Here is a 57,671-nt window from a genome sequence, read left to right as displayed (position 1 = left end):
GCTCATACTGTCATTGTCGATTATAACGAAGAAAATGGTAAAAAGACGGCCGAAGAGTTAACTTTCGGTAATGTTAAATCCTTATTCGTTAAAACCGATGTATCCGATCCGAAAGCTCTGGAAAACGTTCGCGAGCAGGTTTTTCAAACCTTCGGACGCATTGATATTCTGGTATTAAACGCTGGCGTGGCGTTTGCTAATAAGGTTAATAACATCACTTTTGAAGAGTGGAATAAAACGATTGCAATTAACCTTACTGGCCTGTTTAACACCGTTAAAGCATTCTACGACGACTTCACCACTAACCATGGATCTATCGTTTATATCTCCTCCGGCTCGGCGCTTTCCGGTACTGGCGGTGGCGTGAGTTACCCTGCCAGTAAAGCTGGTGGTGAAGGATTGATTCGCGGTCTGGCAAAAGAACTGGGGCCTAAGGGTGTCAATGTTAACGCTATCGCTCCGCGCCTGATTGATACCGGTGAAATGATGCGCGTCAATTATCCTACCCAGGCTGATCTTGATGCTGTTCTGGAAAAAATTCCAGTGCGCCGCCTTGGCACCATTGACGATGTGGCTAACCTGGCAATCTTTTTGGCTGATAAAGACAACTCGTACATCCAGGGGCAAACCATTCTGATGGATGGTGGTCGTACCATCGCTTAAAGGGAGGGAATCACATGAGCGTTCAACAAAATACTTTAAATATCCTGAGTGAGTTGCAGCAAAATGCGATGAAGATTGATGATGCCCAGGCTGCCCAATTCGTCGCACAGATTAAGAATGCCAAACATATCTTTCTGCAGGGCGCGGGTCGTAGCGGCATCGCCATCCGCGGCTTTGCAAACCGTCTTCTCCACCTCGGTTTTTCAGTAAGCGTTGTGGGCGAAATTTCTTCTCCTCATACGAAACCGGGCGACCTGGTCATTATTGGCTCCGGCAGCGGTGAGACCGGCAGTCTGGTGAGCCTGGCGCAGAAGGCCGTAGCCTGTGGCGTGGATGTGGCGCTTGTCACAATGAAAGCGGAGTCCACAATCGGCAAACTGGCCAAAAGTACTCTTGTGTTGCCTGGAACTGTGAAAGAAGACAACGATCGCGAAGAAGGTGCTTTTTCGCAGCCTATGGGATCGGCTTTTGAGCAACTCTGCTTTATCACCTATGACGCAATCGTGCTTGAGCTGATGGCCCAGCTCGGTGAAACCAGCGACACGATGTTTAAGAGACACGCTGACCTTGAGTAATCGCCCGGAAACGTCCCTTATCGGCTGAGAGATCCCCACAAAACCAGTGCTAATAAACCAGCACCATACTTCGGTAGGTTCTGGCGAGATGATGAAGAACGACGTCTAATGCTGTTCGCTTCAAAATTAGCGGAGAGTGTCGCAGGACATTCTCCGCTAATGTCAGATATGAGATAACACGCCGTGATTTAATGCTGTTGGCCTGGTATCTCAGATGTAATCCTGGGTTTTCAGCATGATATCCTATAAGCCACAGCACGATTGTGCTCAGTGTCGCCAGAAGGCTCAGGACTGACAGCCGCCCGGCAGAACGACTGTAACAGGCCCGCAGGCCGAATCCGATGCGTTCACTTTTCTCATCACGGAAATTCTGCTCTATTTGCATTCTTCTGCTATATAACTTCATGATTTCTCGCGGCTTAAACTCTTCTGTGCTGGTAAATATCAGCCAGGGCTCTTTCGCTGAGGCCTGTTTTTCCTTTTCTGTCTTTGGGCTGGATAATCGCCCGCTGGAATGCTGGTTTTTACGTCCTCTGGTTTCCCTTTTATGAAGATAAAAATGGCCTGAACACCGGGCATATTCCGCCCGGGCAAGCCATCCTGCTCCCGGATATTCCGGGCTTGCTTTACCCCGAACATCCGTTATTTTCAGCCATCTTTCGCCATCATGCAGCAGACAGAATTGAACCGTTCCCCTTATGCGGCCAATAAAGTCCCACCCCAGTGATTTTATGTGCCGAAACCATGCACTCTGAACCCCGCATCTGTAATAAGTATGACTTTTGCTTTGGGATTTACGCACCGGTGAATTTCATCGAGAAATTCTTTTTGTATCAGCGAATTATTTTGCTTTGCTGAAGGTACAAGCCGACTAAGCAGAGGGATTGAACGCCCATCACAGATAAGACTGGCACGAAGGATGTGATATTCCTGGGACGGATAACCGCTCCAGTCGACAGCGATAATACACCAGGAAAACTGGCGAGTAAGGAGTGATGTAATATTACGGAATATCAACGGGATATCCTCATGCAAAGAGGTATTACCTGACAGGCGGTCAACGCGTTTTATCCTGTTTTTGACTTGTGCTGAACCAGGAAGGTAGCGACCGATGCTTGTCAGAGTAAGTGATGCACCACGGGTCAAAGCCACGGTAGCATCAAGAAGAGCATTCTGACGATATTGATGAAACGGGCTCAGAGCGCCACGGAAAAATTTCTGGCATAATGTTCGGGCAGGCATAGAGGTGATCTCATTGAATTTGTTAGCGCAATCAGTAGATCACAAAACTCTATGCCTGTCTTTTTTTCTGGGGATTCCTCAGCACAAAAGGGGGCATTTATAAAGATGAAACAAGAAAATATTTATACTTACCAAAGGTTATTTGTGTTGTGTTGTGTTCCTATTATCGCACCAGTATTTTCAAATAGTTATCTTATATTCAAGTAAGCTACATTCTCCTCTTGTGCTGTATTTGTGACATTGCGACCAATAATAGCGTCAATTTTGCTCACGTGTTCAGTCAGGTGTCCCGCTGACAAATGAGCGTAGCGTTGAATCATTTCTGGCGTTTCCCATCCACCCGCCTCCTTGAGTGCAAGAAGAGAAACTCCAGACTGAACCAGCCAGCTTGCTCTGGTGTGCCTTAAGTCATGGAATCGGAAGTTGCTAATGCCTGCCCGCTTTAGTGCTCCCTTCCATGCCTTATTGCTGTCGGTGCGCATTTTCCTGACGGCTGCGGTAAGCTGGGGGGATGCACAAACACCCATCGTTTATGGAGCCCTTGCTGTGCCGCTTCTTCTATCAGCTTCGCCTTCGCCAGTTTCATGGTCCCGTCTATCAACGGCTGAATGAGAAGTGTGTCCGGTGTCGTGCCTTCATGTAAAAAGACGAAGAATTCTGGTCTTGAACTGTCTGGAATCAGGAGCAGTGCATAGAGATAAAAAGGCGCTATTTATATAACGCCAGGACTCTTCAATTATACTCTTAAACGATCGGTATTACCTCTTGTAAGAGGTATGTTTAGGATCTACTGAGGTTTTGAAGCAGTTGCCGCATTCTGAAAATGGCAATTAAATAATGAGCAATTTATCTGCAATTGCCATCCAGCCTGCAGGTTCCTTAATTAATTTATCAACATGATGCTTTCCCCATACAAATCCAGTAAGGCCTTTGCGTTCAAATAATTCAAAGAGAATTGCCCTTGCCGGACCAGAGTCATCATTGTGTCGGCTGAAAGTTTCAATCAGTATTGTTTCTTGCATAGCCCGCCAGTGTAAATCTATTGCAGTGTAGCGGCATACATTAGAATACTTGAGATTTATCCCCACTTTTGCTGCTGAGCTTAACGAGCTACCAATAATGGATAGGGCAGTAGATAATACTGGCACGGCAGACAATACAGCAACGCTGACTTGTCCTCCACGGACGGCTAGTTTTAAATTCTTCATAGTGATAAGAACATCAAGCCAGGACTGAATGGTGGCGCTTTCTTTATACTTCATCGCAATGTCCCGAAAACCCGCTAAATGCCTCATCGTCGATGCGCAAGCTGCTCCTCCCTGGCCGACAGTTCCCACATCAACGCATGTCACCAGGGAACCACCAGCCCCTGCGATAGCAATAGCGGATGACGCTGCCGAAACGTAACCTCTTTTTCGCAGGTACTTAATAGTTTCTGGACTGGAGTTATCATCATGTTGATTCCATACAAACCATGGATTTGGCACAGGTATTACGGGATGGTTATTGATTAAGCTATGGAGTTCTTTGACGATTGTGGTGGTAGCATTAAATACAGGTATGTTTGTCAGGGTATCGATCAGGGCTGTGCCGCTATCAGCAATAGCCCAGAGTATCTCGTTTTTATCAACATCCTCTTTTGCAGCATCCACTATTTTTGTTCTGATTTCATCATAATATGAGTCTGTGTTCTTCATATTTTGTTCTCCTGTGAGCATTTAGAATAATGTATATAATTTTGTTTGAATTTTCATAGGGTGACCATTTTCTCGATAAATAAAGATAAAAGGAGTGTTTCTCATCAAGAGATTTAATGGTCTTAAAAGAAATTTTTATGGAGTAAATTTAGATTTTGTATATTATATTGTTTATGCTGCCTACCAAATCAAAACAATCGTTTACACACATCTTACCGAAGATGTAATATATTATATGCTATTAATTTAATAACGCCATATAATAATTGGTGTAAAAATAGATACAAAGATTCTCATAAAAGTTAATTTCGACTTGTACTTAGTTTATCATATTGACTTAATATTAATTCGCTTTTGGTTAACATGAGGTCTTCAGCTAAAGCGTTATTTAATTCTTGATAGGCATTCCTGTGAAATATGGAACGCTCGCCAGTGAACAATGTTCTATAGTTATCATTCCATCCTGGTGCAGCTCTTCGCAGGTCATTTATTTCTGCTCTTATTTTGATTCCGTGATGAATGTTATCAATAATAAAAGCCTGTTGGTTCATATATTCAGTATAGCGTTCTATTGTTTTTTTCGACCAAATTGCGCGCTGAGAATATACGATTTCATTTAGCATATTATGTGTTTTGATTATTTCTTCGGGGGAGTAGCTTTGCCAATCCCCCTTTTCCTCTATGAAACAGTATATTCTGTTAAGTGGGATCTTTATTTGATCGTAAATACTGAGTCTTTTATCAATAATTTTTGCTGATATATTACTTAACAACGTACGGTGCGCTTGCTGTTCGACTACACTATGTTGCACAACATAGGCAATAGAAGCAACCGATAATGAAATAATAACAGAAACGATAAGTTTAATGATTTCAATTTTACGAGTGAAAGATCTATCATTCATTTTGTTCCATTTCCAATAATCTACATCACTAAAGTAGTAGGTTAAATATTATAGGCGAGTATGATATTATTTAATGTCTCGGCACTTATTAAGGTAGTTGGATAATTCTATTCGGTAGCATTATTTATATTATTCCACTAACAGAATTTAGTGACTAAACGATAAAAAAACATAAATAATGCAAATGACTTCTTCTACTGCTAATATCATTTATAAACAACGCACTTTTCCGGTAAATTCCGTTGCTTTATGACAATTTTTAACGGGATAAGTACAAAATACATAGCATTACCTGGCTTTAAATTTAATTTATAACAAACAGACTATTAATTTAATAATAGTCTGTAAGAGTAACCTATGAGTAGTGCTATGTAAAAAATAGAGGCATAGATATACACTATCAAACCATGTTTTTTAATTTGTCTAAACCAGCTTCATTAGAAGGAACTTTAAATCGACTTGAATCAAGACGAATTTGATTGCGAGAAATAGTTAATTGTCGATTTAATTGTTTTATGTTTTTTTCGATAGCCATTGCTTTTTGTGCATCCCGCGCACAACTATGCCATAAATTATAACCTTTTAAATATTTTACCTTAACAATGTTTCGCTCTGTTGATCTACCCCATCGGCCAGTATCTTTAACAATTACTGTCTCTTTTCTCATAAGTGAAGTCGATATATTAGTTAACAGTATATATTTACTGCTTGCTGTTTTCGCATTTAAACATTCATCTTTTTGTTTAGTGGTAATTTGAGAATGGGCAATATCGATGTCTTTTATTTTTTCATTCAGTTTTAACATAGATTCTTTATAGACTGGCATTAAGTTCACATGTTTTTGCGTAGCATCTTTTATGCTAGAAAAATGTTTCTCCATTCTCTCACTTGCAAGACAAGCGTCAGATTTTATCTGCGTAACATTTTTTAGCGCTTTACTGAGTTTCGCTAATTTTTCGCTTTCACAATGACTACCTTGTTTTTTTATAATATCGTGAAGCGAATTTAATATCGTTAAGTCAGCAAAAGAAATACGCTGATCATTCTTAATATACTTAGCTACTTCTTTATCAATGAATTTTATATCAGCCTTACTCAGGCGAAGTTTAGGTAAGTCCGCAACATTCTGATTTTGCTCTTTTTTATAAGAGTTAATCGTTGTTAAAAAAGTTGAAAGATCTTTATGAGATAATTTCATAATTTATTCTCTGATTGTTTTGTCAGGGTTTATTTATAGAATAGCATGTACGCATCATAACAATGAAGTCCATTTTTATTCTCGTCGTTGTGTAAAGTGCATTGTAGGGGCTCCTTGTTTAATTATTATTTCTTATGTTTCTTATTCTGGCCAGGTGTTTTACGTTCAAAAAATTAATTACCGGAATCTGTTAGCAGTTCTGCATTTTTTCTTATTGTAAGTGCAAATAAATTGTCACGTAGCAACTTTATATTTGACTGTTTATTATGGAAAACTATTGGCGCCGGTTTTACAACCATCTTTTTAAGATCATTCAGGCCCTGGTCATTGTTTGTGATAAAAAATTTTTCTGCTAGTGTATCGATACGGATCTTGCTTTGGATGATACTTTTTTCCATTTTATCCAGATCTGAATTTAGCTTACGAATTTCATTAAGCTCACATTTAAACTGATCCCAGGTTAATGAACTTGCAGGAAGGTTAGATATGGCTTTTTGTATACTTTTAATATCCACGTCATTATATAAAGTAAGGTTATTGTTGATTGTTATTTTATTTGCACATGACTCAATAAAATCTTGAAATTTGATAAGGAGTTGTTTGCTATCTTTTTCTGCTATGCAGTCTGCAAATTTCTGTCTGGCCTGTTCTGGAATATTCCTTTCAGGTAAAGCACTAAGTTTTTCGTATAATATCTGAAAACGACAATCACGCTCTTGTTGCAACCTGCTTTTATGTTGATCTAGTGCCTTAATATTGAGTTTAGTACTCGTAATAGCATCCCATGCCTTGCATGATTCAGATTTTATTTTTGATAAATCTCTAAGAGAGTTATTAAGCTTGGCTAATTTTTTAGCAGTACACTGGCTGCCTTGATTTTGGATGACATCGAACAGTTTATATAATTGTTCTCTATCGTGTGCAGAAATATACTCCTTATTCCTAATATACTTCGCAATTTGTTTATCAATAGACTTGATATGCAAGAAGCTAACATGCCCGGAGTGAGTATTATTGATATCAATATCCTTAGTACCATAAATAGATTCATTTAAATTATTTAAGAAGACTGGAAATGGTTGTGCTGAAGTTGATGTTTTCATTATCAATCCTAAAAGGTGTATTGCCATTATTGTTATTTTTACATGTTGAATCATGTTGATGGAAGTCTATTTTTATTATGATAAGTGTCGTGATTATGGACTATTCTTGATGTGTTTTTGGTTATTGCTAATGTAAAAAGAAAATTGATGATGGAAATATAATAGTATGTGAGGCTATTTTTATATAAAAATATCTTATTTATAGCTCTCTCATGATAATTTCTGCATTAAATCTGTCTTGTTACCAGAATTTATTTTCGTATAGTCGATGCTGGCGTTAGCATGTCGAAGGATTATCTATTAATAGACTGGATTGCTTCTTGCAAAGTGTGGACATTTTGACGAGGAGCATAGATCTGTTCCGTCATTGTATTCCTGCATATTTATTTGAGAGCGTATAATATCAAGGACTAATTGAATTATCAGAGACCGAGGCTGGTATTGATGCTAACGATTGAACACGATTCTCTATGATTTTCATATGCGCATTATATGTCATGAAAAATATATGTTATACTCACATCCTTGTGAGTAAGGCTACGCTGACATATAAAAAATTGTATCACTATAATCAGATAATTTAGGTAATTTATTTATGGTGAACTCTGCGGTCGATCTGGTCTAATTTAGTGTTTTTCCTAGACTAACGTTACTAACGTTCCGATATCGACAGAATCTGATGTATCCTCCGTATAGACTGACGACGAATCACTGCTGTCAGATTCTATATCTTCCGCAAGATTGTCTATTCTCCCGGCTAACGATCCGTCTCTCGCGGCTAACGATTCGTTGCTACTAAGATCAGATTGGGTATCACTCTCATCCTCATACGTATAATAATCTCCCTGCTCAGATAACGCGTTGACATTGTCAGATGCAGTTATATCATCCTGTATTGCAGAGGATTTTTGGTTAACCGATTGATCTTTTACCTGTTTTTCAGCCAGTTTGTTGTGGTGGATGTTCGTAAAAAGTTTTGCAAAAATTGGTACTGAGAGCGCCGCCACGACGCTACCGAGCCCTTCTATTGTATAAAATCCGGAGCTCGAAATACCGGATTGTGTTACATTGGTTTGACTATTCACGTAATTTTCGACGGTTTGTTCAATGTTCCCCAGTTTGTTTATAACGGTCTGTGTTGATTGACTAATATCGTTGGCAGTGCTGCTGGCGTTAGCCAGAGTATCACTGACTTTGCTTATATCCGTCGCCTTTGCATTAATCCGGTCAATTGTAGAGCTTAACGCTGTGCTCGCCATATTTTTTGCTTGCTGCGCAATTTGAGTGGCTTGTTCTTCGCATTCCTCTTTTGCAGCAGTGGTCAATTGACCAGTTGGAACCAAGTTACCATAATCGTCAACTGTCATCTGTTGGTTATTTGGATCAGCGAAAGCAGTTGCCTCTGTTTGTACCAGCGCTGTATCATAAGCTTTCCTTTCGATGTCTGAAAGGATTTGATCTTGTGCTGAAGAAAGCCACTCTGCAACTTCAGTTATTTGTGTGACGTTGTCTTCACATTGTGTAGCAATATCGTTCAGCATACTGCTAATCTGATCTTCAAGCTCAACACTATTTTCCAGACTGGTAATCTCATCCTGTAAGTCGGCTGGAATATCAACAAGTTGATCAGCTTCCGCCGTGTCGGCAGTAGAACTCTCCCCTCGCAACGCGATACCTAGCCCATCAATACCTATCCCAAGAAGCAGCGTCGCTATGCCAATAGCGGAGATAATTGAGTTATCAGATATTCGGTGCGTGTGTTTTTGTTTCGCCTCTTGCACAGGCGTTGCATTGAGTTCAAGTTTATCTTTAGTAGAAGCATTGTTAATACTATCAATTAGTTGTGGCTTATTATTGTTAGCTGAACTATGATTGTTTCCAGGAGCATTATTCTCAGATAAACTCAAATCCTCTCGGTAGTGAATATTATTGTCAGTTAAGTCAGAACTGCCTTCACCAACATTATTCTCAGATGAGCTCAAATTACCTCGTTCCTGAACATGATTGTTAGCTGAACTACGGCGCTCTATATCAGCGTTATTCCCAAATGAGTTCAAATGACTATCTGGATTATGGGCATCACTGGCGATCCTGTCGTTAATGGCAGGCGTATTAGTACTCTGGTCGCGAGTGATGACACCAGACGTACTGGCATTTACGTTTGTTAAATTAGATGTATGCCCGACGGTCCCTTGCTTTTCAACACTCGTTGATGCCACGCAGCCGGTGTCTATCGGTAATAAGGAGCGTTTTTCTAACCGCATTTCTTTCGGTTGTACTACCTCCGATTTTAAGTTAGCAGTAGCAATACTTGCTTTATTCTCACCTCGCGATAACGCTTTATCCAGATAAGCAACTTTCTCCGAAAAGGCTTTCCTGTCAAATGTATTGCTATCAGAGCTAATATTATCCTTAATCGCCGTTGCAGAAGGGTGCTGTGAGGTAGCCTGCATCGCTCTTAGCTGCTTGCCCTTGTTAGAGGCTACTACTGACGCATTAGTTGTTGGACCGAATACTGAAGCAAATACTTGAGTTCCACGACCTGTAATATCACCACCGAAACGTTCATAAGTACCAACTACAGCGCTCATCCGTTCTGGTATGTTAGCTAAATTAGAACCTTTGTTGTTAAAAAAATCCGTTGCGGTAGTAAGGGGATCTTGATGATTTTTAATAAGTTCTTTCGTAAGAGCTGGAGCAAACCCATCGGCAAGGCCAGGTCTTTTTCTCCCGCTATGGTCGATAAGTCGAACTGTATTAAACGCTGAATCTTTCGGTGTATTATAAATTTCCTGTTTAATAGCACTTGTATTACCACCATTATTAAGGCCAGAAGCTCTGGGTGGTAAAGAGGGGGGGGTTGGTATGCTAACTGGTATAGGCATGCTTAGCTCCTGAATTTAATTTACGTATATACTCATGATATTTCGAGTATCATTTGCGTTGGCTTTTTTACTTCAGCCATTTACTTCATTGTAAATGGCTGGGGATTCGTTGTGTCGCCGCTTGTCAGCAACTCTAATGACTTAAGGTATAAACGTACAGGTTAACCAAGAAATGATAAGTGAATCCGGGCAATAAGAGCAATAATAAAGTGACACTCATTATTCTTCCTCTGTGTCTATTTTTGGACTAATTAAAGTGTAATTTAATGGGTTGTTTTTTGTGGTGTGTTTTGCGACATTGGCAGTCGAATTGGAGAGGGAGGTTGCATACATAATGGCAACATGGCTGGATATTCCAGACATATTTTGGTTAGGGCATAAGAACAATAGCGGTGAGTGTATTGAGTTTACTGTTCAGATAAACTTTTTATCAGGGAAAATTATTGAGAACAGTGATTTTTGGTTATTGATGGTGAAGTTACCAACGCCGTCGGAGAAAGATGTAGCTCGCTGGATAACATGTAGCGGTGTACTTCTGGCTGCAAATGGTGCCTGGCAATACGGAATTATACAACGAGATAATATCTGGTGGTTGGTCCAGCGTTTTACGAATCAAGTGGAGTTATATGTACTATGCCAAAAAGTGAATGAGCACATTGCGGTAGCTACGCTTCTTGGTCGGAGGCTTCAAAATCAATTGCAGAATGTCATAACCAATGACAATCAATTCCGTTTATCGCATATGGTTAGAAATGGTTTAGTATGAGAGCATTGCTTTTTTTATTCATATTGATTTTATTGCCAATTGAGGCATTTTCTGCGTCTACCCTCGATTGGAAGGGGCCCCCTTTCTTTGTTATGACTCACGGTATGCTCGTGAGCGAACTGTTGAAAAATTTTGGTGCAAATTATGATATACCGGTAATTACCAGTCCGTCTATTCGAGATGTTTTTATCGGTCGCTTCGAAAAGGGTACGCCGGAACAGCAGTTGGATAGGCTTGCTCGTACTTATAATTTGGTTTGGTATTATGATGGTAAGGCGCTCTATGTTTACAAAAACAATGAAGTGAAATCTTCTGTTATTACGCCAGAATTTGATACTCGTGAACAGCTTAAGGAATATGTTCTTCAGGCAGGCGTTCTTGCTGAAGGGACATGCCAGCTTCGTCAAATTGGTGTTTCGCAATCTTTTGAGATCTATGGAGTCCCTGAATGTGTTAAGCATATCACAGATATAGCCAGCCAGCTAAGCGTTGCCTCGCGTAACCAGGCTCAGGTAGATCAACAAAAAGAAAATGTCCAGGTATTTCCATTAAAGTACGCATCTGCAACAGATGTAACTTATCAATATCGGAATCAGAGTGTAATAATTCCTGGTGTTGTGACGGTGTTACAGCGAATGAATAATTCGCAGGCAGTTAATAGTGCCAGCACACCAACACAGCTTAATGCAGCGCAACAGGAAACCGAAAGTAGTGGGCCAACATTTTCTGCTGACCCGCGTCAAAATGCAGTGGTTGTTCGTGACCGTGATGCCAATATGCCAATGTACCAACGTCTTATTTCACAGTTAGACCATCGGCAGGATGCGATTGAAATTACGGTGTCCATTATTGATGTTAATGCTGAAGATCTTGGCGCATTAGGTATTGATTGGGCTGCAAACGCTGATATAGGGGGAATGAACTTACAGCTTAATACCAATTTATCCAGCGGCAGTGGCTATGCGACTTCAGTGATCACTAATGCGAGCGATTTTATGGTCAGAGTCAATGCACTGGAGCAAAAATCCCAGGCAAAGGTGTTATCCCAACCTTCGGTGGTGACGTTGAATAACGTACAGGCTGTATTGGATAAAAATACAACGTTTTATACCAAATTAGTGGGGGACAAAGTTGCTAAGTTGGCCTCCATTACAAGTGGAACATTAATGCAGGTTACGCCACGCGTCGTAAAAAATGAGGCTGGAATTGCTGAAGTGTTGTTACTTTTAAGTATTCAGGATGGGAGCCAGCAGTCGTCAGCTCTTGGTGCGGATGGTATGCCGCAGGTTCAGAATTCAGAAATTGATACTCAGGCAACGTTAAAAAGTGGGCAAAGTTTGTTACTGGGGGGCTTTGTTCAGGATCAAGATATCGTAACGGAACGCAAAATTCCGTTATTAGGTGATATCTATTTGATTGGTAATTTTTTTAAAAGCAAGGAAACAACAAAAGTACAAACCGTGCGCCTATTTTTGATCAAAGCGGTACCACTTAAAATTTAAGAGGGCGTGATGGATTACGTATATAAAATAAAATTTTTAAATTCTTCTTTGGTCGGTCGTGAGCTGCTACTGCGAGAAGGTATATTTAGTATTGGGACAGGTGATTGTGATGTCTGGCTGGCTTTATCTGAGAGTGAAGAAAAACAGATAGAATTTGATATCAGCAGTCAGGGGATTAGTTTAACGAAGACCACTAAACTCTGGCGTAACGGCATTGAGGGGATTGCTCTTGCGGGTGAGCTTTTACCTTTACAGGCTACTCTTGATATAGCGGGTATACAGTTTGCCCTTGGGGAGATGGATAGTTGTCTGGATTCATTGATAGCTGTCACCCGCAAGAATAGTACTATATCATCAAATCACAATAGATTTATTATTATACTGATCATCGTGATGGTCATTGCCAGTTTAGTGTTAATGTGTGGTACAGGGTATTTAATCCATAATGCGCGAGCGAGAGAGAATTCTGTATTGCCAGATGTTGAGGTACAAAAGAAGTTAGTAGAACTTGAAAACCAACATGTTCTTCCTGGGGTTAAATTTGTCTGGGAAAAAAATGACGTGGTTAATATATCAGGACAATGCAAAAGTGAGAAGTTACTGCAACCAGTACTGGATTTCCTAAAAAATAATGATACCAATTACATACTGGATGTTATTTGCGATGATCGTCTAATACAGAATGTTATGGATGCCTTACAGATTAATGGTTTTGACCGGGTTTTCGCATATATGGATAAAGCTCCTGGAAAGGTGATTATTAGTGGTCAAATAGAAGAAGATCAACGGTGGCAACGGGTTGTTAAGCTTTTGAACGATATGCAGGGGCTACGTTCCTGGTCGGTTAAATCAGTAAATGATAAAGAGTTGGATGAATTGATTAGTGACTTGCGCAAGTTGAAATTATTGCCAATGTTGAGCATTCAACGTGTAGATGACCGTATTATTGTGAGTGGACGTCTCAATCTTCAGGAGCGTAACTCATTGTATACTTTAATTCGACATCATATGCTTTCTTATCCGGGAACACAGGAAATTATCTACCAGAATATTAACACTAGTTCGAGTGCGCTGGGTATTTTACCTGCTCCTGTTGCGAGTATTGGTGGTAATAGTGATTTTCCTTATGTCATTCTGGACGATGGTACTCGCTTGCAAAAAGGGGCTGTGCTGCCTGGGGGGTATCAAATCGTGAATATCGACAGTATTAACGGTATCGAACTTACTAAACGTGGGGAGCTATTGCATCTACCCTTGGGATTATGACATGACAAAAAATCGTTTTGTAAATATTATTGGCAATGTCACCGAAAGTAATGAGAAATTAAGATGTGATCCATACGGAACACATTTCTTTCAATTGCAGGAAATACTTACCGAAGCTATTAATGGGAAAAATAATTTCCCTGAAATTTACCGGGAGTCGCTAGTTCATGCGTTACTATCTGGTATACGTGTTATTGAAAGAGTGTCGATGAATTATCGGCATAAGAATCCCTGACATTGACTTTTGAAAGGACGGGCTATGAATGGTATTGATGATATTCAGGCGAACATAGAGCGTGAACGATATAAACTTATTTCTGAAGTAGAACGTTTTGAAAAATTAAAAGTAACCTATGAACAGTTAGTCGAGAAAGCAAAGACTGACCCTAAAATTGCTTCTCAGCTAAAAGAGTTTGAGGTATTACATGGGGAAATATTGTTGCAGGATATGGCGAATATTGCGGACCAAATCCGCCGGGCAAAAGAACAGTACCAATCTCTAAAACGAATGGTTGCTATCGCTAATACTTCTTCAGTGAATGTGCAACCTCAAAAGATAGATGGTAACGCTACGCCTGAAAGAAAAGAGGCGTTAAAGCCAAAATTGTATAAAAGTTTTATGTAGAAACAAATTTAACACGGACTATCATATGTATTCGAATACCGAAGTAAGTGCAACGTCAAACCAGTTTTATACATCATCAGTAGTTGCAGCTTCAACAGCTGAAACATCAATGATGGTATCAGAAATGAGTGTATTTAGTGTCATCTGTCTACTTTATGTTGAACACTGTTATGCAGTTGTCGGTTTAGTCGCGAACGTGGGGCAGCAATATAACGTTCAGACAGAAAATGAGTTGGCATGTCAAAAAATGTCCAATGAAACAAATGAAGTGCTTGTCAACGTGCAAAATGAAGTGGATCAAAATAATAATCCTAATGAGACGGCGGCATTGCCTGATGATGTTGTCGATTATATCAACGACAATGCCATTATTATAACAGGTGTAACTGATGGAGGTGAGGGCGGTACTTTTTCACCTATTAGTACCGATGATAAATTTAATGAAGGGCAATTACAAGCTATCAAGGGGCAGTTTGATATTATGTCGACATCATATTCAGATTCGAATAGTAAATATCAACTTGAGTTACAGGTTGCGTTACAGGCTTTAACTCAGAGTATTACTGCCATTTCACAGACAATGTCTAAATCTAACCAGGTTATTACTCAAATAGTCTCAAACTTTAAATAGTTTTTGGAGGTCTATATGCAAATCTTAGGCGTAAATTCTACCAGCAGCGCTGATGTTGGTAGAAATTTAATGACCATCAAATTTATGAACAGAATAAATATGTTACTTTCTGTTCAGAGTCAAGCCATTCAAAATAAAGGAGAGATTGCTGGTATCAAGCAGCAGCAGCAAGATGCAATCGACACTCAGAAGAAGAATGAAGACGAGTATAAAAAAGAGCAACGTCATCGTATCCTTCATGCCATTGTGAGTATCATTGCGCATGTAATTAATTTAGTCATGACTATCGTTCGACCGGTTAAACATATTGCTAAAGCGGCCAGGAAAGCAGTGACCAAAACGGTACGTAAAAGTATAGGGAAGGCGAGCCAGGGTTTGATGCAGCATATCGGGTTATCGCAACCGATGAAGCGCATGGCTGGGGGCGCTAAGAAAGCCCTTAAAACCGGTGTTGAAAAACCAGGCATGGGTAAGCGTGCATTAACTCATATTGCTAACGGTGGCGCTAAGCGCTTTATCAAGCGCACCGCAGTGATTGATGGTATCAGCGGTGGTCTGAACGGTATTGGCGATGGCGTTTTTAAGGTACAAACAGCCAAAATAAAAAATGCCATTGATAATTTGCAGAACAATATTGATCTTATCAGTACAAACTATGAGCTTTCTGAGTCTCTCAAGCAGAAAGAGCAGGATAATATCAAAAAGCAGGTTGATGCAAATATACAAATGCTAGAAAACGTTACATCTGCAGTAAATTCAATGGGCAACCTACAGATGCAAGTTTTGACTAATGCCGTATAACTAATCCTGGAGTATAAAATTATGGCAACAACGATTACTGGCGCTACCAGCAACGTAGCGGTACAAAGCGGTAATGTTTCCGGTCAGTCAATGGACATGACCTCTTTTGACCTGAAAGAACAAATCATTGCTACTTTTAAAGAGCTGGCAGAGCAGGCATGTGAGATTCGCAACATGCAGTTGACGTCGGCGACGACTCAGGAGGTGAGCTCTTGGGGTCGTCAGGTGTCCTCATTTCAACATCAACGCGATTCTGCGAGTAAGACGATGAAATCTACAATTCTTGCCGGTGCAGGTGAAGTGGTGGGTGGCATTGTTTCAATGGGATGTTCGTTTGGTGGGCATGTTGCATCTAAAGGTATCACTCATAAGGAGCGATACAACCGTCGTCAAGCGCTGAAGGGTGCTAAAGGATTAGCGGGAGATGCGCTCGATAACTATCTTAAGGCTAATGAGAGACCCCTTAATCCACATAGTAAGTTAGGTATATTAGGGCAATGTGGTGAGCCTATCGGTAAATTGATTAGCCAGCCCTTTTCGATTGGAGGGAGCATCATTGGTTCCGGGGCTAAGAAATTAGATTCTATCGCTGAGATGGATAAATATAATAGTAATTTGGCATTGAATAATGCAAAGCAATATGCAGATGCTGGTAAAAAAATTTCCAGTCAATTTGCCACTGTTGCTAGTTCTCTGGCCTCGGCCGCAGAGCGCTTTTCTCGTGCGATTACAGCCGTAGCAGGCTAATACTTAGTGGCCTGCATAGCAGGCCACTATTAATTATCATTTAATGGAATATTGCCATGAGTAGTCTTGAAAATGTTAATGCTCAACTATTACAGACCGCTAATAATAACTGGAGTAATGTGCAAAACATGATGTCTCCTTCTGATCTAAATAATCCACTTGATATGTTACGCATTCAAGAATGGGCTCAACAATATTCAACGGCAGTGCAGCTTGATAGTGCTGTAATAAAAATGTTCAAGGATCTTCTGTCCGGTATTACGTCAAAAATATAATGAACAGTATACAAAAACGATTATTAGTAGAGTGCTTAATAATGGCTGCGCAGTATAATATGCGTTCTGAAGGTAATTCTATCCTTGACGTTCTACCTTTCCTGGTTGCAGATGAGAATGATAGAGCACTCTGTGAAGCCCTCTATTATATTTTACTTAAGGATGAAGCTGCTTTTTTTAGTGTAAGAGAATTACTCTCACCTGAAATGAATAAAAAACTCGATTTTTTTATCTTAAATTAATAAATGGTGGTTTATGGACGTATCAGTAGTAACAAATTCGACACTACAATCTTTACCTTCAAATGATGTGGCTACGCATATCAATGTTCCTGATGTAAAGGATATTGAGGAATTTAAAAGAATGATGGCAGCTTCACAACCAGTACCAGAAGCTAATCTTGTAAATGGAATACAGCAACAGCAGGAATTGTATGCCAATACTATTGCGAAAATAAATTCAGTTGCTGACACCGATCTTATGCATGGAACAAAGGTTGATAGTGCGACAAATTTACTAAATACCCAATATGCGCTTTTCAATTTGTCTTTCAATCTGGATCTTACCGCGAAGGTTGCTGGGCAATTTTCTCAGGCTGTTAATAAATTGACGACGATGCAATGACACGTTTTTTTAGGTTTTTAAGTCTATTGATACTTGTTACGTTGCTCTGTGGTTGTAAGGCCGAGCTTTATGACAATTTATCTCAGGATGAAGCTAACCAAATGGTTGCTCTGCTGCTGTCCCAGCATATTGATGTAGATAAAACTGTAAATAAAAATGGCTTATTTTCTATATCAATTGATAAAAGTGACTTTATTTCTGCTGTTGAGATACTTCGCCTTCACGGTTACCCGCAAAAAAAATATCGTAATGTGGAGGATGTTTTTCCCAGTGACCAGTTGGTTACTTCTCCTGGGCAGGAGTTAAGTAAGATTGTTTATCTAAAAGAGCAGAATATTGAAAGAATGCTATCTGATATGGATGGTGTTATTTCTGCACGTGTGTCTATTGCTCAATCTATGCCTACTGATGATGCTCCAGAGGAACAGATGTCATCAGTATCAGTGTTTATTAAATATTCACCAGAAACTAATTTACAAAACTCTGTTACTCAGATTAAAGGGTTAGTTCATGACAGCATTCCCGATCTTGATTATGACAAAATTAGCATAGTTTTACAGCCTGTTCACTACCTCAATTCGGGTATTAAAATTGTAAAAAACGAGACAGTTAAAGACTGGCTAAATATTTATGGTTTCTGGCTTGCTATGACGCTAGTGGGGGGGGCATGGATAATTTTCCTTGGCAGTATTTTTCTAATTAAAAATAAAGAACGGAAAAGAAAAATTTCACAGAACGGATAATGCTATATGTTTCATGACAAGGAGTATCAAATTCTAGTTCGTCTATATGCTTGTCCTGGTGAGTTTATACACGGACAGTACTGGGCGCTGTATGAATTAAGTCACTGGCTTGATGACTACCAGATGTTTCCGGCGCTTCGTCCGTCGATTGATCATCTGCTCCACCACCACTTAGGATGGAAATGGCATACACAAGCAGCAGAAATGTCCCCGTGCCAGAGACAATGGATTACCTGGATACCAAAACTTCCCGTCATGCTAACGGCTTTGGGGCTGATATCTCTTAATAGTATAGACTATTTTTTACTAGGTGATTATCGCAGGGTGCTAATTAATCTATTAGGTGAGGTGACTGTTAATCAGCTTTTTTCCTTATGGCACGGTGAAAATACCGCGCCTACAGTTGCGGCGCATGAATTACCTGCAGTTTCCTTTTCTTTAGGACTGCAAATTTTTTCTCAGATAGTTGGTGATGACTGGATTGGTAATATGATTATGCATACATTACCCCCTATAGAATATAGCGATGTAGAGCAATTGAGACAGAATGAATTAGATGATATAAATTCAATGCTGGCACGGATTGGGAGGTTTATTTGAACGTTAAAAATGGACAGATTCTCTTTGGGTTTCCGGTAGAACATCTCTCTTATGCACCAGAACCTACTAAGTTAATAATATCACCTGATGACCTGGCAGAATATTATCATGTAAATAATGACATCGTCAGAGCCCGAGGTTTAGCTGCCAGATCTATCAGAAGAATGCGCAGGAAGCAGCGACAATTTTGTATTGCTCAGCAGCAGAAGCTTGCTGAGGAAAATAAATCTCAGTTAAAACAATTGATCATCGAAAATCAAAATGAACGAAAGAAATTATTGGCTGAGACCGTGAAATGGCTAGTTGAAGAACAGGATATCGAGCGGCAGCTATATTTTTCGGCGATGCAAAAAGCCCGTCAATGGACTATTGAGGCCCTCCAACTGTGGGGGATTGAAGCTGATTGGGATAGTGCTATCTATATGCGCGTCAAAACAATGCTTAAACAGTTCCAAAAAGAACCTAACTTAGTCCTGGCGCTACCTTCGCAGGACAAGGCAAACGCATTCGAGCAAAATTTATTAGCTGATTGTGAATACTCACAACATATTTTTCAGGTTGTGGTTGATTCTAATCTTGAATCCTGGCAGGCAACGTTAGGTAATTCGCTAGTTAGTGTCTTAATTGATATGCACGCGGAATTAGATGACATTCTGCAACAATTGCGTAGCCAGCCTGTAGCCAGCACAGTAATGACGGCGGAAGAGAATGGACAAGATTAGTTATTCGCAGCCGGTTTCATTGTGGCATGGACAAACCCGGGAGGAACTTGAGAGGAAAGTTGAAACGCGCCAGCAGTTACAGGATGCGTTACCCGCAAATGATATTGAGGCCGCATTAAGTGAAATGCAGGATGTGGCGTTGCAGGATACCATGGAGGATATGAGCCTGATGCTGGGAAACCGGCTAAAAGGAAAAATGCAACGTACCCTGGGTTCGGGTGATGATGAAAGGATTGAACGTGATGAGCAGCTTGCTTTATTAGCAGAACAGGTGGTTGGGGATAAACTTGAAGCTGTTCTGAATAATGTCAGCGCGAGTGGAACAGAGGATTTATTAACGCTGTTCCGTCAGGGGGCGTTGAACTTTAGTGAGGCGGCATTATTGTTGGCGGCTGAAGCAGGTTCGCTAGCGCCAGGAAGTAAGCGTCGTAAACAGATCTCTTCCCGGTTAGATGAATTACTTGCAGAACATCAGGATTGGGTTTTGGCGATGTTTGCTGAGCTGGAGTTAGGCTCTATAAACTCTGATGCAATGCAATCTATGCAGCGTATTATCCGAAAGCATCACCAACAGGATCAGGAGGGCAGTAACCCAGAAGGGGTGTGGCAGTGGTTTAATGAGATCAAAAAATGGTCAGATCGCGCCAGCCGCATTCGCATTCTTATACATACTTTTGCATATGAACTTTCTGCAGGGGGGGATGGTACTGTAAGCCCTCGTCTGATTACAACATTGATGGATTTGAAGAAGTTACTGGTGTTTCTCGGTATGGAGGATACAGCTCGTAGACTGGCTAACGTCATTGGTCTTTCAGAAGATGAAGCATTAAGTGAAATACTGCTTTTGATAGAACAACGCTGGATGTATTCGGAGTGGTTAGCGAACCGAATTCAACAACTTCGTATAAAAGATAATAAGCGCGTATTGTATCTTATCAGGATGAACGAGGTTGTTAAATTTCTTCCCGATATCTGTTTCCTGGACTTACAACAAAGAAATCAACTGTCTGAAGCTATCGAAGAGTACATCAACCAATTAAGCCAATAATACTGTATATGAGAATATTGCGATGATTTTGAATTTACAGATGATAAGTAAGCTCGAACTATTTTTCTCATTTTGTGGAATTCACAGAATTAATATTACCTCGCAAAATACATTTTCAGTCGGTTCCTTTATTGCACAAGTTAATGCCGTGGATATTGGCGCGAAAATTGAGTTGGTTTTGATATTAAAAATAAATGCGCCACGGCCCGATATTGCACTAAGGATGTGTCAAAGTATGCGACCGGAGTCTATTTTTGGAGTTGTTGGGAGCTTTTTTTTCGTCAATAATCGCTTGTCATTGAGTTGCCTGCTGCCTGAAGAGTTAGGTGCTGAAGATTGGTATCGAATTTTCGAATATCAAAAGGATTATATGCTTTCATTTTTGAGTGAACAATGAAGAACGTTACTTTATCTGATCTGGCGAAGATTAGTAGATATCAGGGGGCAATCTTAGCTACGGTACTGGTTTTGGCCGTATTTATGATGATACTACCACTACCGACAGAGGTAGTGGATGTACTGATTGCTTTCAATCTGATGTTTTCGCTTGTGTTATTGATGGTCGTTGTTTATTTGAATAATGCTGTTGAGTTTTCAGTATTTCCTTCGTTATTACTTATTACTACCTTATATCGCCTGTCTTTAACTGTGAGTACTTCCAGATTGATTTTGCTACAGCATGATGCTGGCAACATTGTCTATGCTTTCGGTAATTTCGTTGTTGGTGGAAACCTGACCGTTGGACTAATTATCTTTTCTATTATTACCATTGTGCAGTTTATTGTTATTACCAAGGGGTCTGAACGTGTTGCTGAGGTTAGCGCACGATTCTCTCTTGATGGTATGCCCGGAAAGCAGATGAGTATTGATGGTGATTTACGTGCTGGCTCCATTACCGTTGAGCAGGCGGCCATGCGTAGGGAAATGGTTCAGCACGAAAGTAAACTGTATGGTTCTATGGATGGTGCCATGAAGTTCGTAAAAGGGGATGCGATTGCCAGTATCATTGTTATTTTGGTAAATATTTTTGGTGGGATGGCGATTGGCGTAATGCATGAAGGTATGAGAATCTCAGAGGCGCTTTCCACCTATTCCATACTTTCTGTTGGCGATGGCCTGGTTGCGCAAATACCTGCTCTATTGATCTCTATTACCGCCGGTGTGCTGGTCACGCGAGTACCTGGAGTAAAAGGTAAAACAAATCTCGCCACCGAACTGTTTCATCAACTTAGTGGCCGCAGTATGCCACTTATCATTGCAAGCTCTGTTCTTGTGATTTTCGCTTTTATTCCTGGATTTCCTGCCGCAGTATTTTTACCTATGGCTGCTCTTATTGGGATAGTCGGTTATCTTGTTTACCGGCGAGGAGATCATGGTGATGATACTCATAGCGCTGAACAAGGGAATAATGGCAGCACTAATTTGTCTCCGGGAGTAGAGCCACTATTAGTACGAGTGCATTCTTCCATTGATGAGGGGGGGCTCTCTGATGCGCTGGAAGCATTACGCTGGCGTTTTTTTGAAAATTATGGAATCGCATTAGGTAAAATTAGAGTTGAAAAATTGGGGAGTGAAGAGGAAGGCGACACGCCTAAAGTGGTCTTCTGTCTTTATCACGAACCTGTCTGTGAAGTCTTTCTGGTGGCAGACCATCCCTATATGGCTACTTCTGGCGCCTCGCTGACGGAGGTACAATCGGGGGTGTACAAGCAAAAATTGTTGTCTGGCGTGGATATATATTGGTTAAGTGAAGAGGCCAAAGATCAGGTTTTATCCCAGGGGGATACCGTTTATGAATGTGCACGAGGTTTAACCTGGTGCCTTGAAGTGATACTTGAGCGAAATGCGAAAGAGTTTATTGGCGTACAAGAGACACGCTACCTGATGGATGCTATGGAGAGCAACTATTCGGAACTGGTTAAAGAACTGCAACGACAGGTGCAGCTAAATCGCGTTTCTGATGTATTACAGCGTTTAGTGGAAGAAGGGGTTTCGATTCGTGACTTACGTACTATTTTTGAGACGCTCATTATTTGGTCACCAAAGGAAAAGGATATTGTCACGTTGACTGAATATGTTCGTGTTGCATTAAAGAGACAAATAGTTAATCGGCAACACAAAAAGGGTACAGGGAAGGTATGGATCATCGGTTCTAATATCGAAAATCTTATTCGTGAATCAATACGACAGTCTGTTGCAGGAGCTTATTCGGCAATGGAGCCAGATGTTACTCAGAATATCACAGATCGAATCGCACAGGCGCTTGGTGATCACCAGCAGGGGATTGTGTTAACCGCTATTGATACCCGGCGTTACTTACGAAAAATGATTGAGTCGGAACATTTTATGTTTTCTGTTCTTTCATTTATGGAAGTAAATGATGTAAACGAATTTGATGTTATGGGGGGAATTGACCTGATAGGTGATGTCTCCTGATGCGCAAACCCGATATAGGTAAATTAATTACTAGTATTAATGCGACACAAATGCAGGGAAAGTTACATGCCCCAAGAGTTATACCTGTTGGTTACCTGACGGAGGTTAATACAACAGTGTTAAAGGCGTATTTGCCGTGGGCTCATTTGGGTGAGCTTTGCTATATCGGTGCGCAGAGATTACTGGCAGAGGTGGTGTCACTACAGGATGGTTATGCCTGCTTATCTCTCTTTGATATCGCTGTTGGACTACGGTGTGGAACATCTGTCGTTGCTTCTGGTGCTGAGTATCAAATCGCCGTCGGTGATTTTCTGCTGGGTAAAACGTTAGATGGATTAGGACGTTTGCCAAATAGCAGCGATATTCCTTATGGGGTGGAATATCGTCCTTTAGAATCGGCCCCACCAGACCCCATGGAAAGGGCATTAATTGAAGAGATTTTACCTGTCGGTGTCAGGGCGATCGACGCTACACTCACCTGTGGCCGTGGGCAGCGGTTAGGGATTTTTGCTGCGGCCGGCGGGGGGAAAAGCACGTTGTTGAGTATGCTCTGCGATGGGGTTGAAGCTGACGTTATTGTACTAGCCCTTGTTGGAGAACGTGGACGTGAAGTTCGTGAATTTCTCGAATATACACTGAGCGACTATGCTCGCTCACGCTGTGTCACAGTAGTGGCGACTTCAGAGAGAGCCGCGTTAGAACGCCTGAAAGCTTCTTTCGTTGCGACAACAATAGCAGAGTATTTCCGTGATCAGGGTAAAAACGTTGTACTCATGATCGATTCTCTCACACGCTATGCCCGTGCAGCGCGAGAGGTGGGGTTATCCAGTGGTGAACCACCGGTTGCTTCGGGATTTCCACCCTCCGTTTTTGCAACGTTGCCACGTTTGCTTGAACGAGCCGGGAACGGCAAGGTTGGCAGCATAACCGCTTTTTATACAGTGTTGGTTGAAGGGGACAATATGAATGAGCCGATAGCCGATGAGGTTCGTTCTATTCTTGACGGTCACATTGTATTGTCACGAAAGCTTGCCGAGGCCAATCATTATCCCGCAATAGATGTTAGCGCCAGCGTTAGTAGGGTGATGCGGCAAATTGTAACTAGTGAGCATATGAGGTTGGCCGGGCATTTACGAACATTAATAGCCTTGTATCGTGAAATTGAATTACTGGTTCGTGTAGGGGAATACAGAGAAGGGCAGGATCCTGATGCTGATAAGGCATTAAGGTGCTGGCCCGTAATACAGCAGTTTCTACAGCAGGCCGCGGGTAATCCACAATCACTATCGGAAACGCTAGAATTGCTGAAGTTAGCAGTGGAATAGCCAGTATGCTTCATCAGCTTATGAAGATTAAACAGCATAGAGAAAGAGGACTCAGAAACGAACTGGCTCATACAACGCGTTTGCGCCAACAAGTTGAGCAAGAGATATCTCTCCTGCAACAACATCGGAATGAAATAAAAGATAAATGGCAATTAGCATGCCTGGAGTTAACGGGGGTCATAGATCACAGAGTGTTAATAAGATGGAGTGAACATATGCATAGTTATCAATTAAAATATGAGGCTATTGGACAGCAAATTTCAATGCAACAACAGCTCCATACGCGACTGACTCAGGAAGAAATAGAGTTACAAGGCATGTTAAGACAAGTACTAAGATCACAAGATAAAATAAACTATATGATTTTAGAAGGCGTTGATAATTGATGCCTTACGACATGATATTACCTTCCAGGAAGATAATAGTTTCGCGGGATAATGTTATAGATCCTCCCATGAAGATTAGTTCTATCGTTTTCGAAGAGAAAGAGATGTTCAGGAAAATGTCCCTGAAATTTCAGTTGGCTAGTTTTTTATCATCTTTTGGTATATGTGTTGACACTCATTCTGAAAGGGATAATAACGTCTGTTATCAGGTAAAGAGTGGCTTTTTTTATGACATGTTAATATTTATTTCGTTTCATGAAGAAACTTTGCTGATTATATTTAAAGTGGATACTTATGAGCAAGGATACACTCTTCAAAAATTATCGCCAGGGATTGCGAAGAAATTATCTGCAGGGTGTGAAACTTGCAAAGTTGAGGTGGTGCTTGAAAATCGAAGGTTATAGTCATCTATTTATTGAACAATCAACATTGATTGGTTCTGGTTATTATAAAAACAATAGTAAATCCATTCTTAATTTACGTATGATTAGTGGAGAGGGTATCTGGTGGACATTTAGATGGCATCAACAAGAGTTAAATGCATGGTGTGAAGAATCTTCCTGGCGTAATTGGATTGAAGATAAAATACATTTTTTCACTTTACATGAGGTCGATCGCCATTTCCTTCAATTAGTCGGTGAGTGGAGTTTATTGCCTGTAAGCGATGAAATGAAGCTCGCAGATATTTCACTAAAAGAGATAACGGGTCAATCCAGTCTCTTGCCTTGCTGGAGTCCAGTACTGACTTTAAATCAAGTTGATAAAAAATTTGAGATATATCTAATTGATTGGCCTGCTGATGCACTTCGCTGGTTAATCAAGGGATGGACGCCATTGGCCGAAACAATAGGATCTTCTAAACCTTTGCTGCGTTGTCCAGTCACAATAGGCCGTATGACGATTCCTTTGAGAATGCTCAAGCAATTTGTGTTGGGAGCGGTAATCATTATTCAGACGGACAACCATTTAAACGCTGGTAACTATTGGATGCTTGCCGCTGAAATTAACATTAAATTAGTTAGAAGCAACGAGGAATATACTGTGAGTGAGATTACCACGGAAGAACAGAATGATATTATTGATGCGAATCCTGTATTGACCTCTTTAGATGATATTAATGTGAGCATCGCTTTTGAGATTGGAAGTATATTAATGTCTTTTGCAGAATTAGCAGCTTTGAAGCCGGGTAGCATTATAAAATCAGAGCTTTCTACGGCAACAACAGTAAATATCCGTGTTAACGGACGAGTCTTTGCTACTGGTGATTTTATTTTACTTGATAATGTACCAGGAGTCCGTGTTAATAAATTATTGCAAGGATGAAAAACGTGAATGACTTTATCCATCAACCTTATGCGCTAATTATTTTACTGGTATGTCTTTCTATTTTGCCTTTTATAGTGGTTAGCTGTACTTCTTTTTTGAAAATAGCAGTTGTGTTTTCATTGCTACGAAATGCATTAGGGATACAACAGATTCCTCCTAATATGGCAATCTATGGCCTTGCTCTCATTCTAACATTTTTCATAATGGCACCAGTAGGCATGTCAATAAACGACAATATTCAAAAAGAGCCGTTTTCTATTTCTGACTCGAGTTTATATGAGAATATTGATAGAGCAGTAATTAAGCCTTATTTATCATTTTTGAAAAAAAATACAAAAGCGAAACAAATTCGTTATTTTAGCCAGATCGGGAATAAGATATGGCCGAAAAAATATCAGCAAAGACTGAATGAAAACTCCTTGTTTGTTATGCTACCTGCTTTTGGTATTACGCAACTAGATGAAGCATTTAAAATAGGTCTACTGCTGTACTTACCATTCGTAGCAATTGACTTGATTGTGTCAAATATATTGCTGGCACTAGGGATGATGATGGTTTCGCCTACTACGATATCCCTGCCATTTAAGATTATGTTGTTCATTATTGCAGGTGGATGGCAGTATCTGATAGAGAAATTAGTCCTTTCCTTTTAATTTAGGGTAGATGATAGTGAATAATGCAGTTATAGCTCATCTTGGAGTGGAACTTTTATGGATTGTTGTATGGCTTTCTCTACCCACAGTTGCGGCAGCCTCTATCGTTGGGGTACTTATTAGCCTTATACAGGCTGTAACACAAATTCAGGATCAAACAGTTCCATTCCTGATTAAACTGGTAGTTGTTTCAATAGTACTTGTTATGACTTATAACTGGATGGGAAATTCTTTGATTAACTATACCAATCTGATATTCCAGCAAATTAACAGGTAATGTTGTGAATGATATTCTATTGAGTGTCGTAAAATTTGGCCCGCATTTTTTTATGGCTTGTTTACGGCCATTTGGATTATTTTTGATAATGCCATTACTGGAGAGTAAAAATATCGGTGGATCATTAATTCGTAACTCAATTATCATGTTGTTAGTTGTCCCTATATATCCTGCAATAGATGCGAGTAATGCTCTTATAGAGGATAATGCTATAGGATTTCCACTTTTTTTGGTAATGTGCCAGGAAATTGTGATTGGGATATTGATTGGGTTTGTTGCGGGAATTCCTTTTTGGGCAATTGATTCTGCTGGTTTTCTGATTGATACTATGCGTGGTTCATCAATGGGCAGTATTTATAACCCGACTCTCTCTGAATCATCAACGTTACTTGGTGTGTTTTTTTCTCAATTATTGACTGTTGTCTTTTTTAGCTGTGGTGGGATGAATGCACTAATTACGACTTTATATGAGTCTTATGTTTTATTTCCTCCCGGTAAATATATTGCCTTTAATCAGCAGTTACTAATATTTATCAAGCAGCAATGGGATTTATTGTTTAATTTATTTCTAAGGTTTTCATTGCCAGCTGCTGCAATTATGTTACTAACTGATGTTGGTATGGGGTTACTTAATAGAACTGCGCAACAGCTTAACGTTTTCTTTTTGGCAATGTCGATAAAAAGTATACTTGCATTGCTGGTTTTAATGATAACCATTGGGTTTTCGCTGAGTGATCTAGGGCATGTAATCTCAAGTAATCTATTGTCATTTCATACTCTTTGGGGAAACATTCAATGAGTACAGAAAAAACACTCCCCCCGACACCTAAAAAATTACGGGAAGCGCGTGAAGAAGGACAGGTAGCCAAAAGTAATGAACTGGCAGCAGGTGTTCAGCTTGCTGTTATTTTATTATACCTCTATACTTTTGGTAATGATATTTGGAAGGATTTAAGTGAAATACTATTGCTAACATTTGAACAATTTGAACAACCCCTGCCAACAGCGTTTGCTGCATTTTTTTCAGCACTTTGTTCTTTCTTTTTTAAAGATCTTACTTTTATGTTTTTAATATTGTTTTTTGCATCAATTGCATCATATATAGGACAAATTGGATTTTTATTTTCCAGTAAATCACTGATCCCTAAAATTAATAAGCTTGATGTTGTTAAGAATCTGAAAAATATACTTTCGATAAAGTCTCTTGTTGAATTATTAAAGAATGTAGTTAAGATGGCAGTAATTGGCTGTGCTTTTTATTATCTATTTCATCAATATACACCCTCGCTTAGAAATATGGTGTATTTGAAACCTATTGAGGCTATGCAAGTAACAGTGCAGATTATTTTTTGGCTTTGGGGAGTGGTAGTGTTATGCTATATTGTTTTTTTTCTTGCTGATTATTCTTACCAACGCTATGAATTGCTGAAAAATCTAAAAATGTCACATGAAGAAGTTAAAAAAGAAATTAAGGAAATGGAGGGGAATGAGGAAATAAAAAGACATCGCCATTCCCTACACCAGGAGATACAAAGTGGCAGTTTAGCGGTGATGGTTAAGAAATCTAGTGCCGTGATAAAAAATCCCACCCACCTGGCAATATGCATTTATTACAATGAAGATACTACACCTTTACCAAAGGTTGTTGCTAAAGGCGCTGATTATCAGGCTTTAAAAATAATAGAAATTGCAGAGAAAGAAGGTGTTCCTGTAATTGAAAATATACCTCTTGCTCGTGGGTTGAATAAAGATATTGCTATCGGTCAATACATCACGCCGCCATTTTTTCATGCGATTTCTGAAATTTTAGCAATGATTAAAATTAGAGGGTAAAATTGGATTTTTTGGAGTCCTTTGTTGTTCTCTTGTGTGTGGTTTGATTTTGCTAATATCCCTGTGAAGAATTCAACTTTCATATTGGGATAATTGTGTGGGCACTAAACATCTTTTAACAGGAAAAACTTTTTGCCTGATCTTGCTGCCATTGCTACCTTTGGCTACTAAGGCTCATGCTGCTAGTGACGGGTTATACGCAGGTGCTAATGTTGGTTGGTCAAAATTTGACAACAATAACTTCACTGAAAGCCATCGCAAGGATACTATCGGCTTTGGTGGTTTTATTGGTTATCAGTTCTCGCCATGGTTTTCATTGGAGGGGGGCGCTAACAGCCTTGGCAGTGTGAAGGGAAATGATGGTCAATCCATAGATGTGCAGGGAATCACCCTGAGCAGTAAATTTACTTACTCTTTGTCAGGCCAGGATCTGTATGGACGAGTGGGTGGTATGTGGTACCGTAGCGATATGAGTAACGATGATATTAATAAAAGTGAGGTTGGTACAGGCATAGCGCCTTTACTTGCTATAGGGGTTGAGCATAGCTGGAGTTCGAATATGACATCGCGCATCGAATATCAATGGACGGGACATATTGAGAATGATGCGGCGACCTCAGCTACCCTAAATAATGGGTATTTATCTCTTGGCATAACATGGCATTTCGGCCAGGCTAGCGAATCGATGCAACCAACTATTATAAGTCATCCAGTTGAGGATGTTAAACCGCCGATATCAGAAACTGTACCGCTAAACGATGAGTTGGTAATCTATTATCCATTTAATCAGTATATTCTCTCAGAAAATAATCGACAGAAAATTATTGATTTTTATCATCAAAGAAAACCAGACTCGGTAACAAAATTCAACATTGATGGTTATAGTGATATAACAGGGAGTGAAAAAAATAATTTTATCATCTCCAGCCGTAGAGCAGATAATGTCAGGGAATTATTGCTTGAGCAGGGCATTAATAAAAAAAATATATCTGTACATGCGCAAGGAAGTACTTCAAAGTTCAATAAACATTTGTCAACTAAACATAGTTTATCAGATCAGGAAGAGAACTATTCATTGAATCGTAGAGTCTCTATCCAGACGAACTAACGATGAGTTATTTTCCCTAAAATTTTAGGGGGGGAGTAATGAACTTTACCATTGGAGCAAAGATTTTTCTTGCTGGTTGTTGTATAGTCACAATTGTGGCTTGTGCGTTTTTATTAGCACTGATTTTTTAGAGAATATTTTCTGATAATCCATATCTTAATGATTGCCGGTATGAGCAGACATTCTTTATGCCGGCTTTGTTCTAATGAGCATAAAAACTTTATTACATAGCAATGTGGTAGTGAATAGCGAAGGCTTTCCAATCCAGGACAAGAATATACTGGGAAATTTAGATGTAAAAATAGCTGATCTTGTTGTTGAAACGTTCAATCAGTTGAGAGTATTAAATATATAAAACAACGGGTGGATGTCATCATTTTTCTCTTTCAGTTGTTTCTGGTGGTTCTATGGATATTGTTATCAACTCCAGAAATCCATCGAATATTATCGTAGGTAAAGTTTATATTCTATATCGCACATTATTTAATAAGGTGAGGTAAAAATAATATGAAGATAACAAATAGCAGTTCTTATGCTATGAATATCAGTAGAGCTCAGGTGTTGCCTCAAGTTCTGGCAGAAGAGATTGATAGCCTTATTCACAACACCCCAATACTGCCAGGTTCGGATGCTTCTACTGCAGAAGCGCATAGACGTGACATGATAGCATGTAAGAATATATTGATATCGGATGGTATGTGGAGTCAGCAACAAGACGATGAGAAGAATAGAAAAATCACGGTAGGTATGCAAGCAACAATTGAAACTGGACTGATGAATTGTTTAACTCGCGATCCTACAGCGCGTTTATCTGTAATAGTCCATACAAATAATCCCCCAACACCATTATGTGCAGAATATCTTCCTCAGTCATTACTTCACTCTGGTATTCGAGGAAACAGGGCGATAGAATCAACGGTTACTAGTCGTCAAGAAACAAATGAGTTCTTTTTGCGATCAAATAATCAAGTTTCATTCTCTGCATTGTATGGAACAAAACGTGCATCCGATGCAGAGCAGACATATTTTGATAAAAAAGTAGCTTCCAATCCAGGCTTGTTTGCGTTTCATACCCAAGAAAATCCACCTGTAGAATTATCAGGGGCAACCTATGTTTATACTAACAGGCTAAATGAGAAAGTGATTATTGGTGTCAGAATCACCCAAGCTAATGATCCTTCGAAGATGTGTTCGCTATTTATCGGGCGTGATAGTCATGCCAGACAGGTAAGCCCACATCTCCGAATGCTTAATGATTACATTAGAACGATACAATCTAATTTACTCGAAAATAGTTCGGTCGCTGATCGACGAAATTATTTTGAGTTAATGTCTGTTCGTAGTCTGATCTCATAGGTGGCTTTGCCTGCTGCTATAAAAATCACTTCATTGTCGGAGGCTTTTTGTGACCGGGACAGGTGCTGAGCTGTATTACTCGCGACTTGATCTGACCTATGGCCTTGAAAGGTTGAGAGTTACCGATTTTGATATGGGCGTCGAATCCTTATACAAAATACGCGGTAACCCTCATGTTTCATAAAAACGATACTGAACGAGTTTTATCAGGTGATGTTCCGCAAAAAATCATACGGAGATCTTGAAGTATTACAATCGGATCATGATGAATGGCTGGCCCACTATAATAATGAACCAGCCCTTCAGGGAAAATTGTGTTGTGGCTGAACGCCAATAGAAACGTTACTTGATGATGGAAAGCGCATCTGGGTTGAGAAAATTTAAAGCAGATGTAATCTGACAGATATCTGTATAAATAACCGGTAACTGTCAGATCAGGTTTGAGCTAATACACTTGAATGTAGCAGGGATTCACATCCTTTACGGCGTGCAGGATGTCAGGATTTCTCATGACTGTCTTGAGTAAGTAGCATTCGGATTTCCTTCTCAAGTTCATCGATCATATTTTCATTATTCAGACGTTTTTTCTGTCTTATTCCATGTAAATATAGTGCGCTTTTACTCTTACTTCCGGCTACTCCTATCGTTGATACCAGTGCTTCTCCCGGACCATTCACAACACAACCAATAATTGACACATCAAGAGGAGTGACAATATCTTCGAGTCGTTGCTCGAGCTCATTCACCGTGCTGATAACATCAAATTCTTGACGTGAACATGTCGGGCAAGCGATAAAATTAATCCCTCGTGAACGTAAACGTAAGGATTTTAGAATATCAAATCCTACTTTTATTTCCTCTACAGGATCTGCAGCCAAAGATACACGTAAAGTATCACCAATACCTTCGGCAAGCAATAATCCGATACCGATAGCAGATTTTACCGCTCCAGCCCGAAATCCCCCTGCTTCAGTAATTCCAAGATGCAATGGCTGTTCAATTTTTTTTGCCAGCAAACGATAGGCGTTTACCGCAAGATTCACATCAGATGCCTTCACACTAACTTTAAAGTTATCGAAATTATTCTTTTCCAGAATATTAATATGCCGCATAGCCGATTCCAGCAGTGCTTCCGGTGTTGGTTCACCATATTTTTCCTGAATATCCACTTCAAGCGAACCAGCATTGACACCAATACGGATAGGTATATTACAGTCCCGAGCACAATCAATGACTGAAGATATCCGTTGTTCATTACCTATATTTCCGGGGTTAATTCGCAAACAATCAGCACCGTAAGCTGCGACTTTTAATGCAATACGATAGTCAAAATGAATATCTGCAATCAATGGTATCTGACTGTATTGTTTCAATTTCTTAAAAGACTCTGCTGCCTCCATCGTGGGAACGGAAATCCGAATCATATCGGCTCCTGCCGATTCTAGTTTGTGGATCTGCTCTAATGTGGAATGTATATCACAGGTATTAGTATTTGTCATTGATTGTACAGTTATCGGAGCATCACCACCTACAGCGACATCGCCGACGTAAATTTTTTTTGAATTGCGTTTTTTATATAAAAAAGCATTTTCCATAATCTTACCTAATAATTAATGTTGGTTACTGATTACGTGCCGCGCTTTGCTCTTGATATCTCTTATAATACTCATTGACCATTACTTCAATTTGCAATTTGTAATCTATGGGTTGGTTTCTAAAATAATTTTGGCGTCTGTCTCGCATAAGTTGATATTCTCTATATTGAATTCTTTTTTTATCTACCGCTTTCCCAAACATATTTGTAGCTTTTATAGTATCCTGGAGGGAATGAAATTTCCCCGCTTCGAAACGACTAGCGTTTTTGTTCACCAAAGCTATTAAAAATTTTGTCTCGGCCTCTCTATTATATACATAAGGATGATCCTTCGTGACCCCAAAGGCTTTTATCTTTTCTCTTATTAGCTTATCGCGGCAAGCTTCTATGGTTTTATATTTATATCCCATGTAAAGTGTGATGGAAAATGTCTGCTCGCACAAAGATAAACTATAGTTTAAATCATTTAGTGATTTCTCCGGGTTCCTTCTTAGACGGATCCTGAATTTATGAAAACAACCATTTTTATGGTTATCGCTACGATCATCCCTTGTACTATAAGTAGAAGGAGACATTGTTGAAACCGACGTATTTAACTGTGTGTTTGGCATAAAACCTCCTGGTAACAATGGGATGTTACTGTATTTGTTTCTGTAGTGGGAGACTAATCTGGGAGAGGGAGGGAGGTAATCGTACACATGCCAGTGTAAATTAATTTGGACCGTTGTTGTTTTTTATTCCCTCACATATGTCTATTTTTACTCTTTTTGTATGCTTGAATTACTGCGGAGCCATGATGGATAATTCTGTTGTTTCCCTTTTGGGGAAACATAATGATAGAATTATCTACCAATAAGAGTTTAGGTTATGTCAAAAGATTATTCAGCGTGGTACAAGGTTGGTTGTTCGCTATGTGTTGCTTGTGCGGTGCTCTCTTCTGCAGGAGTGATAGCTGCTGACGGTGATGTTGGCATTATTACATTTACGGGAGGTGTCACTGGTGAAACATGTAAGATTTCCAACTCAACTGGTTCACAAAGTTCAAATATGACATTGGTTATGCCTGTTGTCGCAAAAAAAGATGTTGAATCCGCAACTATTGAAAATGGTGGTGTAGGACGAACGCCTTTCGATATTGAGCTTAGTGGCTGTGCCACCGGGATTTCCAGGGCACAAGTGTCATTTTCCTCTGAAGAGTTTGCGAACTTAACAGATGGTACTCTAAATAATGATACGACGATTGATGATGCAGCAAAAAATGTCAATGTTGTCCTTTTCAATAATGGAAATTCACAAAGTTCACAAGTTTTTATCGGGCGTCAGGATGATACTCCCCAGATTGTAACACTTGACAATGGCAGTGGCGTTTTTTCATTCGCGGCTGCTTATGTACCTGGTCCACAGTTTAATTCTGATTCAAATCAAATTGTTCCCGGTAAGGTTCACACCAATGCAACGTTTAGTATTACGTATTATTAGCAATTAGTGGAGCTTATTATGCGCATATGTACCAATGGCATAAGGTTTTTTCTGTTGACATTCTTCGGATTATTTCCATTATATTCTCAGGCTGATATTGTGATATCCGGGACTCGGGTTATTTATCCAGAGGGCAAAAGTGCTGTAACAGTCCATCTTGACAATCGTGGTGAGCGTCCATTGCTCGTACAAACATGGCTTGATAATGGGACTGAAAACAAGTCTCCGGATGAAATAGATGCGCCATTTGTCATAACACCGCCAATTACACGTATTGATAAAGACCATGGGCAAACTGTGCGAGTCATTTATACCGGTGGAACGTTGCCGCAAGATCGTGAATCATTGTATTGGTTCAATGTGCTGGAAGTACCCCCAAAAGATGATTCTTCAGCGTCTGCTAATAAGCTTCAATTAGCATTTCGAACACGCATCAAATTTATTTACAGGCCACGTTCTTTGGATGGTGATTTGGCGTCTGCACTGAAAAAAGTTAAATGGAACTGGGGACGCAATAAAAAAGGCTATTTTTTCACTGTGACGAATAATAGTGGCTATTATTTATCAATGGACAAAGCCAATATTGACATTGCAGATAAAAATTATTCAATTAATACGGAAATGTTAAGTCCTTTTGGGACTGCACATTTTCCCATTGTCGCATCGAATGGAATCAATATTCCAGAACATGGAAAAATCAACTACTCTGTGGTTAATGACTTCGGTGGGCTAACGACAGCGAATGTGTCATTATGATATTCGTCATATAGTTGTTCATGGAATTTATCATTTAAATTCGCCTGTCATAATTGTGCCCGTAAATAGAGTGATATCATTTTACTCTATGATATTACGCTATTTACTTGCAAAACCATGCTAAGCATTCATTGAGCAAGAGTTTCCATATGTATCAAAATCGAAAAAGGAAGTGGGGTTGGGTATTTGTTGGTAGTGGGGTTTGTATTGTGACTATCTCATTTGTAACTTATGGACTTGTTGGAAATGAAAAAGATGTAAATTCTTCTCCTGTTGTAAAATATGCAGAAGACGATCCCACTGACACTGATGTCGCAGAACAGAAGATACGGAGTATTTTATATTCAAATGGCCCAGAAAATGCGTCTTTGAATGTTGCAAGACCAGGAGAAAAAATAATTTCAAAGGTAGATCAAGACGAAATGCGCAGCTAGAAAATGGCTGCAACGGGTGAAATGCCAGTACCTACGTATGCGAAAATTGAGAGTCAGCCTGTTCAGCAAGCTAATAATAACTTGCATAATATTTTTTTATCTGGAAACGCCAAAAATTCTACCGGAATTATTGTTCCGTTGAAAGAGCATGATGGAAAAAAACAAGATACTTCCTTTGATGCTATGAAAGCAGCATCATTAACTACACTTGTTCAACGTGAAAAAAGTAATGATGTCTTTCGTGATGTACATAAATCGGTTCTCAAAGAGAGGCAACCAGGCTCATCTTTTCCAAAGCAAATTAGGGCTTCAAAGCGGTCTATTACAGGTGATGACGCAGGTACGACTTCCAGATCTGTTGTTGCTCTGAACGAACTTAGTCGGAGTGCGCAAGAGCCTGACATATCGGGTGGGGATGAAAAAGTTGAGTTTGATTCACGCTTTCTGAATGGTAATGCTAAAGATGTTGACGTAAGCCGTTATGCCGAAGGTAATCCAGTGATGCCGGGAAATTACAATTTGGATGTCCTTGTTAATGATCAGCTAAAGTTAAATGCAACGATCTTATATATTGATGATGGTAATAAAAACATTTCTCCCTTTGTTACTGAAAAAACACTGACGCAGCTAGGTATTAAATATTCACTTAAGTCTCAGGATAAGATGAAGAAGGCGGGTGAGGATTATTACAACTTACTAAAAGTCACGCCCGGGATAAAAGTACGTTTTGATCAGGAAACGCAAGAGTTAAATATCAGTATCCCACAACTTTATATAGAAAACAGACCGGATGGTTATATTGACCCAAGCCTATGGGATGAGGGTATCACTGCCGGTACATTTTCATATGACGTCAATGCCTATCATTCAGACAACGCGGATGATTCAAGCGACAGTGTGTATTCAGGGCTTCACTATGGGCTCAATTTTGGTGAATGGCGGTTTCGCAGTCGTGGTGCTCTGAACTGGGAATCAGGCAATAAAGCTACCTATGATAGTCAAGAGGCCTGGTTACAGCGTGATATTGCCTCCCTGAAGTCTCAGTTGGTTATTGGTCAAAGCAGTACCCGTGGCGATACATTTGATTCTGTAGCAGTAAAAGGTATTCATCTTTATAACGATGATCGTATGTTAACTGGAGCTGAGTCTGGTTATGCTCCGACTATCAAAGGGGTAGCTAACACCAATGCTAAGGTCACCGTTAAACAGAATGGTAATATCATAAAACAGGTCACTGTACCGCCTGGCCCATTTGAAATAACAGATATTACCCCCTCCGGGTTCGGAAATGATTTGGATGTGACGCTCACTGAGGCTGATGGCAGGGAGCAACATTTTTCGGTTCCTTTCTCCTCTGTTTCACAACTTTTACGTGAAGATAGCCTGCGTTGGGAGGTTGCCTTAGGTCAGTTAGACCAGGATGGATTGTACCATTCCCCTGATATTGCGACCGCATCTGTCTATTACGGTCTGACTGACAAACTGACTACCTATGCAGGATTCCAGTCAACAGACCAGGACTATGACGCATTTTTGTTAGGAAGCGCCGTCAATACTGCTTTAGGCGCTTTTGCGTTTGATGCGACACAGTCCTATGCCACGCTGCCTGATATCGGAAAATGGAATGGTACGAGTTACCGTTTGTCCTATAGTCAGCAATTAGCGCAAAGTAAAACCTCAGTTAACGTTGCTGCATGGCGTTATGCTACAGAGCATTATTTATCTTTGAGTGATGCAACTAATATTTATGATCAATTAAAACATACCCAAAATCAGGCTCAATGGGTGATCAGTGACTATCAAAGATTAAAGGATCAATTGCAAGTCAATATTACCCAGCCTCTTGACTTTTATAATGAATATTGGGGATCGCTGTATGTGTCAGGGAGTTGGAATAGATATTGGTCAGAGCAGAGCAACACCCAATATTCATTAGGGTACAGCAATGCTTTCCGTTGGGGAACATACAGTATTACCGCTCAACGCAGCTATGATGAGAATAATGATTCGGATGATAGTGTTTATCTAAGTTTTAATTTACCGTTTGAAAAATTATCCCCAAATTTTAAGAAAAAATATGGGTTTACTGATGTTAATATGGGGCTGCGAAGCGATTCTGACGGCACTACCCAGCTTGACGCCAGTACCAATGGTAATTCAACCGATAACCGATTCAATTATAGTTTGAACACCTCATATTCGGCAGACTCTAACCAGTCGGGTAACAATCTCACGCAGGTTGGGGGAAATGTTAATTATGCAAGCCGGTTCGGTCCATGGAATGCATCACTCTCCGGCAGTGACCGGGGTGATAAGCAAATGTCATTGGGTGCTAGCGGAGGCATGATCCTTTACCATGATGGGCTTGTTTTTGTCCCGGATAATATTGATAGCGCAAATACGATAGCATTAGTTAGTGCGCCTGGGGCCGAAGGAAGTCATGTTGGATCTTCTGATAACCAAATCGATCACTCTGGCTATGGTGTAGTCACTAATTTATCTCCCTATCATCGTAATATGGTAAATGTAGATATTAGCCAGCTTGATAACTCCGTTTATTTGGATAATACCTCTGCAACAGTTATTCCTGATGCCGGTGCGGTAGTGGAGGTTAGTTTTAAGACTAAAGTGGGAACACCGTATGTCTTTGACATTATGACCGAACAGCATTCTCATATACCATTCGGTGCTGACGTGTATGATGAAAATAATGAATGGCTTAGCGCGGTTGGACAGGGTGGTAAAGTGTTACTTCGTGGGATGAAGGATACTGGCACATTGCATATTAAATGGGGGGAAGATACAAGCCAGCAATGCTATGTCAATTACCATTTGCCTGCACGGAATGATAAAAAAAATACCAGTATGCTGCTATCTGCAATGCTTTGTAAGCAGAATAATTAAAATAAAATTTACACTAAGGATCATACGATGATGACTTTTGGAAGGCGGTATCATGGTTATTTTTTCTGTTTTTTATCATGTATTATTTCATGGAAAGTTAATGCGCTGAACCTTGACCTTGATTTCATAGCCAACATTAAAATCTCAACTTGCGATATGACATTGCTGGGTGGCAAGTCTACTGGAGGAAATAACTATACTTTCACGATTGGTAATAATGGTAAAGTGGGGGCGATGGACATTATTAATCACCTGGACAGCGCTTCCACAGATTTTTCCATAGGCATAGTTAATTGCGCCCCTGAAATTAGTAAAATTAATGTATCCATTGGTGGAGCGGCTGTATCCGGGGTGACTACTGCGTTAGTTAACTCTTTGGCCGGGAGCGATGGCGGCGCAAAAAATATAGGATTAACTATTGCCCGCCAGACTGCACCGGATACCCCTTTTACCATCAACAGTACTGCAGACGATGGAGGGTTGGTGTGGACCCAGGATGAAATTCACAGCGGTACTGTACCTTTAATTGCTCGTTTGATTAGCACTTCCGATAAAATATCAGCAGGGAATTTTAGTACTATTGCTACTTTCAATTTTACCTATGAATAAAAATATAGGATATTGGGTGTTATTATGCTTAATCTGCAGAGAATGATACTTGCCGGAGTATTGGTGTCATCATCTCAAATTAGTTTCGCTCTTACTGATACTGCTTCAATAACGGCAACATTTAATTCGACAATAGAAAGTGGGACTTGCAAAGCAGTTTTACATGATGATGCTGGTAACTTAGTTGATACACTGGATTTTGGTAATATGTATATTTCTGAGTTTAACAGTAATAAACCAACTAAAAATTTTAGTATTGCTCTTAATGATTGCCTGGCAGTAACGAAAGTTACCATTGCGCCATCCTCCTCCTCTCTATGTACTAATGGTGATGGACAGGAAGATGCTTTTGCCAATACGAATGGTGATGCCAAAGGGATTGCTGTTGAATTATGGAATGGCGAACCAGATGCCGGTACGAAATTTATCTGCTCGCAATCATCAGGACAAAGTTTTTCTGTGACCAATGATACGACGATTTTACCGATGAGCATACGAATGATACCGACTGAAACCACATTACAGGCCGGGAGTTTTGATACAACTCTTACACTTATCGTTACATACCCGTAGATTTGAGAAAGACAACATGAATTATCGACATTCACTATGGTACTGTTGCCTTCTGACTATGCTTATCTTTCAGATAGATACCGTAAGGATAGCGCATTCTGCAGAGCAAACTCTTTCGTTAAATGTGAAAGCAAATGTGGTTGAAAATAGTTGTAAGATTTCTTTTTCCGACTCCGGGTCTGTTGACCTTGGGAAGCAAAGTATTGCTGCGATTGAAAGCGTTGACTCTTTTACCAATTATATCGGTAATGGAAAGCATTTTTCTATTAACGTATCAGATTGCTCTCCGCTGAGTAATGGTGGTATCAGCAAGCTTATTTTTAACTTTTCCCCTCAATCAGGTACTTTCCCCGTAGAAAGTTCTCAGGCATTTGCTAATGATATATTACCTGCTGATGGAGGCGCAACTGGCGTAGGGTTAGTTATCTTTGCTGAACAGCAGGATAAAAATGTGCTTGATGAATCCGGGCATTCGAATGCTATTTTTGATGTAACATCTGATACCTATCTAAATAGTTATGGTTTTTTTGCGCGCTTGCAAAAAATTAACACTATTACAGAGGGGGATTTTACGACGCATGTGACTGTAGAGGTAACTTATGAATAATGGACGTATCGCTTGTAAACTATCAAGGCCTGTCATTGGTGTTTTTTTATTTTCTTTCTCTATCCATGCGTTTGGGGCAACTGAGTGTTTTTTTAATGGTGCAAAAACGGATACATTAACCTTTGCATCACAATCAGTTGATATTACTTCCCCCGTTTCTGATACAAAAATTTTGAAAGATAATATCAAAGGTTCTGTAATAGTAACTACTTCATGTAATGCTGGTAAGGGGGGGCAAGACTTAAACTCAAAGCAATCAGGGGTTGCGGTTACAAGTACGACTATTAATGGTGTTAAAGTAGCATTATTTCCCACAAACGTTACCGGAATTGTATATGGAATAAAATTCGTCTCGAATTCAGAGCCACCAACGGGTTACATTGCAATGAGTACGGACTACACAACGGTTTTTTCAGTTGATGATGATCATGATAAAGAGTACTGGAAAGGTAAGTCAGGTCATTTCGACTTGACACTTTTCCAGACCCGAGATTATGTACCAGGGCAGGGGCATACCATAACACCTAACGCAAATATGGTTGGTGATTTCCGAATTGGTTCCCAGACTGATGCGCAGGATATTCAGATTAATAATAATTCATTCACTCTTAACATCCCGCAACCGACATGTGATGCGGCCACGCTTGAAAATTCAGATAATGCATCAGGGACTCAGGTTAATCTTGGTGATTACTATACGAGTGAACTGATTGGTAATAAACATCCGAAAAAAATTCCATTTACTATAAAATTAACCGGCTGTGGTGGTGTTAATCATCTGATCACCAAACTAACGTCCCAATACGTATCACCTTATAGCAATAGTATGTTGGCTGATATCAATAATGCACAGCGTGGTGTCGGTGTACAGATATACTCAACGAATGATGTCGCATTGATTCCAAATGATGCTAATAGTTATTATTCTGTCCAGGATTCAAGCACACCTGATACTCGCGAGGCTAATTTTTATGCAGTGCTAAGTGACGATGGGAAGGGAGTAATAACCACAGGAACATTTAAAGCTATGGGAACATTTACCTTTACTTATAATTGATTTTGTGTTTTGAGTACTCTTATGAAATTGACCTGACCACACTCCTCCACTGAGGGCTTCCCCCAGTAATGAGCGGATAAAAAAGGACGGGCATAAAAAATGCGATCGACTGATTTTGCCAACAATTCAATGAGATTACGTCTATGCCCGATCGTTTATTATGTCAGAGCTTTTTACGCGATACCTTAGAATCCCTTTCACCAGTATCGTCGGGTTGCACTACTTGATCCCCCTGCCGCTATCAGCCGGGGATGATGTCGTCGGTATCGGGTTCGATTATTGAAGATATTAATATCAACCCGGACCAGGGACTTTATGCAACAGGGTGCATGCGCATTTCTTTTTTACCCGCCTGAACTCCAGTTCCTCATTGGTAATAAAAAGCATTAGCGAATCATCTTTATACTACTTCCGTCATCTGAAGGTCTGGTTTGCGTTGGCTTTGAATATTTTGTCTCTGAATAACCTTGTTCTCTGCGCAGAGTTAGCGGTCAACCATAGAAGTGGGGCTTTATCACTGTTCATCCTGGTGATGTGGGGCAGGATGCATTGATACACTGGTTACGAATTATTGGATTGAAATAGCCGACCCCCTCTCTTTTGGATAAAGTGTAATGACAAAAGGGAGCGGAAAACATGTCTGATAGTTTCAATTCGAAGAAGTCCACCAGAAATCCGTTAATGCAACGCGTCGGATTGATACTCAAGCATTGAGTCAATGTCGAGTTGTGATTCGTCGGCTACTGGAAAAGGAAGAACCATTGCATGTAGTAGAAAAGCGATTACGAAAGTTGCCCGGGTATTGTCATTCAGATCTGCCGGAGCATACGCAATAACCCGGTTTTCCCCAGTGGCGTTACCAATACAAAGCAAGAGACCCTGTTGATGCCTTTCGAAGAGGATACGTAAAACCGTAAGAGGAAGTGATGACCAGTCATCGCCGTTCAATACAAGATTTTTGATCGCTTCGTCCGCTTCTGGTTCGTATTGCGCTTTATACCGGAGGGTTTTTAGACGGTGCAAATGGGGAATAAAAATCTCATTGAGAGACCAGAGAATTTTAACGGTATCTTGCCCGTTGAAGCCTACCAGGCTGCATGATTCTAACGGTTTCCCAAGTGTCTGCTCATAAAAGGCATTAAGCAGATGGAATGTTTCTGGATTCATTTTATGTCCTAAATTCAGGGGAGAAACGGGATTATTTCCACATGCTTTCTATGCTCAACCTATCGGCCAGAGTTATCTGTGAGCCAGAAGGTCTCCATCTCGCTTAGGGAGGCGTCTGTCTTATGTGAGTAAGATTAGAATTTATAAAATAAGGATTGTAGGGGGAAGTTGTCGCGTTGAGCATGGGATAATCAGTTTATGTGTATGTGAGTAAAATGCCAGCCCTTCGGGCTGGCGTTCATTTTTATTCCAGGCATCCCTGATATTCAGGATCTGTTTTTAGCAAGTTAGGATAATTGGCACCATCTCTCATGCGGTAACCCGTCCCGACATCACTCGTTGTCTCGCTCTCCGCCCAAACATATTTATTCATTGCCTGATAAGTTGGGTAACTATCCATATTCCCCCACATTGCCGTTATGCGTTGGAAATCAGCCAATGCTGGTATTTTGCGACCCATTTTTTCACAGTTAGCTTTTGTATCATCGTAGGTCGCCAGTGATGAGGAAACATGTAACATTTCATTCCCTTTTGCTATATGCAACGAGCTGGCATCATCAGATTGCCTTCCCAGACTGGTAATACGGATAGTAAAGTTAGCTAATTGATCCTTGATCGTTACGACGCCATTTTGATCGACTGAAGCAATATCCTCGTTCGATGATTCCCAGCTATAATGGCCATCCCCACCCTGTGCGGTAGAACTAAGTTTAAATTGTGTGTTGCTAATCCATGAGGACGGTAGCGAATTATCAAGCAGTGCTTTCCCTGCCAGCTGTAGTTGTCCGGTAAGTGCTGGTGGATCATAAAATGTAATCGTCTGGTTAGTGCAGTTATTTGTACCCGTAATACATGCTGTAACAGTCACCGGCCCATCTGTAGTGTCAGATAATGTTGTTGAGGCGATAGCTATGCCACTCTCATCTTTTGCCGTAACTTCGGTTTTGCTAAAGGAACAATCGCTACCGCCGCAGATTCCACTGGTGGTGGAGAATGTGATAGAAGTGCCCGGTGCTGGATTACCCGTGGAATCGGTAACAATCACACTAAGAGGTTCAGCGCGATCGGTCCAGGCTGTTTCTGGTGTTTTAAAGGTTATTTGTGGGTTTCCTGCACTCGATTCAATAACTGTAAATTGAGTTTGTGCGCTATTTGAGGCATTGTTGTGGCGATCATAAGCGATGCCCTTAAGGGTATACTGCCCTGCGACAGGAGGTAACGTGACAGTGAAATGTGTCGCGTCGCTACCCTGTGTAACAGATCCATTGGCTTTCAGCAGGGATGATGATGGGTCCCATTGAATATGATCAAGCCCATTTTTTGTATCAACCGATGCTGTCAATGGTACCTGCTTTGATATCTCCCCGCTTAATGATGCAGGTAGCGAGAGTTTAATGACATCTTGTTTGCGATATTGCATAACAATATCATTGTTACGCTCAACGAAATCGAAGCGTGACCCCATTAAAGAACGACGAATTTGTACTGCATCTGGGGAAATTTGTTGTGACCAGGGAATACCAAATGCATAGTTGAAGGACACTGATATTGCCGTATCGTCCAGTGAATCACTTCCCTTTTTATAATCTGCTGCAAAGGTGACTAAAGGAATTGGTGTATAACTGAGTCCTACAGTGATGGCATTTGGATTCGTTTGCAGATGGTCGGTACCAAATAATGCGACATCATCACCAAAATATTGTTCATATTTCACATGCCCGCCTAGCTGAGCATAAGAAGGTAAATAACCTTCTATTTGTATATCATAGCCATCGGCAGCCTTTTCATCATAATCTTGTAATTCGTCAGAATCTTGCCAGTCACTAAGTGCAAAATATCCGTTGCCACTGAATTTGAAATAGTCACGCCAGAGTTCAAGGCCAACACCCGTACGGGTTACATTGCTACTCATATTTTGATCATAGAATAGATTATAACCTAACATGGTATTATTTTTCAGAAAATAACGTTGCCCAAGACCCACATTAACAATCATATCATCAGAATCCTCGTAATGTGTATCGAACTGGATATAGTCAAGACGATTTTCTTGATTGTGAAGGCCAAACAGCAGGTCGGCGCTACTGCCGGCTAAAGCCTTACTATTTTGTGTTTGTGTATTGAGCGTTATGCGAGCATTTCCGTACTGCTTTAACCACTTTTCAAAAGCATCGGATGCTAGCTGAGATACCTGCGCATAAGCATGGTTACTCACTGATTCGCGTGATTTTGCGAATGATGATGCGCCTTTGATGATTTTATTTTCAAAAGGGGTGGGTTGTGTACTCGGTGTTAATGTGGAATTTAGTGTCGGCAAATCCTCATTTTTCGCCGTTTTTGACGAGTCGATATTTTGGGCATAAACTACCGACGATATACAAGTTAAAACGAGTAAAAAAAGATTTTTTTTTCATAAGAATAATTACTTAATGTTGTTTATTTTTTGAAATATGGTGCAGCTAACTATTAAGTTTACGGCTATACAATATTCTGCTATCCAACCGAGGTCAGGAAGCCAGCACCAGCAATATTAATGTATTAAGTCTTTTTCAAAGCTCCAACTCTGCCAGAGTGCTTCGTACATTTTTTATCGTATCAATAATTTTATCGATACTTTCTTCGATAATGTTGGTTGTTAAGTTATCCAGGTTTAGAACTTTCATTAAAATGAAAGCCTGTGCTTGTGATTCATAACAGCATACAAGCTCAGCGCTACTGAAAAGATAAGTATTTGCAGAAATAAGTACTAGTGCTTGCTTATGGGCGTCTTCGATTGTGGTATTGGCTAAAACACCATACATGTATATTTTTTCGTCACTATCAGCAATGAGAGTAATGTCATATTCCTCATCAATAAGAAATGAACAGATACCATCCTCATTAAACTTCATATCCGGTACGCCCTGAGTGATACCAAATTCTTTTAAAATTATATTTGCCCGTAATGACATCCAATTACTCCTTATAAGCTGTGTGCTTATTATCCATTAAAATTTTACAAGACTGAATTTCGCTTGGGTATATCGCCAGACTATAAAGCTATTTATCTGTTTATGACAAGGCCAATAATGCATTAGTTACAGGATTAATAAATTACCTTGCGGTCTCATTTTGGATTCCAATGCAGCAGAGGTCTGGCAGTGAAGATAATACATAAAAATACTGTTAAAATTTTTCTGGTAATTTTTTATTAATTCTTATAAGTTTTCCATTTTCCATTTCAATGAAACCACCAATTTTTAGTTGTGCTAAAATTTTTAGAATCATGCTGCGTGATAACCTTGAAAATGTCTGCATGTACTTGACAACGGTATACCTTTCCTTGATAGCATAGGAGTTTTCATTTTCCATATAAATTAGATAACTGCGAATTATTTCATAAGCAGATTGTAAACCTGATGTGGAGGCTCGAACTGCTACTGTTGCTAACGTGGGTAACAAAATCTGAACAACTTCACGCCACATGCCATTTTCATCTATAATCTTATTGAAGACGTCAATGTCAACTGAATCCAGTAAGCATGGTGATATTGATTCAAACTCGCAAATAGCACCAGTTTGTCCTAACTGGCCTAGCCCAAGGATATAAGGACTGGTAGTTATACCCAGATTATGTTTTTTTTCACCTTCGCCGATAGATACAAGCAATGCGCCATCAAGCAAAAAATAAATCTTTTTTTGCATTGAATCTTTTTTCTCCTTAGGATCTAAAATACTCCCCGACTCAAGCAAAAATGGCTGTGTAACAGGAAAGAGAGATAACAATTTTTCTATGTATTCGGTGGGTTTATCAATGTCATAAAGATTCATTTATTTACCTGTACTTACGTGTATCCAGAAAAAAATCTATGAAACATAATATTACCAGATATTTTGCATTTGAATCGCCATTAATGGTGTATTATTACACACCTCGTGAACATATTTCGATAAGTGCACTAATGTGAGATTTAACTTCTAATAAAATAACTTTTCATCAATTTTTGCTACTTTTTGTGTCTTATTGTTGCCAGGTGTAGTAGAGATTGGCTAATGGTTGTAATGAATTTTAGTTTTTCCATTGCTACATTCTTGCTCTTTTTTTGTTCTTCTGATAATTTCTTCAAGATGATTTTTGTAGGTAAATTTACGCATTCTTCGTAGCTGATGTTTAATACATTAGCAATGTTTTTATTTACTTTAGGCGTTGTTTTTATAGTGATCTTTTTTTTGTCATCAACCTGCAAGCTATGCTCATCAAAATCTTTCAGAATCTGAGATATTTTTTCTATTTTAAATTGTAAATCCATTATTTCAGAATTATATAATTTAATTTTTTTACATTGAGATTGTTGATCTTTACTGCTCATATTAGCAAAACTCCAGTTTATATATTATAAGAATGAAATAAAATCAGCGTCTGAATACTATTCGCTATCATCATTCTTTTTGCACATATATTGATTTATATATCAAATCAGGTGTAGCGAGAAGCCCAAAATTAGACATTGTTTATGTTTTATACGACACCGCCTTATCGCATCATGGGACCAGCAGTATACGGCTAAAAATGTAACAGCCAGTGCCTGATGTCAAATTCTCAAACACCCGTACTTTCAGACGCTGCATATTATAAGTTTCTGAAAATCAAACCAATAATACACTATAGTGGAAGTCCCTAAGATATAAAGATAGATCGAGATTGGCATTTTGTGGATAACTGATGCCTCTGTTTACTTTATTTTCATAATCTAGCAGTTCGTTGTTATAATAAATTTCAATGTTAGGATCTTGCCAATTACTTATGACCCGATTATTACGATATAATTCTGAAGCATGTTGTTTAGCTGATTCAAGACGCTTAAGGGCAGCTTGAACATTCGCTGGTGGTAATAATTCGCTTAGGGTTTCTGCATAATCAACAGCATCGATAGACATTAATGCGTCGTAAGTCTCCTGAGAAATAAGATCAGGCACTATTTTTTGATTTATCCCAGTAATATTTCTTATGGTTTCTTGACCGATATGATCTAACATGCGAATATCAATTACCGGGCTATGATAATCATCAAGGTATAGTTTTCCCTGCGATGTTCTAAGAAAATAAGGGGTTAACTTATTCCTGTCTTGCACAGATATATTTAGATTATTTACTGATATAATACCTATACCTGTTAATGCTACGCTAAAGGAGGCATCATTATCAATCCCTGTTACTTTTATGTTGCCGGTAAGCTTATCAATATCGATAAGATAATTCTCAGAATGTCGATCTATTTGGCCGGCTAACGCATCAGCCCACTCCAGATTATTTAATTCATGCCGTAAATTTGCTTTTGCAATTTCGAATTTGTTATTTGTTTTACATATGCTAAGAATCGATTCTAACTGGGATTGAGTTATCCCGCCTGTACTTACAAGATCACAAGGTGTTTTTCCAGGGGCTTTATTCATAAAAAGCCCAAACTGTTTTTTATACATTCCCGCTGTTGCTGTTGATACTATATTTTGACAACCTAAATACTTGGCTACCTCACTGGATGCAATATTACGGACTAGCATTTCTGAAAAGTTATTGCCGTCCAAACAATGAAGTTGAAGATTACCTAATCCATAACGACCAACATACTCAGGTTTAAAAACTTTCTCAATAGGATGTTGTCCATGTGGTGCGTTATAAACACACAATGTCACTTCATTTACGCTTCCGCAACCTAGCGTATGAGCTGATTTAAGCCTTTCGGAGGATGAATCCTTTTCAAGATATTTAGGTGGAATACCGCGTGAGTAACATTCTATCAAGGCATCAGAGCCCGGTGAATTATAAAAAGCTTGTGTCAGATAACGTCCAGTGTTAGTAAAGTTTCCAGAGGCGGATTTTATTGATAGCTGAGATAGTTCGATTAATCCAGATGAAAAAACCCGATAATCAAAAGAGTTATATATTGTCCGATTGAAACTATCGCGTACTATTTTAATAAGACTTTGAGGGAGCTTTCCTATAATAGGATAGGACCACGTGTTCACATATTCAATCATTTTTTGTACATCTCGATGTACCGAATTGAGCTCGCTTAAACCCCCAAGCCGTTTTGCCTGTTCTTGTAGATTAGTCTGGAGTTTTTCTGTATATTGTATTATATAATTAATGACTTCTTTTTCTTCCGTATATATGTACGGAATTTTGTCCTGGGCCGTTTTCAGGGTATTTATTGTCGGTTGAAATAGTTGGTTTATCGAATTTTCGAAAACAGGATTAATATTAGCTGTTGCAATTATTTTACATCTTCCGAGTGCGAGATTTAGTGATTTGTTGATAGTGTTGAAAATAATATCGTCATATATTAATTTTGTTCTTTCATATGTTTTATTTTGCGATAGCATTGCGTTTAATTTGAACTGGAGGTTGCGTGTTTTATTTTCTAATCGGTGATAGGCGATTTTATTATTTATCCCATTATTATTTTTCTCTAATATATCCAGCTCAATCAATAACTCGTTGACTTCTTTATAAAATTCTTGCATTGCTTGAGGAGTGCCATGCATATTAGTGACAACATTATCTAAATTTTCACCGATATTTTTCATGATGTCGATATTGTTTTTTCGATTGGAATTATTTGCCTGGCTGGCAACATTGAGCATTTTGCTGATGCGGCGTTCACAATCTTCTGCGCATAAGCTAATATATTCTAGCATATCACCAGTAACCGTTTTTCCATATATTTTTAACTTTTCTTTAAGTGAATATTGCGCTTTAACAGCTTGATTAAGCGCCTTAAATACTTCTGAATCTGAATGAGTTGAAAAATCGTTAAGTTTGTAATCTTCCAGTTTTCGCATGCAAATATCAGCATGACAAATTGCCTTCTTTAGTTGTGTACAGGCATGGGTGGACTGACTAATAAAAAAATTGTGATCTTTATTCTTAGCAGACAAAATATGATTGTTATTTATTTTGTTAATCAGATTAATATGAGATATTTCATTCATACCACCATGATTAGATATGTTTTGTTGTATGATTTTTTTGAGTCGGTTTATGGTCTCAGAATCACTTAGTCGTTCTACAGATGCTCTTGCTCTTATTCCTGGTAACTGTTTTCTGTTGTGCGGTTGCGGATGGCTACTATCCGCTGAACTTGTATTTGGATTGCTTATTAAGAATGTTCTATTTAAAGTTGTCATATATTTTTACCGTGAATTTGTTTTTTATTACTACTTTCAAGTATATCTAACAGTTCTGCTAACGCTGAACCTTCATATATTGTTTTATTATCTCTGGTATTGACTATCTTAAATTTGAATTCATCAGTGTCCATTATTATATATATGTTTGCTTTTTGATTTTGGAAGTGAAATTCGGATTCCATTGCACTGCTGCAAGCATTAACAAATAACTCCCCAATATCCTGTGCTGGCATATTATCAGTCGTGTCAATATCTGAGTATATGCCTCGAATAGGTATATCTAAAGCGACACCACATTGTGATGTTTCCCATATAATGCGCCAGCACCAACTTTGGACCCCATGGCCTACGAGTCCTTTGAATATATAGCCATCATTAAGACTTCTTTTAAAAATACTTTTATCTCTATCGGATTGTTGACTAAATATATCAAACGAAAGTTTTTCTGGTAAGGAATGCGAGTTAAGCATATTAAATGTATTTATATAAATAGATTCATTTTTCATATGACTTCCTGTTTATAATGATAATTAATGCATAGATCTATCTCTCTATCTCCAGACGTTTTACCTCGCTTGCGTGCTCATATTCTAAGTAATTGGAATTACAGGAAAAAATGATTGCAAAGAGCCTCTGGGGGCGAGGCCCTGGGTGAGGGAAACCAACTTATATGACCCGTGGTAACAGCCACCGGTGAGTCTTCACTATACTTTTTTGCCATTTGCTGAGCTGCCTGGACATTGATGCTATACTGATGTACAACACGGTCATTTCGGGCTCTATAGGTTGTTGAATAAAAGCAATTTTCTCTGCTAAGTATGATTCCCCTCAAATGATAATAACTCTTCAATCATCTTATTATTGGCTACCTCTTATTTCAAGAGAGATAAAGTATTTGGTTGTTTATGATACGACTTAAGACTATCTATAGTAATCATATACTAGCAGTTATAAAATAAAATTGCGATTGGGTGGGTACTATTCAACTTCATGAGGAGTACAAATGATTTTTACTAGACTATTATTAGAGTCGTTTGTTTTTATTTTATGATTATTGCCTCTTTCTGAAAGAATGAAAGGTAAAATTACACACATCTGATATTATTTTTGGTTGCTTGCATGAGTATAATCGCAGATTGAAGTGCCCCCCCTCTCATCTGTAGAGTAAATATTTTTTAAGTTAAGGTTATTTTCCACTATAACGGTATTAAAATGTTTTCTGATGCTAAATAGCTGCGCTAAAATAGTAGATCACTTTGAGGGTATTCAGGCCAAACTGTGCGATACCGATCATAGCATCAATTCCACTGTAAGTTTGTTTTTCTGAATTTAACTATGTGGCAATATTTTCAGGAGTAAGATTAGATAAAGGGAGATCAAGCAGGTATGCTAATGTAATGGCTGGGGTAAGTAAACAGAGTGAATACACATCAACGTCAGTCAATTTAAATCAACATGTGATTTAAATTAGTCGCATGTTTTATAAAGACAAATGTGTATTATGATGTGGTTGTTCAGTAGGTTGGAAAGGTATAAACATTGTATTCGTAATGCGAAGGTTGTAAGTTTGATTCCTATTATTGCACCATTACAACGTTACTGAAACGTCCGTGTTAGCCCATAATCATTCCAATTTCTACAAGACAGGTGCTTGCTATATATTTACCAATCAGTCATTTTAAAAGTGCGTCATAACCGGAGAACTGTCCTCGTCAGGAGGCCTGTTTTCAGAAAGGCAACATCCTATTTCGACAGTAGCTTATATGTGACCGGGTTAGCAGCACATTCCCCTCCGCCACATTCCAGTACAGTTGAAATAAGGTTGGCAGTAATCAGTAACAGAAATACCCAACCGACAATACTGAACAGGTCCGGATTAATATTCAATGAACGAAATGCAACATTCATGCTACTGATTGCCAGAACTACCGCAACAGCAATAATAATCAGAATTGACGTAATCAGAGTCCAGGTATAAAAGTGTAATCCAAAAAATGCAGAACCATATCCTGTGTCACCGGGCATGATATGCAAACACATTTGCCGGGATGCCATAACTCCGGTCAGGATACTGCCAATAATTACCATCCCGTAATGTATACCTCGTAGACCAAAGCAGAGGTTAAATAAAAAGCCAAAACCGGCGATGATGAGACCAGCCCGCTGTAATAAGCAAATTGGACAAGGCAGCTCATGCCTAACGAGTTGATAATAAAAGGCTACAACCAGAGCAACGCATATCCCAAGGAGTCCCACCTGATTAATCAGATGAACAAATGTTGTTGGATGATGATGCGTTTTCATACACACTCCTTAAAATGACAAAGTCAGTGAATTGGTCATATGATGAATGAATGATAAAATAGTGACGATGAGTAATACGCCCCACAGAATGTAGCTGACTTTATCCTTTCTGTTTATGGCCCCCATTGCCACGCTCAGTGCAAGCAAGAATGGCAGAAACATGAACATAAAAAACTCCTTTATTACATTGCTTGTTAAATATAATCGCTGTGTATTACCGGGTCTGTATTCCAGCTTATCCACCCCGCATTAGTCGGAGCTCAGTAAGGCATCAGGAATTATTTGCGTTATTATAAATCGATTATTTCTATGATGAATTATCCTGGCATCTGCTGGTTACAGAGATATTTCTGGCGACAAGAGTAAGAAATATCCCGATAGCTAATGGTATAATAAGCAGCATTGAGTGTGTTGAAATAGCATATCCATAAATATAGTCTTCCAGACTTACCGCAATCAGCGGAAAGATAAGAAATACAAGCGAAGCCTGGAAGGCATTAGCCTTTTGCTGAAGCGCAAAGTAGCACAGGATACCAAAAACTCCGGCAAAAGCCCCGAGATACAGGGTAGCTAATATTGAGTGTACTGAGAAGGTTGATACTTGTGGTCTTTCAAAAAACCATCCTGTCGCAGAAAGTATCAACCCAGCTAAAAGGCACGGGAGCGCATTAAATGTGATAACAGAGACAGTACAACTTCTTTTCTTACATTGTGTATATATTATGGCATGGATTAACACAGCAGAAATAAGCGCAGTGATACCCTGCCAGTGACTCTCTGTACTTGTATTCGTTTCTTCAAGAAGTATCCCCGTCAATGCAGTGATTGCGATAGTTAAGCCCGCGATCTGCATTAGTTTCGCTTTTTCATTTAGAAACAACACCGATGCTATCAAAACGGCCACAGGCATATTCGCAAAGATAATGGCGGCAAGCCCAGAGTTGACATAGGTTTCACCATAAATCATTAGTGAGAAAGGAATAGAAAAATAAAAGATGCAAATCACAAACTGGAATAATCGTTGTCCGGGAGGAAACAACAGCGGTTTTTTTCTTAACCATGCAATGATGATTAAAAAAGGTGCTGCAAACATAAACCTCATTCCGGTTGCAAACACTGGAGGGATAGTTTCAACGGCAATTCGCATAGCCAACCATGTAGTCCCCCAGGTTAGTGAAACTAGCAGGAATAATATAGATATCGACACCTTGCGCATAAGATGCTCTCCGTAAAAAAATTAATGTAGCTTTTTAGCTAGAAAAAAGTAGCATTTTCTTCACTGTGTTTTTTATATGTTTAGATAAAAATTTCTCTATCAGAAGATGCAGTTATGCTGAATGAGAAAAATAAGAAATGACTCAGGCTGTTACCACACCATTGTCCACTGCGCCTGCAAGACCTGGCAGCAGTTGTCGATTTAATGTCTATTCTTGCTGGAAGGCATAAAACGCCTTGAAGATGAAGAGCTCATCATTAGTCGGGTTCCCTTGTTGAGCCAGGACAAGTTTAACTTATCGCTTTCAACCCTTACGATGATAAATGATCTTATCCACCCATAGTGGACATACGGCTAAATGAGTAAATTCTCAAGTAAGAGGCAGGATCTGTATCAACCAGTAAGAAGCCCCGGAAACAGCACCGGCTGAATTCCGTCAGGAAGCTCTGAAACTCGCTGAATGTACGTTGCCCGCGAACGATTGTTAATCAGCACCGTATCAAGAATAATTGTTTGTTTCACAAGGAGATAGAAAAAACCTATAGCTTTGCGCCGGGGCGGAGGCAGAAGGAGATAACTCGTTGTAATAGAATGTTTTTATATGGCGACCTTAATACTGGCGCCATTTGGGATAAAATCTAATCAATTAACAAAATTGTGATCCACCTCTAAATTACTTCTCCTGGCCGTACGGCTACCTGGAAGAATTTGTTCTGAGTCAGATTCATCATCAGAGCTTGTAAAACCCATTACGTAGCCGCAGAACATAATGGGTTACCAGAGCAAAACAGTTTATAACGTAACATAGATGTCAGACACACTACGACGCGATACGTTAAGTGTGTCGGTTTTTTTCAATGAATAACTGACATATTATATTTTTCCAGTATGGCTGTATATTGTCGCCAGTTTCCAGATTCATTGATTACTGCATAATTTATCGATGTTCCCGGCATTGGCGAGCGTGTTAGCGGCACATCAAGTGCTGTTTTCGGCGCAACCATGATATCCCCGATACTTTTCTTGCCATCCATCGTTAACGTTAAACTCATATACCACAAGGTAGGGTTAACGATCCGTATATTATTCTCTTTAGCAATAAAACGTAATTTTTTCTCCTCCGCTTCCGTTGGCGCTTTTAACCCGGCTGGGCGGATTAAAATTTTTAGCCTCAAACGAAGCGGTAATACCAGTTTTCGCGGGTTGTTTTTAATGTTATGGGTGACTGGCGGTATCTGATAAATGTTTAGCCAGAAGAGACTCTCCCGGTCCGTTGCAAGCTGCTGGCGGGAACTCAGGAGCAGGCGAAGCGTTCTCAGTTCTCCTGGCTGCATTTTAAATACCGGCGGCAGCGCCACCAGCGGCGTTTTGCTATTATCCGGAGAGGCGTCAATGTTTCCGGCGTCGGTCCATACCTGTAACAGCATCGGCGTTGTATTATCGTTGGATAATGTCAACGATTGAGCGATATCATCTGAAGCAAAAATAATTCGGGTTCTGTCAATATTAACGGCGGCTTGTGCTTGACCATACCATCCCGTCAACCAGAGTAGCGTTAATATGACTTTACTGAAAACTAACCACTGCCTGTAATTGCGCATTCACGCTTCCTGCCGTTACTGTTTGTCCGCCGATCGCCTCAAGCGAGGCAGTAAAATCACCGCTGTAGGTTTCTACTGAACCGGATGATACCCGTGTGGTTAAATCTTTATAGCCATACCAGCCTCGGGCGTTGCCGGCACCCGTCTTGATACGATCGGGCAACAGGTTAATCGGCGTACCGGCATCGTTATAGATGCGGATACCCACTCCGGAAGCTACGCCGGGTTCACCATAATGGGTGTCCAGTAGCCACGACAGACCGCCTGCGGATGTGGTTAGCCCCAGGCGATGCGCCGCCGCCACGGCGGTTGGTTGATTAACTACAAACCCCATCGCGACATTGGCGGCACTAATGGTTGGACGGGGGCTGGATACGGCGCCGGACTCACATTCCAGGCTGACGTGGAAAGGTACCTGGCTACTGCCCCCGGCGGTTAATACGCCGACGGCGACAGGAGGAATTTTCACGATCGCAGGATAATCTGTGATTTTACATAACGCGCCGCGAACATACGTGACGCTATTATAGGTACTCCATGCCCCGGGCCACTCCTTAGGCCAGCCATAATAATCAATAGCATGATCCAGTCCCGTTTTGATTTGCTCAGTAAGCAAGCCTGGGCCTTTAAACGCTATATAACCCCGAGGCTGCGTCCAGGTATCTCTGTCCAGTGGATTCGTGTAGACAAAATGTTGGCTTGAGTCAATTTTAAACATCTCATATAACACGTTGCTAAACGCGCTGGCAGGAATATAAATATATTTATCATCCTGAAACCAACTGTCTGCGGTAAGTTGGCGTTCTTTCCAGAAACGGCTGTAATATTCGCCGGTACTAAGGTTTGTCATACGGACAGCAACATTACGCTCCACATCATAATAGGCGCCTTCCACTTCGGAAGTAAAAAATGCTCCCGCAAAAGCGCTATCGCCATTTGTCGAATACATCTCATAGAGCTTCCCGGCATCGGAGGAATCGCAGCGGTAAAGTACCTGTTTACTGGAATAGGGCGTTCCGGTGGCGGCTGTCAGGAAGTTACCGATGCCACTGGCCAATAGTGTGCCGGAGGGTTGAAATTTTTCACTATTACTGATGCTAATCACCGTTGGTAAACCGATATTACCGGTATTCGTGTCAGTTGCGCCGAGCCAGTTTTGCGCCGTGTAGCCAGCTTTTATCGCCGCGTCAGAGAGCGCGCTCTTATCGATGACTTTTATACATGACGACCATGTTCCGGCGCTAACGAACAGGCTGGTGATAAACAACAGCGTTCGGAAACTAAAAAGCATTGTGCTATTCCTTCTCGCAGATTTTGTTCAGATAGAGAAACGGTTCTTTTGTGTGAAGATCGAGTTGGTAGGCAACCCGGCAACGCTGGTTTGCCCCTTTTCCCCAGCTCACCAGCAGAGAGCCGGACGGATGGGCGATGCGGGCATAAATCTGTCCACTCTGGCCGACCATTCCGATGTTTATGCCTTCACCGTTGAAAACATCAGCGCCCATTGGCGGTATGCCGCCATCTGGCATCTTCACGGAGATCAGCACCGCTTTGCCGCTGATAGTGGCGAAATTGACACGCGCGATGGCTCCGGCATAAGGCACAATCTGCTGGCTTCCTCCCGTTAGTTCGGTATCGCTGCGCATCTTACGGGTATCGAGCGTAACGTTATTGACGCGGTAAGGAGATAACGAAGGCAGAATGGCGTAACCAAAGTGATCAACCACAGCGCCCTGACCATTCTGTACGACCGCGCCCTGCGCGCCATCGGCATGGATGAGCGCAAAGGTATCGCTGGTATAGGGGCCAGCCGTCAGACCGCCAGGGTGGAGTACCAGGGTGCCGGACGCGCCCAGTCCTTCCTGACGATAGTTATCGCCCTGGTCATAGTTGACGCGAAGTGCGCCAAACCGGGTGTTCTGTTGTAGATTACCGCCAAACGTCGTTGATGCGCCGCTATCGCCATTGCGATAACGCTCGTAGCCGCCATAAACTGACCATGACAGGTCGCTGTTCTCACCGCTACTGCCCGTCATTGATACGGTTGAGGAACGGCTTTGACGGGACTGGTTATAATTCATGGCGACAGAGGTTCTGTTTTCGCCCCAATCCAGCGGTATAGAGACATTAAACGACACTGTTGTCTCGGTATATTTTTGTCGGCTACTCACATCCAGTGGTTCGTTGACGCCGTGATAAAAGCGATCGTAATCCCAGGTGGTGCGCTGTCGTGCGATATTCACCCCGTAGCTTATATTCCGCCACTGGTTGCTATATCCCATTTGTAGCTGTGTTATACGCGATTGGTTATTGTAGTAGTCTGCGGTGCTGGCGCTGAGGTTAAGCGTGCCGAGCCGTCCTAACGGTTGGCTTACCGTCGCAGACAGGCGGTTGCGTTGATGCAGCGTGTCGGAGTAGTAATCAATCTCCGTTTTCGCTTCCCGGCGTACGCCGAGCACGTCCTGAAGATCGCGAAAACCGTTGGTTGAATAACGATAAGCCGCCAGTACCAGGTTAGTGCCGGTGGTAAACGTTTTGCTGTAACTGAGTTCCGCGCGCCAGCCTTGTTGGCGATCATTATGCTCTGCGCGCGCATTCGACCAGGTGGCGTTGAGGCCGAACGCGCCCATACCCGTGGCCCAGACGCCGCCCGCCAGCCATGCCTGGTAACGCTGCGCAATTCGTGAACCGAGGTTGAGGGTAATGGTGTTATTAACGCCGTGCTGGAACGTTCCCTCAAAGAAACGATTTTCAATATCGTAGTACTGACGAACCCTGCCGAAGGCCAGCGAATAGTGCCAGTTACCGGGACGTACAGAATCCGGCACGGAAGAATAAGGCACGGTGAAACGTGAGGTTTTACCGCTGGCCTCGATAACCTC

At 40.3% G+C, this 57,671-nt stretch carries 56 protein-coding genes and 3 pseudogenes (2 of these 59 only partly in view); 37 read left to right on the top strand and 22 right to left on the bottom strand.

From position 1 onward, the window contains the following. Window positions 1-663, top strand: partial view of an SDR family NAD(P)-dependent oxidoreductase gene (locus AC3G3F_RS16155; protein ID WP_079814227.1) — the 3' portion only. 90 nt of this gene lie to the left of the window's left edge; the window shows 663 of its 753 coding nt (coding positions 91-753); the start codon falls outside the window, past its left edge; it ends in the stop codon at window positions 661-663. Window positions 664-677: 14 nt separating this feature from the next. Continuing rightward, complete coding sequence (gene hxlB, locus AC3G3F_RS16150) at window positions 678-1,238, top strand: 6-phospho-3-hexuloisomerase (RefSeq protein ID WP_000116120.1); 561 nt, start codon at window positions 678-680, stop codon at window positions 1,236-1,238. A 49-nt stretch (window positions 1,239-1,287) separates the two neighbouring features. On the opposite strand, the pseudogene AC3G3F_RS16145 reads toward hxlB, so the two are convergent. From AC3G3F_RS16145 to AC3G3F_RS16115, 7 genes and pseudogenes are all read right to left on the bottom strand, one after another. After that, window positions 1,288-2,480 (bottom strand): annotated as a pseudogene (locus AC3G3F_RS16145) (IS4 family transposase). A 188-nt stretch (window positions 2,481-2,668) separates the two neighbouring features. After that, window positions 2,669-3,027: pseudogene (locus AC3G3F_RS16140) on the bottom strand (tyrosine-type recombinase/integrase); the annotation flags it as partial. Window positions 3,028-3,310: 283 nt separating this feature from the next. Continuing rightward, on the bottom strand, window positions 3,311-4,177 hold the full coding sequence (locus AC3G3F_RS16135) for a hypothetical protein (RefSeq protein ID WP_053510592.1): 867 nt from the start codon (window positions 4,175-4,177) through the stop codon (window positions 3,311-3,313). Window positions 4,178-4,479: 302 nt separating this feature from the next. Continuing rightward, window positions 4,480-5,082 (bottom strand): hypothetical protein, encoded by a 603-nt coding sequence (locus AC3G3F_RS16130; RefSeq protein ID WP_079813369.1) that lies wholly within the window; start codon window positions 5,080-5,082, stop codon window positions 4,480-4,482. Window positions 5,083-5,482: 400 nt separating this feature from the next. After that, window positions 5,483-6,280, bottom strand: a complete 798-nt coding sequence (locus AC3G3F_RS16125) for a hypothetical protein (RefSeq protein ID WP_079796553.1) — start codon at window positions 6,278-6,280, stop codon at window positions 5,483-5,485. 173 nt (window positions 6,281-6,453) lie between these two features. Further along, window positions 6,454-7,383, bottom strand: coding sequence for a hypothetical protein (locus tag AC3G3F_RS16120; RefSeq protein ID WP_079796554.1), 930 nt, complete (start codon window positions 7,381-7,383; stop codon window positions 6,454-6,456). Between the two features lie 638 nt (window positions 7,384-8,021). Next, the gene (locus AC3G3F_RS16115; RefSeq protein WP_079796555.1) at window positions 8,022-10,268 is read right to left on the bottom strand and encodes a Tir intimin-binding domain-containing protein; all 2,247 of its coding nucleotides are present in this window, start codon (window positions 10,266-10,268) and stop codon (window positions 8,022-8,024) included. A gap of 334 nt (window positions 10,269-10,602) precedes the next feature. Between AC3G3F_RS16115 and AC3G3F_RS16110 the strand changes: the two genes are divergently transcribed. The 27 genes and pseudogenes from AC3G3F_RS16110 to AC3G3F_RS15980 form a co-directional block, all read left to right on the top strand. Continuing rightward, window positions 10,603-11,034, top strand: a complete 432-nt coding sequence (locus AC3G3F_RS16110) for a hypothetical protein (protein ID WP_129382477.1) — start codon at window positions 10,603-10,605, stop codon at window positions 11,032-11,034. Further along, window positions 11,031-12,536, top strand: a complete 1,506-nt coding sequence (locus AC3G3F_RS16105) for an EscC/YscC/HrcC family type III secretion system outer membrane ring protein (RefSeq protein ID WP_063390163.1) — start codon at window positions 11,031-11,033, stop codon at window positions 12,534-12,536. The genes AC3G3F_RS16110 and AC3G3F_RS16105 overlap by 4 nt, the downstream gene beginning before the upstream one ends. 9 nt (window positions 12,537-12,545) lie before the next feature. Continuing rightward, on the top strand, window positions 12,546-13,802 hold the full coding sequence (gene sctD / locus AC3G3F_RS16100) for a type III secretion system inner membrane ring subunit SctD (RefSeq protein WP_079796556.1): 1,257 nt from the start codon (window positions 12,546-12,548) through the stop codon (window positions 13,800-13,802). Between the two features lies 1 nt (window position 13,803). Further along, window positions 13,804-14,037, top strand: coding sequence for a hypothetical protein (locus AC3G3F_RS16095; RefSeq protein WP_136058462.1), 234 nt, complete (start codon window positions 13,804-13,806; stop codon window positions 14,035-14,037). A 24-nt stretch (window positions 14,038-14,061) separates the two neighbouring features. Continuing rightward, a complete protein-coding gene (locus AC3G3F_RS16090; RefSeq protein WP_053529176.1) occupies window positions 14,062-14,427 on the top strand; it encodes a hypothetical protein in 366 nt (121 codons plus the stop codon). Window positions 14,428-14,452: 25 nt separating this feature from the next. Next, complete coding sequence (locus AC3G3F_RS16085) at window positions 14,453-15,058, top strand: hypothetical protein (RefSeq protein ID WP_114048588.1); 606 nt, start codon at window positions 14,453-14,455, stop codon at window positions 15,056-15,058. A gap of 15 nt (window positions 15,059-15,073) precedes the next feature. Continuing rightward, complete coding sequence (locus AC3G3F_RS16080) at window positions 15,074-15,859, top strand: type III secretion system translocon subunit SseC family protein (protein WP_053508691.1); 786 nt, start codon at window positions 15,074-15,076, stop codon at window positions 15,857-15,859. A gap of 21 nt (window positions 15,860-15,880) precedes the next feature. Further along, the gene (locus AC3G3F_RS16075; protein WP_053508689.1) at window positions 15,881-16,606 is read left to right on the top strand and encodes a hypothetical protein; all 726 of its coding nucleotides are present in this window, start codon (window positions 15,881-15,883) and stop codon (window positions 16,604-16,606) included. A gap of 56 nt (window positions 16,607-16,662) precedes the next feature. Then, window positions 16,663-16,881, top strand: a complete 219-nt coding sequence (gene sctF / locus AC3G3F_RS16070) for a type III secretion system needle filament subunit SctF (protein WP_053529179.1) — start codon at window positions 16,663-16,665, stop codon at window positions 16,879-16,881. A gap of 41 nt (window positions 16,882-16,922) precedes the next feature. Beyond that, the gene (locus tag AC3G3F_RS16065) at window positions 16,923-17,123 is read left to right on the top strand and encodes a DUF1039 domain-containing protein (RefSeq protein WP_157719823.1); all 201 of its coding nucleotides are present in this window, start codon (window positions 16,923-16,925) and stop codon (window positions 17,121-17,123) included. A gap of 13 nt (window positions 17,124-17,136) precedes the next feature. Beyond that, a complete protein-coding gene (gene sctI, locus AC3G3F_RS16060; protein ID WP_071891247.1) occupies window positions 17,137-17,505 on the top strand; it encodes a type III secretion system inner rod subunit SctI in 369 nt (122 codons plus the stop codon). Next, the gene (gene sctJ / locus AC3G3F_RS16055) at window positions 17,502-18,248 is read left to right on the top strand and encodes a type III secretion system inner membrane ring lipoprotein SctJ (RefSeq protein ID WP_063390167.1); all 747 of its coding nucleotides are present in this window, start codon (window positions 17,502-17,504) and stop codon (window positions 18,246-18,248) included. Before sctI ends, sctJ begins: the two co-directional genes overlap by 4 nt. Window positions 18,249-18,254: 6 nt before the next feature. Continuing rightward, window positions 18,255-18,848, top strand: a complete 594-nt coding sequence (locus tag AC3G3F_RS16050) for a type III secretion system domain-containing protein (protein ID WP_088734320.1) — start codon at window positions 18,255-18,257, stop codon at window positions 18,846-18,848. Next, window positions 18,845-19,570 carry a hypothetical protein gene (locus AC3G3F_RS16045; protein WP_139386962.1) on the top strand — a complete coding sequence of 242 codons (726 nt, stop codon included), beginning with the start codon at window positions 18,845-18,847 and terminating at the stop codon, window positions 19,568-19,570. Before AC3G3F_RS16050 ends, AC3G3F_RS16045 begins: the two co-directional genes overlap by 4 nt. Then, window positions 19,557-20,618 carry a TyeA family type III secretion system gatekeeper subunit gene (locus AC3G3F_RS16040; RefSeq protein WP_053529185.1) on the top strand — a complete coding sequence of 354 codons (1,062 nt, stop codon included), beginning with the start codon at window positions 19,557-19,559 and terminating at the stop codon, window positions 20,616-20,618. The genes AC3G3F_RS16045 and AC3G3F_RS16040 overlap by 14 nt, the downstream gene beginning before the upstream one ends. A gap of 22 nt (window positions 20,619-20,640) precedes the next feature. After that, window positions 20,641-21,015, top strand: coding sequence for a hypothetical protein (locus tag AC3G3F_RS16035; RefSeq protein ID WP_053508673.1), 375 nt, complete (start codon window positions 20,641-20,643; stop codon window positions 21,013-21,015). Continuing rightward, window positions 21,012-23,054: a type III secretion system export apparatus subunit SctV gene (gene sctV, locus AC3G3F_RS16030; RefSeq protein ID WP_063390170.1), complete on the top strand. Its 2,043-nt coding sequence runs from the start codon at window positions 21,012-21,014 to the stop codon at window positions 23,052-23,054. Before AC3G3F_RS16035 ends, sctV begins: the two co-directional genes overlap by 4 nt. Then, complete coding sequence (locus tag AC3G3F_RS16025; protein WP_053508669.1) at window positions 23,054-24,379, top strand: FliI/YscN family ATPase; 1,326 nt, start codon at window positions 23,054-23,056, stop codon at window positions 24,377-24,379. Before sctV ends, AC3G3F_RS16025 begins: the two co-directional genes overlap by 1 nt. A 5-nt stretch (window positions 24,380-24,384) precedes the next feature. After that, window positions 24,385-24,765, top strand: a complete 381-nt coding sequence (locus tag AC3G3F_RS16020; RefSeq protein ID WP_063390172.1) for a hypothetical protein — start codon at window positions 24,385-24,387, stop codon at window positions 24,763-24,765. A gap of 294 nt (window positions 24,766-25,059) precedes the next feature. Then, window positions 25,060-26,088: a type III secretion system protein SepQ gene (locus tag AC3G3F_RS16015; protein WP_079796560.1), complete on the top strand. Its 1,029-nt coding sequence runs from the start codon at window positions 25,060-25,062 to the stop codon at window positions 26,086-26,088. Then, complete coding sequence (sctR, locus tag AC3G3F_RS16010; RefSeq protein ID WP_063390175.1) at window positions 26,085-26,744, top strand: type III secretion system export apparatus subunit SctR; 660 nt, start codon at window positions 26,085-26,087, stop codon at window positions 26,742-26,744. Before AC3G3F_RS16015 ends, sctR begins: the two co-directional genes overlap by 4 nt. A 16-nt stretch (window positions 26,745-26,760) precedes the next feature. Then, window positions 26,761-27,021, top strand: a complete 261-nt coding sequence (sctS, locus tag AC3G3F_RS16005; protein WP_053508710.1) for a type III secretion system export apparatus subunit SctS — start codon at window positions 26,761-26,763, stop codon at window positions 27,019-27,021. Window positions 27,022-27,025: 4 nt separating this feature from the next. After that, entirely contained in the window at window positions 27,026-27,820 is a 795-nt protein-coding gene (sctT, locus tag AC3G3F_RS16000; protein ID WP_488395327.1) for a type III secretion system export apparatus subunit SctT, read from the top strand. Beyond that, window positions 27,817-28,854 carry an EscU/YscU/HrcU family type III secretion system export apparatus switch protein gene (locus AC3G3F_RS15995; protein ID WP_079796561.1) on the top strand — a complete coding sequence of 346 codons (1,038 nt, stop codon included), beginning with the start codon at window positions 27,817-27,819 and terminating at the stop codon, window positions 28,852-28,854. The genes sctT and AC3G3F_RS15995 overlap by 4 nt, the downstream gene beginning before the upstream one ends. Before the next feature lie 97 nt (window positions 28,855-28,951). Beyond that, window positions 28,952-29,962, top strand: a complete 1,011-nt coding sequence (locus AC3G3F_RS15990) for an outer membrane beta-barrel protein (protein ID WP_488395325.1) — start codon at window positions 28,952-28,954, stop codon at window positions 29,960-29,962. Between the two features lie 507 nt (window positions 29,963-30,469). After that, the gene (locus AC3G3F_RS15985) at window positions 30,470-31,318 is read left to right on the top strand and encodes a hypothetical protein (protein WP_488395323.1); all 849 of its coding nucleotides are present in this window, start codon (window positions 30,470-30,472) and stop codon (window positions 31,316-31,318) included. Between the two features lie 177 nt (window positions 31,319-31,495). Next, a pseudogene (locus AC3G3F_RS15980) lies at window positions 31,496-31,642 on the top strand (IS481 family transposase); the annotation flags it as partial. A 173-nt stretch (window positions 31,643-31,815) separates the two neighbouring features. On the opposite strand, the gene ispG reads toward AC3G3F_RS15980, so the two are convergent. Then, window positions 31,816-32,913 (bottom strand): flavodoxin-dependent (E)-4-hydroxy-3-methylbut-2-enyl-diphosphate synthase, encoded by a 1,098-nt coding sequence (ispG, locus tag AC3G3F_RS15975; protein ID WP_488395321.1) that lies wholly within the window; start codon window positions 32,911-32,913, stop codon window positions 31,816-31,818. 25 nt (window positions 32,914-32,938) lie between these two features. Next, on the bottom strand, window positions 32,939-33,523 hold the full coding sequence (locus AC3G3F_RS15970; RefSeq protein ID WP_053529194.1) for a hypothetical protein: 585 nt from the start codon (window positions 33,521-33,523) through the stop codon (window positions 32,939-32,941). A 256-nt stretch (window positions 33,524-33,779) separates the two neighbouring features. Here AC3G3F_RS15970 and AC3G3F_RS15965 point away from each other — a divergent pair, with 256 nt between their 5' ends. From AC3G3F_RS15965 to AC3G3F_RS15930, 8 genes are all read left to right on the top strand, one after another. Further along, complete coding sequence (locus tag AC3G3F_RS15965) at window positions 33,780-34,391, top strand: fimbrial protein (RefSeq protein WP_063390178.1); 612 nt, start codon at window positions 33,780-33,782, stop codon at window positions 34,389-34,391. Between the two features lie 18 nt (window positions 34,392-34,409). After that, window positions 34,410-35,147 (top strand): fimbria/pilus periplasmic chaperone, encoded by a 738-nt coding sequence (locus AC3G3F_RS15960; protein ID WP_053508650.1) that lies wholly within the window; start codon window positions 34,410-34,412, stop codon window positions 35,145-35,147. Between the two features lie 149 nt (window positions 35,148-35,296). Next, the gene (locus AC3G3F_RS15955; RefSeq protein ID WP_488395318.1) at window positions 35,297-35,581 is read left to right on the top strand and encodes a hypothetical protein; all 285 of its coding nucleotides are present in this window, start codon (window positions 35,297-35,299) and stop codon (window positions 35,579-35,581) included. A 3-nt stretch (window positions 35,582-35,584) separates the two neighbouring features. Next, the gene (locus tag AC3G3F_RS15950) at window positions 35,585-38,485 is read left to right on the top strand and encodes an outer membrane usher protein (protein ID WP_488395317.1); all 2,901 of its coding nucleotides are present in this window, start codon (window positions 35,585-35,587) and stop codon (window positions 38,483-38,485) included. A gap of 27 nt (window positions 38,486-38,512) precedes the next feature. Next, window positions 38,513-39,094 (top strand): fimbrial protein, encoded by a 582-nt coding sequence (locus tag AC3G3F_RS15945; protein WP_488395315.1) that lies wholly within the window; start codon window positions 38,513-38,515, stop codon window positions 39,092-39,094. A gap of 63 nt (window positions 39,095-39,157) precedes the next feature. Next, window positions 39,158-39,667 (top strand): fimbrial protein, encoded by a 510-nt coding sequence (locus AC3G3F_RS15940; protein WP_176168223.1) that lies wholly within the window; start codon window positions 39,158-39,160, stop codon window positions 39,665-39,667. Window positions 39,668-39,683: 16 nt separating this feature from the next. After that, on the top strand, window positions 39,684-40,274 hold the full coding sequence (locus AC3G3F_RS15935) for a fimbrial-like protein (protein ID WP_488395313.1): 591 nt from the start codon (window positions 39,684-39,686) through the stop codon (window positions 40,272-40,274). Beyond that, window positions 40,267-41,331 (top strand): fimbrial protein, encoded by a 1,065-nt coding sequence (locus AC3G3F_RS15930; RefSeq protein ID WP_079813378.1) that lies wholly within the window; start codon window positions 40,267-40,269, stop codon window positions 41,329-41,331. The genes AC3G3F_RS15935 and AC3G3F_RS15930 overlap by 8 nt, the downstream gene beginning before the upstream one ends. A 678-nt stretch (window positions 41,332-42,009) precedes the next feature. Here the strand turns inward: AC3G3F_RS15930 and AC3G3F_RS15925 are convergent. From AC3G3F_RS15925 to AC3G3F_RS15865, 13 genes are all read right to left on the bottom strand, one after another. Next, complete coding sequence (locus AC3G3F_RS15925) at window positions 42,010-42,498, bottom strand: hypothetical protein (RefSeq protein WP_226295962.1); 489 nt, start codon at window positions 42,496-42,498, stop codon at window positions 42,010-42,012. A 244-nt stretch (window positions 42,499-42,742) separates the two neighbouring features. Beyond that, window positions 42,743-44,815 carry an inverse autotransporter beta domain-containing protein gene (locus AC3G3F_RS15920; protein WP_488395310.1) on the bottom strand — a complete coding sequence of 691 codons (2,073 nt, stop codon included), beginning with the start codon at window positions 44,813-44,815 and terminating at the stop codon, window positions 42,743-42,745. 232 nt (window positions 44,816-45,047) lie between these two features. Further along, window positions 45,048-45,449, bottom strand: coding sequence for a CesT family type III secretion system chaperone (locus tag AC3G3F_RS15915; protein WP_053508635.1), 402 nt, complete (start codon window positions 45,447-45,449; stop codon window positions 45,048-45,050). 214 nt (window positions 45,450-45,663) lie between these two features. Continuing rightward, a complete protein-coding gene (locus tag AC3G3F_RS15910; protein WP_063390179.1) occupies window positions 45,664-46,308 on the bottom strand; it encodes a helix-turn-helix domain-containing protein in 645 nt (214 codons plus the stop codon). Window positions 46,309-46,484: 176 nt separating this feature from the next. Further along, entirely contained in the window at window positions 46,485-46,847 is a 363-nt protein-coding gene (locus AC3G3F_RS15905) for a hypothetical protein (protein ID WP_053508631.1), read from the bottom strand. 277 nt (window positions 46,848-47,124) lie between these two features. Further along, window positions 47,125-49,665, bottom strand: coding sequence for a hypothetical protein (locus AC3G3F_RS15900; RefSeq protein WP_488395308.1), 2,541 nt, complete (start codon window positions 49,663-49,665; stop codon window positions 47,125-47,127). Continuing rightward, window positions 49,662-50,174 (bottom strand): hypothetical protein, encoded by a 513-nt coding sequence (locus AC3G3F_RS15895; protein ID WP_488395306.1) that lies wholly within the window; start codon window positions 50,172-50,174, stop codon window positions 49,662-49,664. Before AC3G3F_RS15895 ends, AC3G3F_RS15900 begins: the two co-directional genes overlap by 4 nt. 1,237 nt (window positions 50,175-51,411) lie before the next feature. Continuing rightward, window positions 51,412-51,972: a disulfide bond formation protein B gene (locus tag AC3G3F_RS15890; RefSeq protein WP_053508625.1), complete on the bottom strand. Its 561-nt coding sequence runs from the start codon at window positions 51,970-51,972 to the stop codon at window positions 51,412-51,414. A 9-nt stretch (window positions 51,973-51,981) separates the two neighbouring features. Then, on the bottom strand, window positions 51,982-52,140 hold the full coding sequence (locus AC3G3F_RS15885) for a DUF5993 family protein (protein WP_072162024.1): 159 nt from the start codon (window positions 52,138-52,140) through the stop codon (window positions 51,982-51,984). A gap of 139 nt (window positions 52,141-52,279) precedes the next feature. Further along, window positions 52,280-53,188: a PhoPQ-activated DMT family transporter PagO gene (pagO, locus tag AC3G3F_RS15880; RefSeq protein WP_053508623.1), complete on the bottom strand. Its 909-nt coding sequence runs from the start codon at window positions 53,186-53,188 to the stop codon at window positions 52,280-52,282. Between the two features lie 854 nt (window positions 53,189-54,042). Beyond that, window positions 54,043-54,789: a fimbrial assembly chaperone gene (locus tag AC3G3F_RS15875; protein WP_070803466.1), complete on the bottom strand. Its 747-nt coding sequence runs from the start codon at window positions 54,787-54,789 to the stop codon at window positions 54,043-54,045. Further along, on the bottom strand, window positions 54,755-56,080 hold the full coding sequence (gene stbD / locus AC3G3F_RS15870) for a fimbrial usher protein StbD (RefSeq protein WP_430725251.1): 1,326 nt from the start codon (window positions 56,078-56,080) through the stop codon (window positions 54,755-54,757). The genes AC3G3F_RS15875 and stbD overlap by 35 nt, the downstream gene beginning before the upstream one ends. A 4-nt stretch (window positions 56,081-56,084) precedes the next feature. Then, window positions 56,085-57,671, bottom strand: the 3' portion of a protein-coding gene (locus AC3G3F_RS15865; RefSeq protein ID WP_070801545.1) for a fimbrial outer membrane usher protein. It continues 969 nt past the right edge of the window; 1,587 of the gene's 2,556 nt are visible here — the last part of the coding sequence; its start codon lies off the right edge, out of view — the gene reads right to left on this strand; the stop codon is at window positions 56,085-56,087.

It is taken from the genome of Salmonella sp. FC25216 (genome assembly GCF_057751355.1).
The sequence above is the reverse complement of the archived record's forward strand: the minus strand, read 5'-3'. Positions and strand labels throughout refer to the sequence as shown.

What these genes read in the sequence shown, in the direction of transcription:
- AC3G3F_RS16095 (WP_136058462.1), top strand. Translation starts at nt 13,804, where the DNA reads ATGACAAAAAATCGTTTTGTAAATATTATTGGCAATGTCACCGAAAGT.
- AC3G3F_RS16075 (WP_053508689.1), top strand. Translation starts at nt 15,881, where the DNA reads ATGGCAACAACGATTACTGGCGCTACCAGCAACGTAGCGGTACAAAGC.
- AC3G3F_RS15885 (WP_072162024.1), bottom strand. Translation starts at nt 52,140, where the DNA reads ATGTTCATGTTTCTGCCATTCTTGCTTGCACTGAGCGTGGCAATGGGG.
- AC3G3F_RS15890 (WP_053508625.1), bottom strand. Translation starts at nt 51,972, where the DNA reads ATGAAAACGCATCATCATCCAACAACATTTGTTCATCTGATTAATCAG.
- AC3G3F_RS16040 (WP_053529185.1), top strand. Translation starts at nt 19,557, where the DNA reads ATGGACAAGATTAGTTATTCGCAGCCGGTTTCATTGTGGCATGGACAA.
- sctF (WP_053529179.1), top strand. Translation starts at nt 16,663, where the DNA reads ATGAGTAGTCTTGAAAATGTTAATGCTCAACTATTACAGACCGCTAAT.
- AC3G3F_RS15905 (WP_053508631.1), bottom strand. Translation starts at nt 46,847, where the DNA reads ATGAGCAGTAAAGATCAACAATCTCAATGTAAAAAAATTAAATTATAT.
- AC3G3F_RS15915 (WP_053508635.1), bottom strand. Translation starts at nt 45,449, where the DNA reads ATGTCATTACGGGCAAATATAATTTTAAAAGAATTTGGTATCACTCAG.
- sctJ (WP_063390167.1), top strand. Translation starts at nt 17,502, where the DNA reads ATGACACGTTTTTTTAGGTTTTTAAGTCTATTGATACTTGTTACGTTG.
- AC3G3F_RS16050 (WP_088734320.1), top strand. Translation starts at nt 18,255, where the DNA reads ATGTTTCATGACAAGGAGTATCAAATTCTAGTTCGTCTATATGCTTGT.
- AC3G3F_RS16120 (WP_079796554.1), bottom strand. Translation starts at nt 7,383, where the DNA reads ATGAAAACATCAACTTCAGCACAACCATTTCCAGTCTTCTTAAATAAT.
- stbD (WP_430725251.1), bottom strand. Translation starts at nt 56,080, where the DNA reads ATGCTTTTTAGTTTCCGAACGCTGTTGTTTATCACCAGCCTGTTCGTT.
- AC3G3F_RS15895 (WP_488395306.1), bottom strand. Translation starts at nt 50,174, where the DNA reads ATGAAAAATGAATCTATTTATATAAATACATTTAATATGCTTAACTCG.
- AC3G3F_RS15945 (WP_488395315.1), top strand. Translation starts at nt 38,513, where the DNA reads ATGATGACTTTTGGAAGGCGGTATCATGGTTATTTTTTCTGTTTTTTA.
- ispG (WP_488395321.1), bottom strand. Translation starts at nt 32,913, where the DNA reads ATGGAAAATGCTTTTTTATATAAAAAACGCAATTCAAAAAAAATTTAC.
- sctR (WP_063390175.1), top strand. Translation starts at nt 26,085, where the DNA reads ATGAAAAACGTGAATGACTTTATCCATCAACCTTATGCGCTAATTATT.
- AC3G3F_RS16065 (WP_157719823.1), top strand. Translation starts at nt 16,923, where the DNA reads ATGGCTGCGCAGTATAATATGCGTTCTGAAGGTAATTCTATCCTTGAC.
- hxlB (WP_000116120.1), top strand. Translation starts at nt 678, where the DNA reads ATGAGCGTTCAACAAAATACTTTAAATATCCTGAGTGAGTTGCAGCAA.
- AC3G3F_RS15935 (WP_488395313.1), top strand. Translation starts at nt 39,684, where the DNA reads ATGAATTATCGACATTCACTATGGTACTGTTGCCTTCTGACTATGCTT.
- AC3G3F_RS16025 (WP_053508669.1), top strand. Translation starts at nt 23,054, where the DNA reads ATGCGCAAACCCGATATAGGTAAATTAATTACTAGTATTAATGCGACA.
- AC3G3F_RS16130 (WP_079813369.1), bottom strand. Translation starts at nt 5,082, where the DNA reads ATGAATGATAGATCTTTCACTCGTAAAATTGAAATCATTAAACTTATC.
- AC3G3F_RS15995 (WP_079796561.1), top strand. Translation starts at nt 27,817, where the DNA reads ATGAGTACAGAAAAAACACTCCCCCCGACACCTAAAAAATTACGGGAA.
- AC3G3F_RS16105 (WP_063390163.1), top strand. Translation starts at nt 11,031, where the DNA reads ATGAGAGCATTGCTTTTTTTATTCATATTGATTTTATTGCCAATTGAG.
- sctD (WP_079796556.1), top strand. Translation starts at nt 12,546, where the DNA reads ATGGATTACGTATATAAAATAAAATTTTTAAATTCTTCTTTGGTCGGT.
- pagO (WP_053508623.1), bottom strand. Translation starts at nt 53,188, where the DNA reads ATGCGCAAGGTGTCGATATCTATATTATTCCTGCTAGTTTCACTAACC.
- AC3G3F_RS15965 (WP_063390178.1), top strand. Translation starts at nt 33,780, where the DNA reads ATGTCAAAAGATTATTCAGCGTGGTACAAGGTTGGTTGTTCGCTATGT.
- AC3G3F_RS15985 (WP_488395323.1), top strand. Translation starts at nt 30,470, where the DNA reads ATGAAGATAACAAATAGCAGTTCTTATGCTATGAATATCAGTAGAGCT.
- AC3G3F_RS15960 (WP_053508650.1), top strand. Translation starts at nt 34,410, where the DNA reads ATGCGCATATGTACCAATGGCATAAGGTTTTTTCTGTTGACATTCTTC.
- AC3G3F_RS16090 (WP_053529176.1), top strand. Translation starts at nt 14,062, where the DNA reads ATGAATGGTATTGATGATATTCAGGCGAACATAGAGCGTGAACGATAT.
- sctI (WP_071891247.1), top strand. Translation starts at nt 17,137, where the DNA reads ATGGACGTATCAGTAGTAACAAATTCGACACTACAATCTTTACCTTCA.
- AC3G3F_RS16110 (WP_129382477.1), top strand. Translation starts at nt 10,603, where the DNA reads ATGGCAACATGGCTGGATATTCCAGACATATTTTGGTTAGGGCATAAG.
- AC3G3F_RS15925 (WP_226295962.1), bottom strand. Translation starts at nt 42,498, where the DNA reads ATGAATCCAGAAACATTCCATCTGCTTAATGCCTTTTATGAGCAGACA.
- AC3G3F_RS15970 (WP_053529194.1), bottom strand. Translation starts at nt 33,523, where the DNA reads ATGCCAAACACACAGTTAAATACGTCGGTTTCAACAATGTCTCCTTCT.
- AC3G3F_RS16080 (WP_053508691.1), top strand. Translation starts at nt 15,074, where the DNA reads ATGCAAATCTTAGGCGTAAATTCTACCAGCAGCGCTGATGTTGGTAGA.
- AC3G3F_RS16020 (WP_063390172.1), top strand. Translation starts at nt 24,385, where the DNA reads ATGCTTCATCAGCTTATGAAGATTAAACAGCATAGAGAAAGAGGACTC.
- sctV (WP_063390170.1), top strand. Translation starts at nt 21,012, where the DNA reads ATGAAGAACGTTACTTTATCTGATCTGGCGAAGATTAGTAGATATCAG.
- AC3G3F_RS16085 (WP_114048588.1), top strand. Translation starts at nt 14,453, where the DNA reads ATGTATTCGAATACCGAAGTAAGTGCAACGTCAAACCAGTTTTATACA.
- AC3G3F_RS15900 (WP_488395308.1), bottom strand. Translation starts at nt 49,665, where the DNA reads ATGACAACTTTAAATAGAACATTCTTAATAAGCAATCCAAATACAAGT.
- AC3G3F_RS15875 (WP_070803466.1), bottom strand. Translation starts at nt 54,789, where the DNA reads ATGCGCAATTACAGGCAGTGGTTAGTTTTCAGTAAAGTCATATTAACG.
- AC3G3F_RS16035 (WP_053508673.1), top strand. Translation starts at nt 20,641, where the DNA reads ATGATTTTGAATTTACAGATGATAAGTAAGCTCGAACTATTTTTCTCA.
- AC3G3F_RS15950 (WP_488395317.1), top strand. Translation starts at nt 35,585, where the DNA reads ATGGCTGCAACGGGTGAAATGCCAGTACCTACGTATGCGAAAATTGAG.
- AC3G3F_RS15930 (WP_079813378.1), top strand. Translation starts at nt 40,267, where the DNA reads ATGAATAATGGACGTATCGCTTGTAAACTATCAAGGCCTGTCATTGGT.
- AC3G3F_RS16115 (WP_079796555.1), bottom strand. Translation starts at nt 10,268, where the DNA reads ATGCCTATACCAGTTAGCATACCAACCCCCCCCTCTTTACCACCCAGA.
- AC3G3F_RS15910 (WP_063390179.1), bottom strand. Translation starts at nt 46,308, where the DNA reads ATGAATCTTTATGACATTGATAAACCCACCGAATACATAGAAAAATTG.
- AC3G3F_RS16015 (WP_079796560.1), top strand. Translation starts at nt 25,060, where the DNA reads ATGAGCAAGGATACACTCTTCAAAAATTATCGCCAGGGATTGCGAAGA.
- AC3G3F_RS16135 (WP_053510592.1), bottom strand. Translation starts at nt 4,177, where the DNA reads ATGAAGAACACAGACTCATATTATGATGAAATCAGAACAAAAATAGTG.
- AC3G3F_RS16125 (WP_079796553.1), bottom strand. Translation starts at nt 6,280, where the DNA reads ATGAAATTATCTCATAAAGATCTTTCAACTTTTTTAACAACGATTAAC.
- AC3G3F_RS15955 (WP_488395318.1), top strand. Translation starts at nt 35,297, where the DNA reads ATGTATCAAAATCGAAAAAGGAAGTGGGGTTGGGTATTTGTTGGTAGT.